At 52.7% G+C, this 57,671-nt stretch carries 55 protein-coding genes, 2 pseudogenes and 1 riboswitch (2 of these 58 running past the window's edge); of the genes and pseudogenes, 10 read left to right on the forward strand and 47 right to left on the reverse strand.

All coding sequences use genetic code 11. The features are described 5' to 3' along the window. From NI000_RS16475 to NI000_RS16550, 16 genes are all read right to left on the reverse strand, one after another. Positions 1-909 carry the 5' portion of an MATE family efflux transporter gene (locus NI000_RS16475; RefSeq protein ID WP_253412618.1) on the reverse strand. The gene continues 501 nt to the left of window position 1, outside the view, so the window shows 909 of its 1,410 coding nt (coding positions 1-909); it begins with the start codon at positions 907-909; its stop codon lies beyond the left edge, outside the window. A 52-nt stretch (positions 910-961) separates the two neighbouring features. After that, positions 962-1,729 (reverse strand): acyl-CoA dehydratase activase, encoded by a 768-nt coding sequence (locus NI000_RS16480; RefSeq protein WP_253412337.1) that lies wholly within the window; start codon positions 1,727-1,729, stop codon positions 962-964. A gap of 36 nt (positions 1,730-1,765) precedes the next feature. Continuing rightward, a complete protein-coding gene (locus NI000_RS16485) occupies positions 1,766-2,995 on the reverse strand; it encodes a 2-hydroxyacyl-CoA dehydratase family protein (protein WP_253412339.1) in 1,230 nt (409 codons plus the stop codon). A 15-nt stretch (positions 2,996-3,010) separates the two neighbouring features. After that, positions 3,011-4,123: a 2-hydroxyacyl-CoA dehydratase subunit D gene (locus tag NI000_RS16490; protein ID WP_253412341.1), complete on the reverse strand. Its 1,113-nt coding sequence runs from the start codon at positions 4,121-4,123 to the stop codon at positions 3,011-3,013. Between the two features lie 13 nt (positions 4,124-4,136). Beyond that, the gene (locus NI000_RS16495; RefSeq protein ID WP_253412343.1) at positions 4,137-5,033 is read right to left on the reverse strand and encodes a thioesterase domain-containing protein; all 897 of its coding nucleotides are present in this window, start codon (positions 5,031-5,033) and stop codon (positions 4,137-4,139) included. 92 nt (positions 5,034-5,125) lie between these two features. Further along, positions 5,126-8,371 carry a non-ribosomal peptide synthetase gene (locus tag NI000_RS16500; RefSeq protein WP_253412344.1) on the reverse strand — a complete coding sequence of 1,082 codons (3,246 nt, stop codon included), beginning with the start codon at positions 8,369-8,371 and terminating at the stop codon, positions 5,126-5,128. A gap of 29 nt (positions 8,372-8,400) precedes the next feature. Further along, the gene (locus NI000_RS16505; RefSeq protein ID WP_253412346.1) at positions 8,401-11,622 is read right to left on the reverse strand and encodes a non-ribosomal peptide synthetase; all 3,222 of its coding nucleotides are present in this window, start codon (positions 11,620-11,622) and stop codon (positions 8,401-8,403) included. Positions 11,623-11,649: 27 nt separating this feature from the next. Continuing rightward, on the reverse strand, positions 11,650-12,810 hold the full coding sequence (locus tag NI000_RS16510; RefSeq protein ID WP_253412348.1) for an acyl-CoA dehydrogenase family protein: 1,161 nt from the start codon (positions 12,808-12,810) through the stop codon (positions 11,650-11,652). A 4-nt stretch (positions 12,811-12,814) separates the two neighbouring features. Then, positions 12,815-14,590 (reverse strand): asparagine synthase (glutamine-hydrolyzing), encoded by a 1,776-nt coding sequence (asnB, locus tag NI000_RS16515; RefSeq protein ID WP_253412350.1) that lies wholly within the window; start codon positions 14,588-14,590, stop codon positions 12,815-12,817. A 40-nt stretch (positions 14,591-14,630) separates the two neighbouring features. Beyond that, on the reverse strand, positions 14,631-16,457 hold the full coding sequence (locus NI000_RS16520; protein ID WP_253412352.1) for a KamA family radical SAM protein: 1,827 nt from the start codon (positions 16,455-16,457) through the stop codon (positions 14,631-14,633). 36 nt (positions 16,458-16,493) lie between these two features. Next, a complete protein-coding gene (locus NI000_RS16525) occupies positions 16,494-17,495 on the reverse strand; it encodes a hypothetical protein (protein ID WP_253412354.1) in 1,002 nt (333 codons plus the stop codon). Between the two features lie 21 nt (positions 17,496-17,516). Further along, positions 17,517-19,046, reverse strand: coding sequence for a class I adenylate-forming enzyme family protein (locus NI000_RS16530; RefSeq protein ID WP_253412356.1), 1,530 nt, complete (start codon positions 19,044-19,046; stop codon positions 17,517-17,519). 10 nt (positions 19,047-19,056) lie between these two features. Further along, positions 19,057-19,290 (reverse strand): phosphopantetheine-binding protein, encoded by a 234-nt coding sequence (locus NI000_RS16535; RefSeq protein ID WP_010494739.1) that lies wholly within the window; start codon positions 19,288-19,290, stop codon positions 19,057-19,059. Between the two features lie 50 nt (positions 19,291-19,340). Beyond that, on the reverse strand, positions 19,341-20,615 hold the full coding sequence (locus tag NI000_RS16540; RefSeq protein ID WP_253412358.1) for an FAD-binding protein: 1,275 nt from the start codon (positions 20,613-20,615) through the stop codon (positions 19,341-19,343). Next, positions 20,612-21,430: an electron transfer flavoprotein subunit beta/FixA family protein gene (locus tag NI000_RS16545; protein WP_253412359.1), complete on the reverse strand. Its 819-nt coding sequence runs from the start codon at positions 21,428-21,430 to the stop codon at positions 20,612-20,614. The genes NI000_RS16540 and NI000_RS16545 overlap by 4 nt, the downstream gene beginning before the upstream one ends. Before the next feature lie 252 nt (positions 21,431-21,682). Then, on the reverse strand, positions 21,683-22,054 hold the full coding sequence (locus tag NI000_RS16550) for a winged helix-turn-helix transcriptional regulator (protein ID WP_253412361.1): 372 nt from the start codon (positions 22,052-22,054) through the stop codon (positions 21,683-21,685). Positions 22,055-22,267: 213 nt separating this feature from the next. On the opposite strand from NI000_RS16550, the gene NI000_RS16555 reads away from it, so the two are divergent. Then, positions 22,268-22,636, forward strand: a complete 369-nt coding sequence (locus tag NI000_RS16555) for a DoxX family protein (protein ID WP_253412363.1) — start codon at positions 22,268-22,270, stop codon at positions 22,634-22,636. 433 nt (positions 22,637-23,069) lie between these two features. Here the strand turns inward: NI000_RS16555 and NI000_RS16560 are convergent, their stop codons facing one another. Then, positions 23,070-23,552, reverse strand: coding sequence for a hypothetical protein (locus NI000_RS16560; RefSeq protein ID WP_253412365.1), 483 nt, complete (start codon positions 23,550-23,552; stop codon positions 23,070-23,072). Between the two features lie 116 nt (positions 23,553-23,668). On the opposite strand from NI000_RS16560, the gene NI000_RS16565 reads away from it, so the two are divergent. Then, positions 23,669-24,922, forward strand: a complete 1,254-nt coding sequence (locus NI000_RS16565) for an MFS transporter (protein WP_253412620.1) — start codon at positions 23,669-23,671, stop codon at positions 24,920-24,922. A 71-nt stretch (positions 24,923-24,993) separates the two neighbouring features. On the opposite strand, the gene NI000_RS16570 is transcribed toward NI000_RS16565, so the two are convergent. The 5 genes from NI000_RS16570 to NI000_RS36965 form a co-directional block, all read right to left on the reverse strand. Continuing rightward, complete coding sequence (locus NI000_RS16570; protein WP_253412367.1) at positions 24,994-25,476, reverse strand: DMT family transporter; 483 nt, start codon at positions 25,474-25,476, stop codon at positions 24,994-24,996. After that, positions 25,473-26,201: a Crp/Fnr family transcriptional regulator gene (locus tag NI000_RS16575; protein ID WP_253412369.1), complete on the reverse strand. Its 729-nt coding sequence runs from the start codon at positions 26,199-26,201 to the stop codon at positions 25,473-25,475. Before NI000_RS16575 ends, NI000_RS16570 begins: the two co-directional genes overlap by 4 nt. Positions 26,202-26,231: 30 nt before the next feature. Next, on the reverse strand, positions 26,232-26,657 hold the full coding sequence (locus tag NI000_RS16580; protein ID WP_253412371.1) for a DMT family transporter: 426 nt from the start codon (positions 26,655-26,657) through the stop codon (positions 26,232-26,234). A gap of 195 nt (positions 26,658-26,852) precedes the next feature. Next, positions 26,853-27,443 carry a hypothetical protein gene (locus NI000_RS16585; protein ID WP_253412373.1) on the reverse strand — a complete coding sequence of 197 codons (591 nt, stop codon included), beginning with the start codon at positions 27,441-27,443 and terminating at the stop codon, positions 26,853-26,855. A 130-nt stretch (positions 27,444-27,573) separates the two neighbouring features. Next, positions 27,574-29,013 carry a stalk domain-containing protein gene (locus NI000_RS36965; protein WP_253412375.1) on the reverse strand — a complete coding sequence of 480 codons (1,440 nt, stop codon included), beginning with the start codon at positions 29,011-29,013 and terminating at the stop codon, positions 27,574-27,576. Positions 29,014-29,245: 232 nt separating this feature from the next. Here NI000_RS36965 and NI000_RS16595 point away from each other — a divergent pair, with 232 nt between their 5' ends. Continuing rightward, the gene (locus tag NI000_RS16595; RefSeq protein WP_253412377.1) at positions 29,246-29,950 is read left to right on the forward strand and encodes a MerR family transcriptional regulator; all 705 of its coding nucleotides are present in this window, start codon (positions 29,246-29,248) and stop codon (positions 29,948-29,950) included. 3 nt (positions 29,951-29,953) lie between these two features. Here the strand turns inward: NI000_RS16595 and NI000_RS16600 are convergent, their stop codons facing one another. Beyond that, entirely contained in the window at positions 29,954-31,363 is a 1,410-nt protein-coding gene (locus NI000_RS16600; RefSeq protein ID WP_253412378.1) for a cytochrome P450, read from the reverse strand. 149 nt (positions 31,364-31,512) lie between these two features. Between NI000_RS16600 and NI000_RS16605 the strand changes: the two genes are divergently transcribed. The 3 genes from NI000_RS16605 to NI000_RS16615 are packed head-to-tail and all read left to right on the forward strand — an operon-like array spanning position 31,513 to position 33,296. Further along, positions 31,513-32,109: a TetR/AcrR family transcriptional regulator gene (locus NI000_RS16605; RefSeq protein WP_253412380.1), complete on the forward strand. Its 597-nt coding sequence runs from the start codon at positions 31,513-31,515 to the stop codon at positions 32,107-32,109. Positions 32,110-32,130: 21 nt separating this feature from the next. After that, positions 32,131-32,991 carry an aminoglycoside phosphotransferase family protein gene (locus NI000_RS16610; RefSeq protein WP_253412382.1) on the forward strand — a complete coding sequence of 287 codons (861 nt, stop codon included), beginning with the start codon at positions 32,131-32,133 and terminating at the stop codon, positions 32,989-32,991. After that, positions 32,988-33,296, forward strand: a complete 309-nt coding sequence (locus NI000_RS16615) for a hypothetical protein (RefSeq protein ID WP_253412384.1) — start codon at positions 32,988-32,990, stop codon at positions 33,294-33,296. The genes NI000_RS16610 and NI000_RS16615 overlap by 4 nt, the downstream gene beginning before the upstream one ends. A 280-nt stretch (positions 33,297-33,576) precedes the next feature. On the opposite strand, the gene NI000_RS16620 is transcribed toward NI000_RS16615, so the two are convergent. Together NI000_RS16620 and NI000_RS16625 are read right to left on the reverse strand one after the other, a co-directional pair. Further along, positions 33,577-34,053, reverse strand: a complete 477-nt coding sequence (locus NI000_RS16620; RefSeq protein WP_253412386.1) for a DinB family protein — start codon at positions 34,051-34,053, stop codon at positions 33,577-33,579. A gap of 19 nt (positions 34,054-34,072) precedes the next feature. Continuing rightward, complete coding sequence (locus tag NI000_RS16625) at positions 34,073-34,603, reverse strand: GNAT family N-acetyltransferase (protein WP_253412388.1); 531 nt, start codon at positions 34,601-34,603, stop codon at positions 34,073-34,075. A 186-nt stretch (positions 34,604-34,789) separates the two neighbouring features. On the opposite strand from NI000_RS16625, the gene NI000_RS16630 reads away from it, so the two are divergent. After that, entirely contained in the window at positions 34,790-35,635 is an 846-nt protein-coding gene (locus NI000_RS16630) for a hypothetical protein (protein WP_253412390.1), read from the forward strand. A gap of 556 nt (positions 35,636-36,191) precedes the next feature. On the opposite strand, the gene NI000_RS16635 is transcribed toward NI000_RS16630, so the two are convergent. Then, positions 36,192-37,067 (reverse strand): LysR family transcriptional regulator, encoded by an 876-nt coding sequence (locus NI000_RS16635; RefSeq protein WP_253412392.1) that lies wholly within the window; start codon positions 37,065-37,067, stop codon positions 36,192-36,194. Between the two features lie 122 nt (positions 37,068-37,189). On the opposite strand from NI000_RS16635, the gene NI000_RS16640 reads away from it, so the two are divergent. Further along, positions 37,190-38,395 (forward strand): MFS transporter, encoded by a 1,206-nt coding sequence (locus NI000_RS16640; RefSeq protein ID WP_253412394.1) that lies wholly within the window; start codon positions 37,190-37,192, stop codon positions 38,393-38,395. 6 nt (positions 38,396-38,401) lie between these two features. Here the strand turns inward: NI000_RS16640 and NI000_RS16645 are convergent, their stop codons facing one another. The 21 genes from NI000_RS16645 to NI000_RS16750 form a co-directional block, all read right to left on the reverse strand. Further along, complete coding sequence (locus NI000_RS16645; RefSeq protein WP_253412395.1) at positions 38,402-38,962, reverse strand: nitroreductase family protein; 561 nt, start codon at positions 38,960-38,962, stop codon at positions 38,402-38,404. 56 nt (positions 38,963-39,018) lie between these two features. Then, positions 39,019-39,504, reverse strand: coding sequence for a MarR family transcriptional regulator (locus NI000_RS16650; protein ID WP_253412397.1), 486 nt, complete (start codon positions 39,502-39,504; stop codon positions 39,019-39,021). A gap of 76 nt (positions 39,505-39,580) precedes the next feature. Beyond that, positions 39,581-41,095, reverse strand: a complete 1,515-nt coding sequence (locus tag NI000_RS16655; RefSeq protein ID WP_253412398.1) for a monooxygenase — start codon at positions 41,093-41,095, stop codon at positions 39,581-39,583. A 226-nt stretch (positions 41,096-41,321) separates the two neighbouring features. Continuing rightward, positions 41,322-42,344 (reverse strand): cytochrome c class I, encoded by a 1,023-nt coding sequence (locus tag NI000_RS16660; RefSeq protein WP_253412400.1) that lies wholly within the window; start codon positions 42,342-42,344, stop codon positions 41,322-41,324. Then, complete coding sequence (locus tag NI000_RS16665) at positions 42,341-43,660, reverse strand: c-type cytochrome (protein WP_253412402.1); 1,320 nt, start codon at positions 43,658-43,660, stop codon at positions 42,341-42,343. The genes NI000_RS16660 and NI000_RS16665 overlap by 4 nt, the downstream gene beginning before the upstream one ends. Before the next feature lie 138 nt (positions 43,661-43,798). Further along, entirely contained in the window at positions 43,799-44,137 is a 339-nt protein-coding gene (locus NI000_RS16670; protein ID WP_253412404.1) for a DUF6262 family protein, read from the reverse strand. Positions 44,138-44,268: 131 nt separating this feature from the next. Beyond that, positions 44,269-45,069, reverse strand: a complete 801-nt coding sequence (locus NI000_RS16675; protein WP_253412406.1) for a nicotianamine synthase family protein — start codon at positions 45,067-45,069, stop codon at positions 44,269-44,271. 50 nt (positions 45,070-45,119) lie between these two features. After that, a complete protein-coding gene (locus NI000_RS16680; protein ID WP_253412408.1) occupies positions 45,120-45,995 on the reverse strand; it encodes a sensor histidine kinase in 876 nt (291 codons plus the stop codon). Between the two features lie 171 nt (positions 45,996-46,166). Next, a complete protein-coding gene (locus tag NI000_RS16685; protein WP_253412410.1) occupies positions 46,167-47,258 on the reverse strand; it encodes a class I SAM-dependent methyltransferase in 1,092 nt (363 codons plus the stop codon). A 21-nt stretch (positions 47,259-47,279) separates the two neighbouring features. Beyond that, positions 47,280-48,287, reverse strand: coding sequence for an ABC transporter substrate-binding protein (locus tag NI000_RS16690; RefSeq protein ID WP_253412411.1), 1,008 nt, complete (start codon positions 48,285-48,287; stop codon positions 47,280-47,282). Further along, on the reverse strand, positions 48,284-49,090 hold the full coding sequence (locus NI000_RS16695; protein ID WP_253412413.1) for an ABC transporter ATP-binding protein: 807 nt from the start codon (positions 49,088-49,090) through the stop codon (positions 48,284-48,286). The genes NI000_RS16690 and NI000_RS16695 overlap by 4 nt, the downstream gene beginning before the upstream one ends. A gap of 19 nt (positions 49,091-49,109) precedes the next feature. Beyond that, positions 49,110-50,192: a FecCD family ABC transporter permease gene (locus tag NI000_RS16700; RefSeq protein WP_253412415.1), complete on the reverse strand. Its 1,083-nt coding sequence runs from the start codon at positions 50,190-50,192 to the stop codon at positions 49,110-49,112. Between the two features lie 162 nt (positions 50,193-50,354). Then, positions 50,355-50,557, reverse strand: a riboswitch (cobalamin riboswitch). A gap of 453 nt (positions 50,558-51,010) precedes the next feature. Beyond that, positions 51,011-51,304 carry a DUF3349 domain-containing protein gene (locus tag NI000_RS16705; protein ID WP_253412417.1) on the reverse strand — a complete coding sequence of 98 codons (294 nt, stop codon included), beginning with the start codon at positions 51,302-51,304 and terminating at the stop codon, positions 51,011-51,013. Positions 51,305-51,788: 484 nt separating this feature from the next. Beyond that, the gene (locus NI000_RS16710; protein WP_253412419.1) at positions 51,789-52,577 is read right to left on the reverse strand and encodes a cytochrome c oxidase assembly protein; all 789 of its coding nucleotides are present in this window, start codon (positions 52,575-52,577) and stop codon (positions 51,789-51,791) included. Then, positions 52,567-53,067: a DUF2243 domain-containing protein gene (locus NI000_RS16715; RefSeq protein ID WP_253412421.1), complete on the reverse strand. Its 501-nt coding sequence runs from the start codon at positions 53,065-53,067 to the stop codon at positions 52,567-52,569. The genes NI000_RS16710 and NI000_RS16715 overlap by 11 nt, the downstream gene beginning before the upstream one ends. Before the next feature lie 10 nt (positions 53,068-53,077). Next, positions 53,078-53,422 (reverse strand): DUF2512 family protein, encoded by a 345-nt coding sequence (locus tag NI000_RS16720; protein ID WP_253412423.1) that lies wholly within the window; start codon positions 53,420-53,422, stop codon positions 53,078-53,080. A 124-nt stretch (positions 53,423-53,546) separates the two neighbouring features. Continuing rightward, a complete protein-coding gene (locus tag NI000_RS16725) occupies positions 53,547-53,780 on the reverse strand; it encodes a hypothetical protein (protein WP_253412425.1) in 234 nt (77 codons plus the stop codon). A 389-nt stretch (positions 53,781-54,169) separates the two neighbouring features. After that, positions 54,170-54,673 (reverse strand): hypothetical protein, encoded by a 504-nt coding sequence (locus tag NI000_RS16735; RefSeq protein WP_253412427.1) that lies wholly within the window; start codon positions 54,671-54,673, stop codon positions 54,170-54,172. Positions 54,674-54,725: 52 nt separating this feature from the next. Beyond that, on the reverse strand, positions 54,726-55,121 hold the full coding sequence (locus NI000_RS16740; protein WP_253412429.1) for a hypothetical protein: 396 nt from the start codon (positions 55,119-55,121) through the stop codon (positions 54,726-54,728). Further along, a complete protein-coding gene (locus tag NI000_RS16745; protein ID WP_253412431.1) occupies positions 55,109-55,465 on the reverse strand; it encodes a hypothetical protein in 357 nt (118 codons plus the stop codon). Before NI000_RS16745 ends, NI000_RS16740 begins: the two co-directional genes overlap by 13 nt. Before the next feature lie 148 nt (positions 55,466-55,613). Further along, positions 55,614-56,213 carry a hypothetical protein gene (locus NI000_RS16750; protein WP_253412432.1) on the reverse strand — a complete coding sequence of 200 codons (600 nt, stop codon included), beginning with the start codon at positions 56,211-56,213 and terminating at the stop codon, positions 55,614-55,616. Positions 56,214-56,439: 226 nt separating this feature from the next. On the opposite strand from NI000_RS16750, the pseudogene NI000_RS16755 reads away from it, so the two are divergent. Beyond that, positions 56,440-57,459, forward strand: a pseudogene (locus tag NI000_RS16755) (IS630 family transposase). Positions 57,460-57,661: 202 nt separating this feature from the next. After that, positions 57,662-57,671 (forward strand): annotated as a pseudogene (locus NI000_RS37320) (IS4 family transposase); its annotated part runs 126 nt beyond the window's last position; the annotation flags it as partial.

A 57,671-nucleotide genomic window follows, 5' to 3' on the forward strand; every position in this document is an offset into this window, starting at 1 on the left:
GGGGAAGATCGACACCCCTTCGATGGTGAACGCGATGTTGGAAGCGGACAAGGGAAACTCCCCGGTCTTGCCGATGATCAGAAGCAGCAGGCTGAAATACCCGGTGCCGAGAAACGCTTGAATGCCCGCGGGAAATCCGAAACGAAGCAGCTTGCGGAGCAAGGCGCCGTCCCATTTCATCTGCGCCGATATCTCATACTTTGCTTGAACGCCCCGTCTCCCCAACAAGATCATGTATACGATCACCGCGAGCACGGAGCTGCTGATGATCGCAATGCCTGAGCCCCAGATCCCCCCAAGCTCCGGGAAGCCGAGCTTTCCGAAAATCAGCAGCCAGTCAAACAACACATTGAACACATTGGACAGAATCCCGACCATCATGATGACCGTCGTGCTGGCAACGCCTCGGAACAGACCGGAAAACGCCGTAATGAACAGCTGGACGCAGCTGGAAACCATGATCAGGTAGAAGAATTGCTTCTCGTAAGTCAGCAGCTCTCCCGTATGCCCCATCCAATCGAAAATATTGACGGCAAGGGGAGACACCAGGAGCAGCACCGCCGAAAAAACGATGCTGAGATAGACGCTCTGCCACATCGATGAGGCGCATTTCGGGTATTTGCCGGCCCCATAATATTGGGCGATTAGCGTAGAGACGAAGCCGACGATGCCGATGAATATGCTGGAGATCGCCGTCCCTACGTTACCGGCCGGCACGACGGCCGCAAATTGTCCCAGATCGTACATCGAGACAAACGCCCGGTCGACAAATACCATCAAATTGAGCGAAAACATCGATAAAATGACGGGCAGCGTAATTTTCAATATCGTTTGGATCGAAATGGACTGCTCCCGGCTTGCCGGCCCGATAACAACCGCATCGTGCGCTTTTTCCGTCTCCGGTGACATGGACACAAGCGACTCCCCTTTTCATGGTTTCCCGATTTGCAACGTCCGCCCGTTACGCGCTTTGGCCGATATAAGCCGCCCCGATCGCCCCCGTGACTTGCGGGTAATCCGTCACTTCCACTTTCATGTTTAACAAATCCTGCAGCGCGCTAACGATGCCGATATTTTTGGCGACGCCGCCGCTCATGCCGAGCGGCTCCTTGATGCCTACCGCCTTGAGCAGCGCGATTGCCCGGGTCGCAATCGATTCGTGAACGCCCTTGATAATGCTGGGCGTCGGCGTGCCGACCGCGACCAGCGATACGACTTCCGTTTCCGCAAACACTGTGCACATGCTGCTGATTCGGGCCGTCGAAGTGGCCGTTTGGTGAATCCCGCCCAGCTCTTCGAGCTGGACCCCGAGCGCCCTGGCAATAATATCGAGGAACCGGCCGCAGCCCGCCGCGCACTTGTCGTTCATCATAAAGTTGACGACGTTGCCCTTTTCCCCGATCTGGATCGCCTTGCTGTCCTGCCCCCCGATATCGAGAACCGTCCGGATGGAGGGGTTCAAGAAATGCATCCCTTTGGCGTGGCAGGTAATCTCCGATACGTGTTTATCTGCAAACGGCACGTTCTCCCGGCCGTAGCCGGTCGTGACGATGACGTCGATATCCTTTTTCGTGAATCCGGCTTTCGCCAGCACATTGTTGAACGTCGTTTCCGCGGACTGCCGGTTATCGCCTCCGGTGTACACGACATCGTAGGCTACGACGCTGTTGTCGTTCAAAATCGCGGATTTGGTCGACAAAGAACCGATATCAATTCCTAAGGTAATCATAGGGCTATTCTCCTTTATCCCGAATTAGTGGATGATTCAGTCGCTCATAATTTCCAGAAAAGCGTCGATGCGGTTTTTCACGTGATTGAATGCGTAATTGTTCTTGTCTACGTAATCCACGCTGATCGTCAAGTACTTCAATCCTTGTTCACCGGACATCTCCCGAATCATCGAACTAATTCCCATCATATTCCTACAACCCCATATATTAGATATTATAACACCATCGATATGAAATGAGGTACAAACCTGAGAAATATTTTCTTTTAACCGTTTGGCGTTCCAGTGATACAGGATCGCCCGTTCCGCAATGCTTTTCAGCGGGTCTTCCGGATCCAGCGACACCAGATTGGCCTCCCACAGCGGCGCCCAATAGACGATCTCGACCTGCTGCTCGAAATAACGGATTAATTCGTGATCGTTGTGCGGCGCTTGGCCCGCCCACAGAATGCGCTTCTTCTTTTTCTTCGGATCGGACTGCTTGCTCATTTCGAGCGCTTCTTCGTACAACGTTTTGCAGATTTGTACGTTTTCCTTCAAGCCGAAGCCGTTCATGCCGAAAATTTCGAGCAATTCTCTGGACACGCCGGGCAGCTCGTACGTTTTGTTCAACTCGACCGTTTTGCAGTAATAGTCTCTCGCTTCATTCGAATATTGAACGACCTGCCGGAACCGCTCTTCGTCGAACGGGATATTCAAGGTGCTTTCGATATCGGCGATCAGCTTCTTTAATTGTTCCACCAGATAGGTCAGCGTGTCTTCGTTGATGAGGTTCGGCGTATTGATCGAGAGGAACGAGCAGTCGTACAGCTTGCTCGACATGTTGCCCATTTTGGCCAGACAATCGCACGGCTGATCGTTCACCAGCACCAGGTCGGGATTCGGATAGCCGTTCGCCAGCATGACGCCCAGCGACCCGCGAAGAAACGAGCAAATGTCCCGGGAAAGACTTTTCTCCTGCGTCAAATTAATGAACGGGTCCACGTTGACGGTTTGGGCGAGCAGGATCGCCATCGACTCCATGTTCCAGGAAACCATATTAAAGCCAAAGACGATTTCATTCGGAAACTGCTCGACGACATAAGCTACTTTCGTATCCTCTTTATAGGCTTGCGTCATGCGGTAACCGTTGAACAAAGACCGCATCCGCGCCGCTTTCAGCGCCGAGGACGAATCGGACGGCTCGGCCCGGTACGTTTCGAGGACGGACATCATCTTTTTGTACTGTTCTTCGCGGCTTTTCGCTTCCACTTTAAATTGGCTCATCGCTCTTCTCCTTTACTAATACATCATCGTTTCGAGGAACGTGTGAATCCGGGTGCGGATGCTTTCGATATTCGTCATGCTGCACTCGCCTTCCACCAGCAGCACGGGCGTGCCTTTCTCGCTGAGCTTGCTTTGGATGTAAGGGTAATCCATCGAATAAATGTCGCAAAACTTCAGCGAAAAGTAGATGACCGAATCGATATCGTATTCGTCGATCAGCTTGACCAAATGGTTCAGCCGTATATCCGATTCGAACATCCGGGCGCAGGTCGCTTTGTCAAAATAGTAATCGGCAATCGCCTCGACCGGATCGCGGTGCTCGTCGACCTCCCCTTCGAAATATTTGACGCCGTTGGTGATATCCATGCATACGACCTTCGCCCCGGTCTGCTCGATGGCGTCGACAATGTTATCGTGATCGAAATAACTGCCGCAGATCAGCACTTTGTGCGGTTTCGTTTTTTTGGTTTCCCGCTGGGCTTCCATGGCTCCAAGCAGCAGGGACAGCTCTTGGTTGTACTGCTGTCTCATGCCGGCCGTGCTGGATTTCATAATGTTCAGCAATTCGCTTCCCGTGAGCGACGTCACGTCCTGCTTCCGCAAATCGTGCATCCGCTGCAGCAGCCGGCGCGTTTCGTTAAACAAGCGGATCGCTTCCCTCAGCGACTCCTCCGTAATGCGGCAGCCGAAATACTGCTCCAACGATTCGATCATGCGGCGGACCTGCATCCGAAAATAGTCCCTGGAGACCGAATTGAGGGCTTTTGGGAGCTCCAGGAAGAAGCTGTATTTCGGTTGAATCCGGTGGTTCCACGTTTCGTACAGCCGCTTCCTCCAATCGCATTCGTCGACGAATACGATCCCGTCCGTAAATTCGTAGACGCCGTCCATGCCTTCTCCCAAGCAATTGAGCAAATAAGAGCAGTAGTTGTTGCCCAGCAGCGCGCCCGCCTCCGACGTGTTGCTGGCAGTCGTCCCCATGATCCGAAAAGGAATGAAGCCCGCCGCATATAAAATTTCTTCCGGCGTATAGATCGATGTCCACCCGATCTTGGGCTTATCCACAGCTTTCAAGGCGTCCAGCCGGCCAACGTTCAGTTCGACAATCCGTTCCACCATTTCTTTCATAAGCGCTCTCCTCTTAACCAGATTTCTTTTGGGCGGCGGCACCTTCCAAGATGCGGTTGAAATGTCGGGCAAAAGCCGGCGCATGCTCTGCGTCAAACAGCGAGTAATGGCTCCCCTCCGCCGGAATATACACCGGATGCGCGCAATACCGTCCCCATCGGTCCATTCCCTCCAGCGGCGACTCGGTGGCCTGAAACACATGGACCGGCGAATCGATGCTCCCCCTCGGAACGTAAGCTGCCCGCGCCCGGTGCAGCGTGCGGACGATATTCACCGCGCAGAACAGCTGATGCAGCGACAGCCCGCTTCCGTCCGGGAAAATGTCGGCCCATTCCTCGCGGACATAGCGAAGAAAGGAAGGCCGATCGAAGTCCGAGGGCTGAAGCGTATCCGCGATGGCGTTCCAGAACGCTTGAGCGCTCCGGCTCCGGCTCCAGCGCTTGAGCGGCTCCTCATTGCACAGAAACGGCCGGATGTAATCCGTCTCGGAGGCGGCCGAGAACGGCTGCGCGTCTTGCGGCGGGTAGTAGCCCGGAGGCGGCGCGTCTACCAGGACGCAGCAGCCGACCTCCTCCCCATCGGCTTCCAGAATGCGGGCCATCTCCGCCGCAATCGTCCCCCCGATCGACCAACCGGCGATGCAATAGGGCCCTTCCGGCTGAACATGCTTCATCTGTTCGATATAACTAACGGCCAACTCTTCAATCGAAATCGTTTGCGGCGCATAGCCCACCCGTCCGTCCAGCGTAATGCCGTACACGGCGAACGAACGTTCGACAAGTTCGGCTACCTTGAAGTAGCCTTCGATCCTTCCCGTTCCATCATGCACGAAAAACAAACGGTTCACGCCGGACGGCTGTCCCCGCTTCAACAAAACAGCCGCTTTTTTGTAGTGGTACTGAATATTCACGGTCTTCCTCTCCTTTCCCGAAAGATTCCTCTTGCGCTCTCCCCGTATGGTGATGCCTCCCTTCCACGGTCCCCCCCAAACCGGAGGATGGGTTAGAGCGCTGCTTGCTGCTGTAAACTTTCCACCTTCCTCGCCCATTCGGAAATGACAGGCGCTTCCCTGATTTCCATGACCGAGGGGACGACGCCGAAAGCCGCCTCCATTTCCGCCACCAAGCGGATGAGCGCCAGCGAATTGCCGCCGCACAGGAAGAAATCGTCGCCCGGCCCGATGCCCTTCGTATTCAATAGGTTTTCCACGATTCCGATCAGCTGCGCTTCAATCCTTGTGACGGAGGCAGAAAAGGCCGGGTAAGCCTGGGAATCGCGGGCAGGTTGGAGACATATTCCCTGATCGTACGTCTCCTCTAGTAGAGGCGCCGCTCCGTTCGGTTCGGGAAGCGCCTGCTTGTCGATTTTGCCCGTTTCCTTGAGCGGCATCCTGTCGATCCGGACAAAGACGGCAGGGATCATGTACTCCGGCAGCGCCTTGGCGAGATAAGCTCGCCATTCGGTAGCCGGGATGTCCCGGTCTGCGACGAAATAGGCGCATAACGCTTTGTCCCCGGGGCGATCTTCCCTTACCGTCACGACGACTTCTTTCGCGTGCGGATACTCCGCCAGCTTCGCCTCAATCTCCCCAAGCTCGATGCGGAAGCCCCGCAGCTTGATCTGGTTATCCATCCGGCCCATGAACTCGATATTCCCGTCGGGAAGCCAGCGGGCAAGGTCTCCCGTTCTGTACATCTTCGTCCCGGGCTCGAACGGATTGTCCACGAATTTCTGCGCCGTCAGCTCAGGACGATTCAAATATCCGCGGGCAACGCCGTCTCCCCCGACGCACAATTCGCCGGGCACACCGACAGGCAGCAGCTCCCCGGATGCGTCGACAATGTACGCTGTGGAATGCCGGATCGGCTTGCCGATCGGAACGTTCGTTTCATGCGGCCCGGTGATTGGAAAATAAGTGGAAAACGTCGTGTTTTCCGTCGGACCGTACATGTTCTGAATGCGGAGGCCTGGAACGGACGCCAGCACCTTGTTGACATGCCGAACGGACAAGGCGTCGCCTCCGATCAGCAGCGCCTTCAAAGGAGCGAACAGCTCCGGCTTCATGTCCGATAGCTGGTTGAACAGCGGAGCCGTCAGCCAGAGATGGCTTATGCCGTGCTTCGCTATAAAACGGCCGAGATTGTCCGCGTTGAGCAGAACATTGTCGCTTGTTACATACAGCTTGATTCCGTTCAGGAGCGCGCCCCATATTTCGAACGTCGTCGCGTCAAACGCCGGAGCTCCCGTCTGCAAAATTGCGTCGCTGTCCTCGAAACGGACGTAATCGGTATTTTGGACTAGCCTCACGACGTTTCGGTGCTCTATCATGACGCCTTTCGGCCGGCCGGTCGAGCCGGACGTATACATTACGTAGGCCAGACTGCGCGCATGCGTATCGCTTTTCAAATGATTGGGGCTATGTAGGGACCGTTCTTCCTCCCCGATTTCGATGGCGACGATCTCCGCTTCCAGCTTGCCTGCGTTCAACTTCCCTTGTTGAACGAGCACAACCTTGGCTCCGCTGTCCTGCAGCATATACTTGATCCGGTCCTCGGGATAACCGGGATCGATGGGCATATACGCGCCGCCCGCTTTTAATACCGCGAGCATTCCGACCACCATCTCAAGAGACCGTTCGGCCGCAATGCCAACGATCTGCTCCGTACCGCTTCCTTTGCTGCGGATCATTCCGGCGAGCCGATTCGCCCGCTCGTTCAGTTCCCGGTAAGTCAGCTCCTTGCCTTCATGCCATACGGCCATACGTTCCGGCGTCTTCCACGCCTGCGCCTCGAACAGCTCATGGATGCATGCCTCGCGCGGATACTCCGCCCCCGTGCGGTTCCAATCTACAAGCAGCCGGTTCCGTTCCGTCGGATCAAGCATCCGAAGCTCCTTCACCCGGGCCTCGGGGCGTTCAATCGCCGCACGAAGCAGGTTCACGTAGAAGCCGATCAGCCGCTGGACTGTTTCCTGACGGAACAAGTCCGTATTGTACTCCACCCGGATTTCCATCTCGTCATCCTCTTGATGGATATCGAACAGCAGATCGACCTGCGTCGCGTCCATATCCGGCTCGATCCAGGCTTCCTTCGCCCCGGCGAACGCCGCTTCTTCCTTCCCGGCGACGACCATGTTGAACATGGCCCGAAACAACGGATTCCGGCTGCTACTGCGCTCGGGATTCAGCTTTTGAATAAGCCGTTCAAACGGATAATCCTGCATATCGTAGGCTTCGTCCACTTGCTCGTGCACCCGTCGGAGCAGCTCGTCGAAGGCGGCTTCCCCGTCCACCTCCATCCGGATGGCAACGGTGTTCACGAAAAAACCGACCGCTTGCTGCAGCTCCGGGCTGTAATGCCTCCCCGCAAATACCGTGCCCACGACCACATCGCGTTGGCGCGAGCATTTGTGCAGCAGCACATAGTAAGCACAAAGCAGCGCCGAAAAAGGAATTACCCGCTTCTGCATGCAAAGCGTCCGCAGCCCCTGAACCACCTCGCGGGGGATCGGCTGAATTTCGAGCGCCCCTGCGAAGCTGAGCCCGGGCCGGGCAGGAAAGTCCGTCGGCAGCTCAAGCGCGGGAATCTCTCCCTGAAACTGCTTCAGCCAATACGCTTCCTGCTCCTGGGTATGCGCCTCATCGAACGTTTCCCGCTGCCACAGCACATAGTCCGCATACCGGATTCCCGGCGCAGGCAGCTCCTCGCCGTTCGGTACGCCCGCATGCGCGTTATAGAACCATTTGAAGTCGTGCCAAATTCGCTGGAAAGTCGTAGCATCGGAGATGATATGATGCAGCTTCAGGATGAGCATCCCCTCCGCTTCGCCCATACGTATCCAAATGATCTGAAACAGCGGTCCACGGCGCAGGTCGACCGGCTTCAGGCTCGCTTCGGACAGCAGGCTCCGAACCTTCGCTTCCCGCTCCTCCTCCGGCTCCGCCGACAAGTCGACGCAGCGGTAAATGCGATCTATCGTTTCGTCGAACGATTGAACGTGAGCACCGCCTGCATAGCTTACTTTCGTCCGCAGCGCGGGGTGCCGCTCGGTCAAATCGCCGGCCGCCCACAATAAGGCGTCCGAATCGACGGGACCCGTCAGCCGTTTGCAGGAAATTAAATTCCAGACGGCGCTATCCGGCAGCAACTCGGACAAGTACAGCACCCGTTCCTGCTGGAACGAAAGCGGATAATGCGGTCTGGCCCTTTGGCGGGGGATGTCCGGATATTTTCGTAGGCGTTTGCCCATAGCAACCAACCTTTCGGGCTTCCCTGTCGCTAAGCGTGCGGTACGGCCTTGGGAAGCATAGGCTCGATGATTTTGGCAATGTCCTTAATCACCGGCAAATCGATGAAGTCCATCAAGGTCAAGCTAATCTGGAACGCGCTCTCGATTTCGGTAACGAACCGGATGGTTAATAAGGAATTCCCGCCCAGCCGGAAGAAATTGTCGTTCACGCCGATGCCTTGCATGTTCAGGATGTTTTCCGTAATTTCGATCAGCTTTCTCTCGATCTCCGTTACAGGCGTGTCTCCTGACGGCTGGGTCGACAAGGCGGCTTCCGGCGCCGACAGCGCTTTGCGGTCCACTTTGCCGCTCGTGCTTAAAGGCAGCTTTTCCAGTCTCATGTAGCGGGCCGGAACCATATAGGCAGGCAGCCAACGACCGAGATGCCCGGTCCACTCCTCATCTGGCCTCTCCTCGTCGGTTACCACATAAGCGACGAGACTTTCGAGGCCGGACGAGTCTTCTTTCACCGCAACGGCAGCCCCTCGTACCGACGAATGCAGCAGCAGCGTCTTCTCGATTTCCTCCAGCTCGATCCGGAAGCCCCGCAGCTTGACCTGCTGGTCGATCCGCCCCCGGAAGACGATATTTCCATCCTCCTGCCAGCGGGCCAAATCCCCTGTCCGGTACAGCTTCTCGCCCGGGCAGAACGGATGGTCTACGAATTTGTGCGCCGTCAGCTCCGGCTGGTTCAAATAGCCTCTCGCCAGCCCTTTCCCGGCAAGACACAGCTCGCCGTCCACCCCGACCGGCTGCAGGTTCATATGCTCGTCGACAATGTACGCCCGCATGTTGCCGATCGGCTTCCCGATGGGCACCCGGTGCAGCTCTTCGCCGCCCGTGAAAGCGAAGCCCGTTGCATAGATGGTCGCTTCCGTCGGGCCGTACAGATTGACCAGGCTCGCCTGCAGCCCCAAGGAATAAAATTTCTGGACCGTATGCGCTCCTAGCGCCTCTCCGGCGGCAAACACATAGTTCAAGCTTTGCAGCGCAGGGGCAGCTTCCTTGCTCTCGGCCACATCCATAAACGATTGCAGCATGGACGGCGCGAAATTCATATGCGTCACTTGATGACGCCTAATCGTCTCGATAATTCTTGCTGGCTCCTTCTCGGCTCCCGGCTCCAGAATGACGAGCTTGCCGCCCGTAAAGAAGCAGCCGAACAATTCGCTCATGGACACGTCAAAGGTAAACGACGTTTTGAGCAGATACGCGTCTTCCTGCTCCAAAGGAAACAATCTCTGCAAATGGGCCAGCGTATTGACGAGCGAGCTGTGCTCCACCATGACCCCTTTGGGCTTACCGGTCGAGCCCGACGTATACAGGATATACGCCAGATCACTCGGGACGCTCACACGGCCGAGATTCGAGCTATCCCCTTCGGCCTTCTCGTCGATCGCAAGCGTCGGAACGGGCAGGCCGCTTTCCGCCGTTTCGGCCTCGCCGGACGGAACAAGCAGGACGCGGGCTCCGCTGTCCTCCAGCATGAACCGCTTGCGCTCCTCCGGGAACCCGGGATCGATGGGAAGATACGCTCCCCCGGCTTTAAGCACCGCGAGGATGCCGATCATCATGGCAAACGACCGTTCCGTCATGACCCCGACGACGCTTTCGGCGGTGACTCCATGGTCCCGCAGCGTGCGGGCCAGCCGGTTCGCCCGGGCGTTCAGCTCCCCGTAGGTCATCGTCCGCTCGCCGAAGGCCAAGGCGACACGTTCCGGCGTCTTCTCCGCCTGCGCTTCGAACAGCTCGTGAACGCAGACATCGCGGGGGTAGTCCGCCTCGGTCCGGGTCCACTCGTTCAGCAGCTTTTTGCGCTCCTGCGGGTCCAGCATATCCAGCTCTTTCACTTGCACCTCGGGATGCTCCACAAGCTTCCTCAGCAAGTTTACGTACAGCTCCATCAAGTGCCGGACGGTTTCCCGGCGGAACAGGTCCGTATTATATTCCAACCGCATTTCCATCGCGTCATCCTGCTGATGGATGTTGAGCAGCAGGTCCACCTGGGTCGCGTCCAGCACCGGCTCCTCCCAAGCCTCCTCCGCACCGGCGAACGTCGCTTTTTCCTTGGCGGTGCTGACGAGGTTGAACATGGCGCGATACAGCGGGTTGCGCACGCTGCGCCGCTCCGGGTTCAGCTTCTGGATCAGCCGTTCGAACGGATAATCCTGCATATAGTACGCCTCGTCGACTTTGTCGTGCACGCGCTTCAGCAGCTCGTCAAAGGCCGCTTCCCCGTCCACCTCCATCCGGATCGCCACAGTGTTGACGAAGAAGCCTGCGGCCTGGGCCAGGCTGGAGCTGTAATGCCTTCCCGAAAATACCGTCCCGACGACGACTTCCTGCTGGCGGGAGCACTTCTGCAACAGCACGTAATAAGCGCACAGCAACGCCGAGAAAGGAATCACCTTATGCCGCACGCAGAGCGACCGCAGCTTTTTCACCAGATCGCCCGGCAGCGCCCGAATTTCAAGCGCTCCCCGGAAGCTGAGCTGCGCCGGCTCCTGGAAATCCGTCGGCAGATCGAGCACCGGCAGCTCTCCTTGAAACTGCTTGAGCCAATAAGCCTCCTGCTCCTGCGTATGCGCCTCGTCGAAATTCGCCCGCTGCCAGTGCACGTAATCCGCGTAATCGACCGCGAGCGGCTTGAGCTCTTCCCCGCCGATCACGCCCATACGCGCGTTGTAGAATGCTTTTAAATCGCGCCAAAGGAGCTGGAACGTCGTCTCGTCGGAAATAATATGGTGCAGCTTCAATATGACGAGACACTCGGCTGCTCCCGCGCCTCCCATCGGCAAGACGATCACTTGGAACAGCGGATCGCCACTCACCTCAATCGGTTCCCGGCACACTTCCGCCAGCTTCCGCAACGCCGCTTCATCCTGCAGCTCCGCCTCCTCCGACGAACCGTCGATCCGTTGGAAAATCGCTTCCAGCGTCTGATCGAACGTTTGAACCGGAGCGCCGTTCTCATAGCTCACTCTCGTCCGCAGCGCCGTATGCCGGCCGATCAAGTCGCCCACCGCCTGGCGCAAGGCCTCCGGATCGATGTCCCCCGTCACGCGCTTGCAGGAAATTTTGTTCCACAGCGTGCTGCCCGGCAGCAGCTCAGAGAGGTACAGCACCCGCTCCTGCTGGAAGGAAAGTGGATAGCTCGGCTGCTCGCTTTGACGCAATATCGCCGGGTACTTGCGTTTTGCCCGTTTCGTCATGAGATTCATCCTTTCGTCCTGGTTTCCTTAAGAGCTTCGGCTCCCTCGCTTGATGAGTTCGTCCGCGATGATCAACCGCTGAATTTCCGACGTTCCGTCTCCGATCTCCGTCAGCTTCGCATCCCGGAAAAATCGCTCCAACGGCAGGTCTCTGGAGTAGCCGTACCCGCCGAACAGCTGAATCGCATCCTTCGTCACTTGGGTCGCCATCTCCGAGGCGAACAGCTTGGCCTCCGACGCCTCCTTCGCATATTTTTCTCCGTTGTCTTTCATCCGGGCCGCTTTTTGCAGCAGCAGATCGGCGGCATTGATGTTCATCTCCATATCGGCCAACATATTTTTCACCGACTGAAAATGGTAAAGATATTGATCGAACTGCTTTCTTTGCTTGACGTAGCTGATACAGTACTGCTTGGCTTCTTCCGCAATGCCGACGGCGATCGCCGCCATCCCCAGCCTGGCGCTAACGAGCGTCTGGTGCAGGATGTCCAGACCGAAATTTTTTCGCCCGATGAGGCAGGTCTTCGGAACCTTGACGCCGTCCAGAATCAGCTCGCCCGTATCGGAGCTTCGCATCCCGAGCTTCCGCTCTTTTTTGCCGGACGTGGACAGGCCTTCCATCCCTTTTTCCAGCAAAAATACGCTGATGCCGAGCAGCTTCTTCTCCGGCGCCGTCTTGGCGGGCACGATGTAATAATCCGCGTAGTTGCCATTCGTCACAAAAATTTTCGAACCGTCGAGCACATAATGATCGTCCGCTTCGACCGCCTTCGTCTGCATCGACGACATATCCGACCCGCTGCCGGGCTCCGTGAGCGCGAAAGCGCCGATTTTTTCCCCGGAGAGCATAGGCTGCAAATAGCGCGCTTTCTGCTCTTCCGTGCCGAAGGCGCTGACTGGGTTGCAGGTTAAGCTGGTGTGCGCGACGACGGTCATGGCGGTGGAGGCGCACGCCTTGGCCAGCTCCTTCACGAAGCCGGTATACGTATCGTAGTCCAGCTCCAAGCCTCCGTATTCCTTCGGATACGGAATGCCCAGCAGACCGAGACGTCCCATTTCCCGGACATTGTCCAGCGGAAATTGCTCGCGCTCATCCGTTTCGCTGGCGATGGGCCGGACCTTTCGCTTAATGAACGTGTCGGCCGTATCAAAAACCGCCTTCCGCACTTCCCCGTATTCCAGTTCCATATCCTCACACTCCAAACGTTTTGTGCCAGCATTCAAGCGCGATCAAAGCGTGCGACGTTCTGAAAATCGCCAGATTGTCCATGTGCTCATACCCGTTCTTTTTGTTGAAAAAATCGTTCGCCGCCTGTTTGTCGAAGTAAGCGGAAATTTTGGAATTGCCCGATTGAATCAGCTCGTTGGCGATGTTTTTCTGGACGACGACCGATTTCGGATCGACCGGGAACGGAAACGGCCGTTTCTTCCGCTCGACGATTTCCGCCGGCAGCAGGTCTCTGGCGATTTCTTTTAAGATAATTTTCTCCTTGCCGTCCTTGAGCTTGTAGGCTGACGGAATATTCGCCACATAGTCGACGATGCGGTAATCGAGAAAAGGAACCCGCGCCTCGATGCCCGAGGCCATGCTCGTTTTGTCCTGCCGTTCCAGCATTTCCAGCAAATAAAGCTTGATGAACAAGTACAGCACTTTGTTCAGCTCGTCGTCTGTCTCGAACCGGGAGGTCATGTCGCGCAAAGCCGTGGATACGTTTTCCTTGAACCGGGTTTGTCGGGCAACGTCGGGATTCAGCAAGCCGGACACCTCTTGGAGATACGGCGCCCAAGGAAATTCCGTGAGCTGGCTTGCCGGCTTGTGGTTCAAGAAAAAGAAATAGCCGCCGAACAGCTCATCCGACCCTTCGCCCGACAGGACGACCGTGACGTCGCTTTTTAACCTCTGATACAGCAGGTACACGGAAGGGGTCGTCAGGTCGACAGGCTTTTCCACGTGCCAGGTCGTCTTTTCCATCATGTCGTGGTAGTCCTCCGGCCGGAAAATAAACTCTTTATGATCGGTTTGCAAGGCGTCCGCCATTAGCCGGGCGTAGATCGTATCCGAGTTTGCCCCCGCCACCTCGCTGTTCTTGCCGTATTCCATCGAAAATGTTTTCAGCCGGTGGGTCGCATGCCCCGCAGCGAGGGCGGTAATTAAGCTGGAGTCCAGCCCTCCGCTGAGCAGGGAGCCGAACGGCACGTCGCTCATCAGCCGCATGCGCACCGACTCTTGAAGAAGCGCATGCGTGTGCTCCTTGTAATCGTCGAACGTCCGAGGCTCTTCCGCCGACTGCCGCAAAGCGATATCCCAGTACGGAATAAGCCGCTTCGTCTTGTTGTGGAACAGCAGCGTATGGCCCGGCGGAACGGACTGAATGTGCTTGAACATCGTATGCCCGTTTAAGAGCGCGGTGCAAAATAAATATTCGGGAATGGCCGCCGGCTCCGCCTCCGCCCGGACATCCGGGTGCTGCAGGATCGCTTTGACCTCCGACGCGAACAGCAGCGTTTTATCGGACAAGCTGTAGTAAAGCGGCTTCACCCCCAGCCGGTCGCGGGCCAGAAAGAGTGTCTCCGCCTTCTCGTCCCAGATCGCAAAAGCAAACATGCCGTTGAACCTGCGCACGCAGTCCGGTCCGTACTCCTCATAGCTGTGCACGATGACCTCGGTGTCGCAGTCCGTCACGAAGCGATGGCCTTTGTTCTCCAGATCGCGCTTCAGCTCGCGGAAATTGTAAATCTCGCCGTTGTAGGTAACCCAGACGGTATGGTCCTCGTTCGTCATCGGCTGCTTGCCGTTCTGGAGATCGATGACCGACAGTCGCCGGTGCCCGAGCCCGATAAACGTATCGACGAACACGCCCTCGCCGTCCGGACCGCGATGCTTCAGCGCCTCGTTCATCCGGTTCAGCACCGCTTCCGAGACGGGCGATTCCTTCCCATAGTGGTACGCTCCGCAAATGCCGCACATTGGGGTTCCCTCCTTTCGGTTCCGTGTAGCGGATCAGAAGTCAGAAATAATACCAGATCGTCTTGTAATCGTCCGGATTTTCCCCCAAGGCTTCCAATCGGCGCAGGAAATCGTATATCGGCGTATCCTTGTACACGTACGTATTGACCGGGGCCATATATTTTTCCCATGGATAAAATTCGTAAATCCGGCTCCCGTCGTTCAAAATCATAATGATTTCATGATCCTGCCAAGCGTTCAGCTCGTTCTTCCCGAGCGTAGGCACGTTGAACACCGGTTTGTCGGTCCGCACCAGCCCTGGCATTAACCGCGCCTCCTCCTTCTGTTCCTGAAGCAGCCGGGCCACGGGCACCTTGAAGTCCGCCGTCTCCTCTTTTCCCTTCAGATTGAACAGATAGTAAGGCGAAATGCCGATCCCCTTCAGCGATTCCCGCAAAAAGCAGGTCTCGAACTTCCGGCAATTTTGCATGGTGAACACCTGCTGGTTATACACGTCGATGCCGAGCGTCTTGATGTTCCGCATCGCGTCCGCCATTTCTTGCGAAATTTCATACGGGTGCTGCACATGGGTAACCAGCGTAATCGTCTGCTCCGGAGGCCGGTGATACGTTCGCAGAATCGCCAGCAGCTCCTCGTCGAAGCGCATGGGCGCCGTGACGAGCGTCCGCGTGCCGATGCGGATACGCTTGATGTGCTTCATTTCCGCGAACGTCTGCAAAATGGACGCGATCTTGTCATTGCTGACGGCCAGCGGGTCCCCGCCTGTGATCAGCACCTCGCTAATGCCCGGGTTCGCCCGGAACCACTCGTACGCTTCCGCCAAATTGTGAATCGCCGGATCGGCTTTGCCGCAGGAATCCTCCGCCAGCTCCCAGTTTCTTTGGCAGTAGATGCAGATTTGCGGGCACCATAGGTAAGGCTTGACGATCGCAATCTGCGAATATCTTCGGGTCACAAAGTCGGTGGGCGAGGTGTCCATCTCGTGCATAAAATCCAGCTCTTCCTTCGGGAGCAGCCTCGCTTCCAGCATTTTGTCCAGATAGATCCGGTTCGGAATGACCTGTGCCCGCAGACTCCGGTCGTGCCGATGCCGATCCGCCTTGGGATCGGGGTCCATCAAAGACAGGTAGAACGGTGTGATCTCGCAAGGAATCCCCTGCGCCATCGCCGCATCGATGCACGCTTTCTCTTCGGCGGTCAGCTCGATGATCTCGCCGATTTTGCCGGCATCGCGGAAACGGTGCTTGAACTGCCAGCGGTAATTCGTCCAGTCCTGCTCCGTCGCTCCCAGCGCCTGCAAAATCCGATGCCGATGCTCCTCCCTGCGCCGGACGACCTCGTCGTCCAGTCCGGTTTTATAACCGTTCTTGCGGATAAAACCGGCATACTGGTCCGCTTTCACATTGAGCAACTCGGACCGAACGACGGCCGCCTCGCGCCCTTCCAGATGCATGAAGGCCGGAACCTCGCGCTTGCAAATGCCCGATTTCGAATAAATTCCCGAAAGGCCGATCACCCCCTTGAACAAATGCTTCATTTCCACGAGAAACGCATCCGTCACCTCGGGCCACTCCAGCCGCCGCCAATGCTCGGCAGCCAGCTTCCATAAGGTGTCCAGGCAGCTGTGCTTCGTTTTGTGCTCGTTGCTTTCCGAAATAATGCTTTTGAATACCGTAATGCAGTCCCGGGTATTTTTCTTTTCCAACGGATGCAGCGGGCAGTCGGCTCGCCGCACTTTGTCCTCGCATTCATTCAAGTAGCCGAACATCCGGCTGCGGGCGTCGGATAACGTCTCGCTGTCGACGAGCAATCGCAGAATATCCGGATTGGCGTCCAGCAGCTCGGAAATTTTCTCATGAGTAGCCATAAGCAGCCTCCGCCCCATAACGTGAATTGGCCACGCTCAGCTCAGCAATTGCTCTTCCACCTGCTCGGCGAGCCGCAGCGCTTTTTCCTCCGGGTCCTCGACGCGCTTCAGCGCCTCTTCCCGGGTAATGATGCCCTGCCGCACCAGCAAGCTCATTTCAAAATCGTACGGATGAAAACGATGAACCTGCTTGTGCTTGACGATCCCCAGCGAATTCAACCGGCAATTCGTCGAATTCGGATCAACGTCCTCCGGCTTGGTCCATCCCAGCTCCCGGATCGTACGGTAAATTTCGTCCTCCTGGTACCCAATAATCGGGAAAGCGTTGATCGTATAAGGAAACGGGTTTGTTCTGTACTCGTCCTTATCCAGCATGAGGTACGGATACACGTCGTCCCCCACGCGCTCCGCGAGCGGCTTGAACAAATTTTTGCGCAGCTCGTACGGAATTTTGTTGTCCTGAAATAGGATTTCGTTCTCGGATTGAATCAATTGCCCCGGGCTGTTGCCCAGCATGACCATCGGAATTCCTTTTTCGATGGCGACACGCAAACACATGTTTGTTACAATGCGTATGCAAGAGATGCAGATACCGCTGCCGAACTGCGTCAGATGGGTCGGGTAAACCTCGGGCGCCGAGCTCTGCAAAAAAATTTGCTTCATCAGGTCGTACCGGGGCCGGACAATTGTATGATCCACATTCAAGCGGTTCAGCACCGTGCGCATGTTTACAAACGAAGCTTCCGACATGAAGCCGTTGTCGAGCGTCACAGCGAGCATGCGAAGCCCGTACTTTTCCTTGAGCGTATGAATCAGGAACGTGCTGTCCTTCCCTCCGCTGTAGGCGACCAGCGCATCGTACTTCCGGTTCTGCGCTTTGCATTCGCGGATGATTTCATCCAGCTTCGCCTGAAGCTTGGGGAGCGACGGAACGGGCTGTTTCCCGCTCTGCTTGCTGCAAAAGGAGCAGACGCCTTCGGAATCGAACGTGATTCCGGGGTAGGTTTCGGGCATCACGCATAAGGTGCACCGTTTCACGATTGGGTTCCCCTTTCTGAATTAGCTTAATTCGGACCGATTGATTTTGAGATTGGCGGTCTTGGGCAGCGGCTCGCGAAAATGGACAGTGTCGGGAATCATGTAATAGGGCAGAACTGTTTTGCAGTAGCGGATGACCTCCTTTTCCGTCAGAGTAACCCCCTCTTCCGTGACGACCAGCGCCTTCAAGCTGCCGCCTTTGCCCGGATCGTGCCTGCTGATCACCGCAGCCTCGGTCACGCCGGGCATCTGGCACAAGCGCTCCTCCACTTCCTCCGGACTGAACCGGAAGCCTTGCGATTTCAGCATTTTATCTTTGCGTCCGACAAAATACAGGTAGCCTTCCTCGTCCAGCTTTCCGAGGTCACCCGTATGCAGCGCTCCGCCCCGGAACACTTCGTTCGTCTTCACCGGATTGTTCCAGTAGCCCGGAGACACGAATGCGCCCCGGTGCACGATTTCGCCGGTCTCGCCCGGACCGCACAAGCGGCCGTCCTCATCTTCGACGGTAATGTCCACGCCGGGCAAAGGCTTGCCCACCGACGGGATTTTGCGTTCGAACTCTTCGGGAAGCAGGCACGTGGAACGAAAAGCCTCCGTCATGCCGTACATCATATAAAATTTCGTCTGCTTCAGCAGAGCCTTTAATTTCATTAGCTCGTCATGGGGAAAAGGTTCGCCGATAATCGAGATGTATCTGAGGTGAGGGTATTGGTGCTTCGCCAAGGGAGAGTGTTTTTGGAGGAGCATCCTCCAAAGCGACGGTACGCCGTGGAAGCCGGTAATCTGCTCGCGAAGCATCGTTTCCACGATATCATGAGGGAAAAGAGATTCTTGCAAAACCAAGGTTCCGCCTACATACAGCATGGTGAACAATTGACTGAGCGCGCCGTCGAACGAAAACGGGGTCACGCTGATCAGGCGGTCGGCCGCCCGGTTTTCCAGAACCTGCGCGGAGGTGACCGTCGCCTCGCTAAAAATACGGTGCGTCACCACAATGCCCTTCGGCTTTCCAGTGGAGCCTGAGGTGTACAGAATCGCTGCCGGATCGTCTGCATGCACTTCTGCCTGAAGGCTGCCCGCGAAATCCGCACACTGCAAAATGTCTTCCAGCGCATAATCATGTTCGTATTCCGACCGGTCTCTGCGCTGCGCCTGCGCCTGAGATAATCTTACGATCAGCTCGATGCTGCTTTCTTCCAGACCGGCTTGGTTCAGAACGCCGATTCTGCTGTCATGAACGAACAGCGCCCGCATCCCGCAATCCATGACGATATGACGCAGTTGCTCGCTTTTGGCATGGGGATTGATATGGACGAAGATCGCCCCCATCTTCATTGCCGCCAGGATGACGATGATTTCTTCGATGCATTTGGCTGAAAAAATGCCCAGCCGGTCGCCTTTGCGAATGCCTTGAGAGAGCAGAAATCGCGCGAGCCGGGTCGAAGCCTCGTCGGCTTCCCGAAAGGTCAACCGCCTGTGCTTCTCGATAAACGCTTCCTTCTGCGGATCGTCTGCCGCAGCCTTGGACAACATGTCGGGAATCAGCATACGGCTACCTTCATGCCCTTAACCGTTCGACCAGCGACACGACACCGTTCATCGTTCCGAGGCTTTCCATGTTCACGTCATCCTCGGAAATGCTCACGCGAAACGTTTCTTCCAGAAAAGAAATCAGATCCAGCACATCCAGCGAGGTCAGCAAGCCTGCTTCGAACAGATTCAGCGAAGGATCAGTTACAGGCTCATGGGTCAGCTCGCGAATATAATCGGAAATTTGTTCTCGTACCGTCATCGTCTGCGCCTCCCGCACTTTTCCATAAAGTTGCAATCCGGTTTCCTTGTTCATATCATTTGCTGCTTTTCCGCTTTCAACGTCTCCATAAATGCCGGGATCACTTCCAACAGATCGCCTACGATCCCGTAGGTGGCCAGATCGAAAATCGGCGCATTCGGATCGGAGTTGATCGCAACGATCGTTTCCGCCTCCTCCATCCCCACCGTATGCTGGAGCGCCCCAGAAATCCCGCAGGCAAAATAGACGCGGGGCTTCACGATGCTTCCGGTTTGGCCGATCTGATGGGAAGGGTGCATCCAACCCAGATCGACGGCGGCCCGGGTAGCTCCCACGCTCGCCCCTATCGCTCCGGCAAATTCGTAGATGAGTGGCAGGTTCTCCGCCTTCTTGATCCCCCGCCCTACCGCGACGATCGTATCGGCCTGCAGCAGATTAGCGGGGTCCGCTCGCCCCTTCACGACTTCCAAAATTTCAAGCACCGTCTTGGACACTCGAATCTGCGAGCTCATATCCCTTACGGTTCCGCTGGGCGCGCTTACTTTCGAGGCCGGCCGGAACACGTGCTCCTTAATCGTCGCCATTTGCGGTCTTTGGTGCGGAATGACAATTTTTGCGACGATGCTTCCCCCGTAGGCGGGTCTCGTGACAACCAGGTTGCCCGTGTCCTGATCGAGCGACAGGCTGATGCAGTCGGCGCACAATCCGGTATTCAGCCGTGCGGCAACTCTCGGGAAGACGGAGCGGCCTCGCCGGGTGCCGCTTCCGAGTACGATGGCCGGCTTCAGCTCGGCCAGCAGCTCGCTCATGCAGCGGGCTTCCGCGTCCTCCGCATAGGGCTGAAGATTCGGGTTGTCGACCAGCCATACCTCATCGACGCCAAGCTCCAGCAGCTCACCGGTTAAATGGCCGACCTCGCTGCCGAGGAGGACAGCCGATACGGGCAGCCCCGTTCCTTCGGTCAATTGCCTCGCAGCCCCGATCACCTCCGCCACCGAAGGAACGAGCGCTCCGTCGGTATGCTCCGCATAGACGCAAATGCCGCTAAACGACGACGCTTCGTTACTTTTAACGATACGCTTTACGTCCGGTTCGTCCGGTATGGACCACTCGACCATGGAATCTCCGGGCATAAAGCCATCCGGCAAGGAATCGTCGACAATCGCATCCGCCGGGCATACCGGCACGCAGGAGCCGCATACGACGCACCGGTCGTGGTCGACATGCGCCTGACCTTCCGCCAAGCTCAATGCTTCAAATGGACAAAGCTGCACACAGGTTCCGCATCCGATGCAATTGGATTGAAGAATGCGAATTTGGCTCATGTGAAAACTCCTGTTCCTTTGTCGTCGCAGGCCCCGATTTTGGACAAAATGCGGGCTGCGCATTGCCGGTTGTCCGCATAGCGGACGATTTCCCCGTTAACCACCCTCTCCTTTCCGGCCGGGTGGTATACGCCGACGACCCGGGTAGGCGATCCGCTTAGACCGACCCGTCCCGGCTCAATCCCCAGATCATCCGGACCCCAAACCGTGATTTGCGTGGTCTTTGCCTTCATGAGGCCCACAACCGATGGAATCCGCGGTTGGTTGATATGCTTGCGGATGCACAGCAGCGCAGGCAAAGGCAGCTTGATCGTGATTTCGCGATCCTCCAGCTCCCGTTTGACCACCATTTCCCGGTCGTCATGCGCGGAGCATATTTCGCTTACGTTCGCCACATGAACGATGCCGAACTGCTCTGCCAGACTCGGGCCGACCTGGCCGGTCTCTCCGTCGAGCGACTGCTCGCCGGTCAGTACAAGCTCGAAGCCGCCTAATTTGCGAATCCCTGCCGCCAGCGTATACGAAGTGGCCAACGTATCCGCCCCCGCGAAATCACGGCCCGAGAGCAGGACGATCCGATCGACGCCCAAGGCGGCGATGTCGCGAAGCTGCTCTTGGCATTTTTCCGGTCCCATCGACAGGCACGTCACAGTCCCTCCGTACCGGTCCTTCCATTTCAGCGCTTCTTCCACGGCATAGTAATCGTTCGCGTTATTCACCAACTGGCTCACTTCCCGGCTTGTGCCGCCTGTTTCTTCGCTTTCGTCCGCCATATCGTGCAGCATCACTTGTTTGACGCAGACTGCAATGTTCACCGAAAGCCTCCTTCCCGAATGCTTCAATATCTGGGCCCGTGATACATATTATATATTCTTTGGTTAATTTTGGTAGTGATGAATTTCACAAACTTTGTTAACATTCTGCAAACGAAACGAAGCCGCCCGACCGTTCAAGGCGACAAATTTTAGACTGACCCTTGAGAAAAAGGAAAGCGGTAGCTCAGAACACGAAAATAAAGTTCCAGACTACCGCTGCTTTATTCAACTAACGTTACCCGTTCGCGTAATCTATTTATCCATTGCATCACTTCTGTGCGGTTCTACTGAATGATTCGTACCGTATAACTCATTTAAATGCTCGACATGAGCTACTCCCCAATCATTTAATGCCTGCAAAACGCTTGCCATACCTTTACCGTATTCTGTGATGGAGTATTCCACCTTGGGGGGAATTTGGTGATAGATCTCACGATGAACAATATCGTGATACTCCAACTCCCGTAATTGTTGGGTCAGCATTTTTTTGGTTATCTCCGGTATCGCTTTTTGAAGCTCGCTAAATCTCATGGTTCCGTTTGAAAAAAGGCGAAGCAGAATAACTGGCTTCCATTTCCCGACTAGGATCTCCAACGCCGTCTCGAATTTACAAAAGGTAGACATGAATATACCCTCCACTTCTCTACTCGCCTTAGGTTTATTTTTGTATACTACGTTTATTTTAAGTAACTACTTCCTAAAGTGATTGCTATGGATTATTATGCACCTAGAGCTCAATAGACACAAGAGGAGGCGATTGAAGAAAAAACAGTATGGATTATCGTTCGTTAGGTTGGGATATCAATAGATGAAAGTGATAAGGAGTTGGCGTAATTCATGAATGTCGTTTTATGGATCGCACAAGGGATATTAGCATTAGGATTTATATATTCCGGTTGGTTGAAGGCGTTTCAGTATGAAGTAGCAAAATCGTCCTGGACATGGGTGAGTGATGTTCCAAAAGATCTCGTTTTCTTTATTGGTTTAGCGGAATTGCTTGGAGCAATAGGTTTAATTTTGCCTCAAGCTACAAAAATCGTCCCTATTTTGGTGCCGATTGCCGCGGCCGGACTTGCTGCCATCGTTCTTTTCGGTGCCGTATTCCATATGATGCGCGGCGAATATAGAGAAATTGTCGTGAACATCATTTTCTTAGCATTTGCCCTATTTGTTGCGATTGGCCGTTTAAAGTGGATGCAGTCGTAATTCGATAAACGCGGACTTGACGATGGTTCATATTGGCCTTAAATCAACCGAGTTTGCGCCCTTCTATCGATATAAGTATTAGAATGACTCGAAAATCGAAAGCAGCGGCAGCCTTGGACTGGAAAATTACGTCCTAGATTGCCGCTGCTTTATTAAGCTAACTCGTCTTCGTTCCGTCCATCCGGTCTACCCCAGTGCTGGTTCCAACAATGATGTTTTGGTGAGCACAGAGCGATTGCCGTCCTCGACCTCATCGCTGCCAGTGGAGAGCTGTGGTTCTGTGCAGAAGAAAGCCTTGTAGGACATGGCTTTTTGATTTTTATGTTTCAACGTTCGAGTGCACCGCGGCGCCCAGGAAAGAAAAGTGTGACCAAAAATGTGACCAACACACCTCACGTTTCTATTAAAAGAGACCAGTCAACGGGGCGTTGGTTCAGAAGCTTTGGTGATTTTTTAGGGTGTGAAAGTTAAGGAAAGCCAAGGCGTAGAGCCTTATGTGACAAGGGTTTGAGCGAATTTCTGAAAATGGGGGCATGGCCTTCATATTTCCGTACCATTGCAGCATAAAAACAGGACTAACCATGAGCAGAAACAGCAAAATCAGCTGGTAATTCACGCTCATTCTGGTCAATGGATTTGCCGGAATGCTCCGCACGCGCCGGATCACCTCGCCTCGTTCATGACATAAACAAAGGCAGCGACAGCCCGGAACATGAAAATAAAGTCCCAGACTCCCGCCGTCATTCACGCTCCCCCTTCGTGCATGCTCATGCCGAATAAGGATAATTTTAACATATTGCTCCCCTAATGCAACTGCACCAAAAAAGACGCTCCCGATGGAAGCGTCTTTACATTTCAGAACAAATGTTCGATTTTTGAAGCAGTTAAAATAAAAATCGGCGTATTCGATTTTCATTATTATTAGTATAAACCATTCGTAATTATAAGTCTATACTTTTTCTGGATATCGTTCTATAGTTTGTATACCCGGCCGGGAACTTAACCAGTATCGTTGTGGAAAGGAAAGGTCTTGTGCAAATCCGTTTATGGAATCCCAATTTGAAAGTCCGGTTGATCGGCGAAGGGCTGTTTAACCTGCTGTTTTGGATGTACTATCCGTTTATCACGGTCTATTTTGGTGCGGCATTAGGCAGCCATATCGCCGGCATTTTGATGTCCATCCCTCCTATATTCAGCATCCTAGGAAGCCTGCTCGGAGGAGCTTTAGCCGACCGGGTAGGACGGCGTCCCGTGATGTTGCTGGGCGCTTCGCTTCAGACGGTGATGTTTGCTTTATTTGCGACGTCGTCGTCCCATTGGACGGATTATATCGCGTTTATCGGCATTGGACTGGGCGGAGCCATCTACAGGCCTGCAAGCTCCGCTATGGTGGCCGATCTGGTGCCCGCGCAAAACCGGCGTCAAATCTTCGCAACGTTCGTGACGGCCAATAACATTGGTGCAGTGCTCGGACCTGCGCTGGGAGCCGTCTTCTTCTTCCATTACCGACATGAGCTGTTGTGGACCTGCGCCTTGGTCTTGCTGCTGTATTTCATTGCAATGTATTTCATCGTTCATGAAACGCTGCCGCACTCGGCGAAAAGTAGCCCGGAAAGCTCCATTCCGATTACCCGCGTATTCAAGGAACAGTTGAAGGGATACGGCATTATTTTTCGCGACAAAGTGTTCCTGGTTTATATTTTGGCGGGCATTTTTGCCCTGATCCCCATCATGCAATTGGATCTGTATTTGGCCGTATATGTAATCTACGAGGTCCCTGCTCAGCCTCTGTTCACATGGAACGACGGCTCCCTTGTGCTGTCCAGCACGGATATCTTTGGCTGGTTGCTGGGGTTAAACGGTCTTTTGTTCGTCTTGTTTGTTCTTCCTGTGACGAAATGGTTCCGCCATTGGCAAGAGCGCAATGTGTTCATTCTATCGTCGCTGTTGTCCGGCTTGGGCACATTTTCCCTTGGACTGGGCACCAATATATGGTTTTTGTTTTTCATAACGATCATCTTCACCTTTGGTGAAATTGTACGCTCTCCGGTCACCCAGAGCTTTATTAGCCGCTATGCCCCCGATCATGCAAGAGGACAGTACATGGCAGCCGACAGCTTGCAGGCGACGATCGGGAGATTTCTGGCGCCGATGACGGTTTTCCTGTCCAGTTGGGTGCCGCCTATGGGAATATTTAGTATTATTTTGGTGCTTGCATGCATCAGTATCGCGCTATATATTCAGTTATTTCGAATGCATGTGGAGCAGCCGGAGGCGGCGGAGTGATGCAACGCAAAAAACAGACCTTCGCATTCGGCAAAGGTCTGTTTCCGGCAAGGCGCCGCGAGAGCTTCTTGTCAAAAACGGCCCGCGGGCATCTTGGACGTCTCCCGCGGCGTCCCACGTTTACCGCCCAATTTAAACACAATGATGCCGCCGACGATGATCAGTACCCCGATCAGCTTGCTGAACGTAAAAGGAACCTTGTCCAGACCGAGCCATCCCATCGAGTCCCACAGCAATGCAAACCCGAGCTGCGCCGCCATAACGATCGAGACGGCAAACGTAGGACCAAGCAGCCTTATCCCCTGCACCAGACAGGTGACCACCCCTACGCCGATCAAGCCGCTAAACCAGTACCAGGTCTGCATCGGATGCGGGGCAAATAAATGCTTTCCCTCCACGATGAGACCGAGCGTCAGCGAAGCCAGAAAGCCCAATCCCAACACCAATGTCGTCGTAGCCCAAGAGCTCGCGCGCTCGTTCACCTTGCTGTTGAAAATATTTTGCAGCCCGACCAGCGAGCCTGCAATAAGCGACAAGGATAGCCCTACCATCATAATCGCGTTCCCCCTTTTCCCCGATTGTGCTCGTATATATTATGACCTGCCAGCGCGCTTAATCCATTCCTGTCTTTCACCACGATAACCCCTTTATCACGCTCAACGAGACCTTTGATGCAGAACTGCCGGATGACCCGGTTCAAATGTCTGTAGCTTGTTCCGATGAAATTCGCTGCGTCCGACAGACTGACCGCGCTTTGCTGCCCTTCCAGTCGAGAGTCGGATTCGTCGGAGGTGACGGACAATAGATAGCTGGCCAAACGCACTTCCACCGGATGCATCAGATTGAAGCTAAGCGAGTTGGATTTGATGTAAAACTTCTGCGTAATGATTTCCAGCAAAAACTGCAGCAGCGGCGCATGATCTCTACCGTATTTGTGCAGCCAACGGTAATGGATGCCGATCATACAGACGGACGATACGGCCTCGACCGTATTGAGAATGGGCGTCCCGCGCACGTATTCGACGTCTCCGATCACCTCAAGCGGCGTCTTGAAAGAGAGAACGAGCGTTTTGCCTTCCGACGAGGTAGTATAGATCTTGATCTTCCCGTTCACAAGCACGTACAGATACTCTGGAGCTTGGCCTTGGGTGCAGATGAGATCCCCCTGCTCGAAGCCGTACAGCGACAAATGCGGCAGCAACGGCTCGTGAAATACGGATTCGAGCTGAAATGCCCGCAAATAATGATTCAATTGCTCACGATCTTGAATTTCCTTCATGCTCCGGCCTCCAGCCTCAACTTGCAGCAATCAAAATTTTAGGATGACCACACCGACGATCATCATCGCGATCCCGATGAACTGCGGCAGCCCCGTCTTCTGCTTCGCCACGCCGAACCATCCTTTGCAGTCAATGATGAAGGTCAGACCTAGCTGCGCAATCAGCAAAACCGCAATCGTCAAAGTAACGCCGATCTGATGTATCGCTGTGACGTTGCTGAAAATAACGACCGCCCCGAATGCGCCGCCGGTCAAATACAGCGGCTTCACTTGCTTGAACCCCTGTAAACTCCCGTCGCGCATAAAGATCAGGATCAGCAGCGCCGCAATGAATCCGGTGAACTGGGTGAGCGTCGCCGCTTGCCATGTGCCGATGTCTTGACTAATCCGGGAGTTGGCTACTCCTTGCAGGGTAATAAAGCCCCCGCCTAAAAACGCAAATAAACTCCCCCGCATGTCTTCCCTCTCCCCAACTATACATTTTTCCATTATTAAATGACAGATCGAAGGATTGGGAAAGGACATATGTCCTGAATTGGCAAGTTGTCGCCGAGCTGTGGCCCGACAACACAAAAGAGACCTTCAAGGGCTTGAAGGTCTTAGAGTTATACTAAAAATATTTGCCATCATATGAACTGGGACATTCATGTCTCAGTTGTGTTCTGCGATTCCCTCTTCATTGCCCCAATTGATAATTCTGAGCAGCACCTGATCCTGATCGTGAAACCCGTAACCTACGAAAAACGGAGAGGCCATTTTCAGAACGGAAAAATGTTTCTCTTGGATCAGCCGGTCAATCACTTTCCAGAAGATAATAGACAGATTGCCTTCCAAATAATCCTGATCTTCCGAATATCCCTTCGGATATGCGTCGCTTTCTGCAAATTCCTGCCAGCCCTTAAAGTCTACCTGCGTGTAGCCCTGATATTTAAAATCGCCGGTATTATTGGTAAATGGCAGCAAATTGGCACTGGTCATGTACGAATTGGCCATTTGCCAATTCATGCCTTTCTCGATGGATTGAGCGGTAAAGTTCAACGCCCTCTCGGCAGAACGTTTCGCCTCCATAACCGAGTTCTCTGTCGTGTCAAAGCATAGGAGCACGTAACTATAGTACGGCTCGGAATCAAAGGCGAAATAACAGATTTCTTCGTTTGCATGCTCAGCCGAAAACTGCTTTATGGCGGAAACGCTCTCTTGGTAAAGCCTTTCCTCTACTTCTTTCCAGTCCGGTTCATTCATTGGGTATCCGACTCCTTTATGTTGTACTGGCACGATTTATTGCGGGCTGCTTCGCTTGTCATCTTAATTATAGAACGAATGTTCCTAATTTTTCAATTTTTAACAACGCGGTTAATTTAACGTTAAACCATTATCGGACTTCCGGCAGCGTCACTTCGGCCCGGTACAGCACGTCGTCCCACTGCACCTTGGCTCCCAAGGACTCCGCAACAAAGCGCAAAGGTACGAATATGCGTCCGTCCACCATTTTCGGCTCCGCGTCCAGCGTCATCGGCTGGCCGTTCACGATGGCCGTCGAACTGCCGGGCTTGAGCTCCACCTTCGTAGTCCCGCTTGTCATGTGAAGACTGGAGTCTTCCGCATGCCAGAGGTACTCGGCTTTCATTCTGTTCAACAGCACGCGAAAAGGCACCATCGTCACCCCGCGATCGATGTAACCGGTCTTCTGCGCAATCAACTGCCCGTTCACACTCAGTTGAACCTGCGGCTGTTCCTTCTGCTGTACGATGAGCGCATTGCTGAGCAGCCGCCCCGGCTTCCGCAGCATTTTGCCTTGGTAATAAAGTGCGGAGCTCGCTCCGCCATCGAGGTTGATGGCGTCCGTTATCCCTGCTTCAAGCAGCACGTGGGCCATCTGTTCGATCGTGCTGTACGAGATCGTTCCCATCACCAGACGCCCTTGCCCGTCAACGCCCGCAAAGCTTCGCACATTCGCTTGAGACGTCACCAGCGGGTCGTTAAACCCGTCGCGTTCAAAATCGATATCGACATTTCCTCCCGTCAGCAGCTTCGGTCCGGCGCCAATCGCCAGCTGATATCGTTGGAGAGGGATCGCTTGCTTCGAGTCCGCATTCGTCACGGACTGATTCATGCTGAACTTGTCGCCCACCTTGATCTGGCCGGACACCTGCTCCAGACTGCGGTCCGTGGAAAGCAGCACGACCTTGCCGCCAGGCGGAATCATAACCGGTTCGCTGGAAATCGACCGGACCTTCTGATCCTCGCCGATCACGATCTTCACCCCGGGCTCATCGGCTACATCGCCGTAATCCTTTGTGAAAACCCAAGCTTCCCGCTCCTCGTCACCGTAGTATTGATCGACCGCGTTTAAATGCGATGCAAAACGTCCCATCTGAACGCTGCTGCCAACCGCCAGCCGCTCGATCCGCGCTTCCTTATCGGCAGAGACCGTAATCGATACATCCTTATCTCCGCTGTAAAACAGATCGTTGTTGTTCATCAACACGCCGTAAGGCGTACGGTAATCAATATCCTCGGTGAACGCGTCGAAAAAGGTTCCGTTGATCCCGGCAACCGCATGGTTATTCGACATCATCTCGGCGAAATTTTGGACGCTTCCTATTTTGCGGTTCGCCGCGACCGCCTTCACCTGAATGGTCGGGTCCTTCAAGTTCACCCGGATCAGATCCAGCGTGTAATAACTGCCGTCGTAGCTTACCTTGCGCTGCTCATGGACTACCGCGTTATCCGCCGCCGAAAACGCCGTACCTGTACCGAGAGTCAGCAGGAGCACGGCGCATGCCGCCATGTTGAACAAGCTTGATTTCACGTGCTTTCCCTCCGATGTGTCTACACCTGATTGTTGTTATTTCCTGAAATTAAAATTCGCGGCCGACGGCGAAATTCCTGTACATATTTGGAATAGAAAAATACTCGTGATTTTAACCTTCATCATATAGTTTATCATTAACTTTAAGTATTTAATTCAAGGTTTGCTTAAGCGAGACGCTTTTGATATAGTAGAAATCTACTTTTGCTTTGTTCGTGAAGGAGGCCTGGAGATGCGGTATTACAAGCCGATCGAGATTGCCAGAGAATTGCACATTAGCACGAGCGCCTTGCGGCATTACGAGTCTTGGGGCGTCGTTCCGGCACCCGACCGCGCTCCGAACGGGTACCGCCTGTATACCAAGGTGCATTTGGCTTACTTTCGCTGCCTGCGCGCGATGTTCCCCGCCTTTGGCGTCGGGCTCACCTGCCAAGTGCTTCGTCTCGTTCAAAGCGGGGATGTGGACACCGCCTTCTGGCTCGTGAACAAAGAGCAGGCGAACCTGCATCACGAAAAAACCGTTGCCGACCAGACGCTGGAGCTGCTGCAAAATCCGGAGCTCCCGCTCGCTGCGAACAAAAAGCTGAAAACCCACATGGGCATTGGCGAAGTCGCCGCTTTCACAGGGGTTCAGGATTCGGCCATCCGGCATTGGGAGAAAGAAGGACTCATCTCGCCGGAACGCGATCCCGAGAATGGTTACCGGATATTCACGCCGATGCATGTACGCCAAATCTTGCTCATTCGCACGCTGCGCCGGACCGTCTATTTTTTGGAGAATATGAAGGAAATCGTCCAGGCCGTGGAGCATCAAAGCATCGAACAAGCGAAAAAGGTCACGGAAAATGCGCTGGTAAGCATCCATCAGCGCAATCGCCAGCAGTTCTATGGCGTGCATCAATTGGTCGAGCTTTGTAAAGAGCTCGGGCTGCAATAAGATCTACAAATCAACGAGCTGCCGAATGGTTCCTCGAACCGGCTCCCGTCCGAATTTGCCATCTTGGGGAACGATGCGCATCGGCATTCCGTTCACAGGACGCATGACCAGATTCGGACTAATTTTGGCGTGGGGCACAACGGAAAATCGATAACGCCGCAGAAGGATCGACAGCACCACCTTCATCTCCTGCATGGCGAAGCCCCAGCCGATACACATGTGCGGCCCTGCGCTAAACGGCAGGAATTCATAAGGAGTCCGTTTGATCGCGCTCCAGCGCCCGGGTATAAAGCGATTCGGCTCTTCATAGAGCTCGGGCAGCCGATGCGTGATGAACTGACTAAAGTACACATTCGTTTTCGGCGGTACCGTCACCCCTCCCAGCTCACACGAAGCCGTCGTCACCCTAGCTCCAATCGGCGCAGGCGGCAGCAAGCGCAAGCTTTCCTTCACCACGCCTTCGAGCAAAGGCAATTGATTCAGCTTTTCCAGACTCAGTTCGCCCTCCCCCACCACCCCGTTCAGTTCCTCCAGAAGGTCGGACATGATGTCAGGGTGCTGGCTCAGCAGAAAAATCGTCCACGTCAGCGCATTGGCCGTCGTCTCATGTCCTGCGACAAACAAAGTGAAAGCGTGCCCGACCAACTCTTCATCCGTAAGCCTCGCGCCGTCCTCATCGTGAGCGTGAATCAGAGAGGCAAGAACATCGGCGGCCTTCGGCTCGGATCTTTTCCGCTCGATCAAGGAACGGATCAGGGCGTTCAACCGTTCGGCAATACGCAAAGCCCGGCGATACGGTGTAAAAGGCAGATTCACCGGTGTGAGCGTCACCCATAGAATCGACTTGGTCATCTGCGTAATCAGCGTCCCCATCTCATCCAGCTCTTCTTCGTTAGCCAATCCAAACAACGTCTTCACCGCAATCCGCTGCGTCAATTTCTTCATTTCTTGATTGAGTTCAATCTCGGCACGCCCCTGCCATTCGTCCGTCAAACGTTCGGTAAGCCGGATCATATCCGCTCCGTACTGCATGATCCGGTCATGATGAAAGGCAGGCTGCATCAGACGGCGATGCTGCTTATGCTTCTCACCGGACATAAGGATGAGGTTCGTATAAAACATTTTCCCCAAGACGGTGTGCTTCGGGATCTTGACCAGTCCGGAGCTGATCTCGAAGAAATCCGGATTCGTAACGATTTGATGGTTATACTCGGGCCCGAAGGCAAAAATGGCGGAAGGTTTGTCCCCTTGGTTTAAGGCGACCAGCTTGCCGTAAGTATCGTACAACCAGAGTTGGTAAGCAAACGGACTGCGGAAAAAGCGCAGCATGTTCATTTTCCAGCCCAACACCGACCGCGGACCCGGTATGCCCGGCTTTAAGCCCACAGGTCCGCTACCGTTTACGAGTTTCATCTTTAAGCACCTCTTTTTTTGTATATTTTGAATAAAATTCATTCATATTATTCATAATATGCAAAAGAATGCTTTGGCTCAACCTTTTTTTCCCTTTTACAAATTGATTCGATACAAATCATTTAGTATAGTAGTTGCGAGGTGAACACATGAACGGGTACCGGCTTCGTACGGAAAAGAAGAAAGAACTCATTCTCAAAACGACATTCGATTTAATTTTCACTTACGAGCTCGATAAGCTGAGTATCGCCGATATCGCCAGAAAGGCAAACGTCTCTCCGGTTACCATCTATAATTATTTTGGGAGCCGGGATGAGCTTATCCGAATGACATTCGTTCATTACATGGATACGACGCTGGAAAAGTACGAAGACATTTTAGGGACAGAGATGCCGTTTCAGCAAAAAATGGATCTGATCTTGTGCGACCGCAGCGAAATCGCCAACCAATTGAATGTGAACCTCATTCGAGCAACGGCCGGCGATCCGGCGATCCGCGACTACCTGGAACAGTTTTATCAAAACAAAACCTTGCCTTTTTTCGAAAAATTGATTGATCAAGGAAAAAAGGAAGGCTATATTGACCCGAGTATTTCGATGGAAGCCGCAATGGTGTATACCCAACTGTTTAAAGAGGCTTTGGCGCGGCCCGGGTTTATGCAGCAAGCCAGTGAATCCATGCTTCAAGATTTGAATCGGCTTTTTTATTTCGGTTTCATCGGGAGATCCCCGGAACATCGCGTTTAGGGTGAGAAAAGGAGGTCAGATGTGGAGCGCCTGAGCGAGGTTATTTGGGTCGAGAAAACGAGCTTCGTTGACGAATTGCTGGACCAAGAACTAACCGTTAGCCCCATACCGGCCGGACTGGAAGCCAACGTGTTGAAATTTTGTTCCCCTAAGGACTGCGTTGTGTTAAAAATATGGAACAAAGCTTCGAATCCGGATGTGCATTTTCAACATGGCCTGCTGGCTGCACTTCGGCACAGAGGTATTTCCGTCTCAACGTCTTATGGATGGGGATACACTCCTTCCAGGCATAAAGTATTGTTGACGAGCTGCGATGGCAGCCCCCCTTCAGCGGTCACGAGCCGACACGTAAAAGATTTCGCCGATTTGCTGCTGGGTCTGCATCGATTATCGGTTCAGGAGCTGGACCCTGCGCTCCTTAAAACATACGATTTCATTCCTTATTTGTATCCGGGAATTGAAGAGCATCAAGACATTCGGGCCGAACTGCTCCCGTTGGTTGCAAGCTCCGGACTGAAACGAAACAAGCTGATTCACGGCGACTTTAACTTGGGCAACATCCTGGACAATCAAGGAAAGTACACCATCATCGACTGGACCAATGCGCAATTAGGGGACGCCAGGTACGATTTGGCTTGGTCAAGCTTTTTAATCCATATCTACAATGGAGAAATGCTGGCCTCTGCATTCCAAAATGCCTATTTATCGGGCAGTGAATTCGATACAGAAGAAATGCTAAGGTTCGAAGCGATTGCATGTCTCCGATGGCTGCTGCTCCATAGAACCGCCGAGGTCCCCAGAACCGGGACGACGATCCAGCGAGTCAATGACATCATCATCGGAAATAAATATTTGAAGAACGAAATAGGAGGATTTCCATGATCAAACGTTATCGGATTACAAGAGAATATAAAGAAAATGGAACTTCGGAGCAAGGCATTTCTTTGGAGGAGTGCAAACAGTATTTTTCGACCAAACCCGACTTTGCCTATACCTCGGTATTTACGGTAACAGGGGCTTCCACCATGTCCATTGAGGGAGATTTTTTTATGTGGAGCTGCGGCGAAAGCAAGATCCCTTTCCGGCATTACCAGGGGGATATCTACGTATCTGGCTCCAATGAAGCGGTAATCCCCAAAATGATGGAGATTGCAGGCGAATTGGACGCGGATGTGCTGGAAGGATAATCTGGCGAAAACAATAGCATGAGGCCATTCCCAGTGGTTGGGATGGCCTCAAAAAGTTTATACCCGGCTCTGCCGATGAGCTGTTGAGAAAGTGGGCTTTTACAAAAATAGAGATGCATACGGAGGTGGGGTATCCACTGGAGAAGCGATAGCGGCCGCCTTTGTCTTCGGGAAATGTCCGCTGTTAAGCGGCTTCCAATCAAGATTTCCCGATGACAACAGCGGTCGGAAGTGGATACCCCACCTCTACGTAACCACTATTATCCATTTGACCACTTTCTCAATAGCCTACCCGGCTCTGCCGGTACGCCTCCTTCACCCGCTCAATCTGCGCATGGTGGATACGGACATGCTTGACGCGGTATTCCAGCATTTGGCGAAAGGTGAACCTCGCCCCGTCTTCAAATACCCCCACCCGCTCGCATTGCTCGGCTGTCAGTTGGGCCAGCACGGGCTGCATATGGGCACGCAACATTTGAAACAGCAGCAGATGCTGCTCGCGGTCCTGCTTCTCATACCCGAGGTTTTTCACCCACACGTCCTGTTCCCACGACATAATAAGCGGCTCGTCCTCCGCCAACACTTTTTTCAGCCGCTGTGTCGAGACCAGCTCGGAATCGGCAAGATGAATGAGAATTTCATGGATGCTCCATTTGTCCGGCGCCGGCTTGAAACGAAGCTCCTCTTCCGTCAATCCTTCGACGGCTTCCTGCAGCATCCCATATCCGCGGCCGTATTCCTCAATCAACGCTTCCACTTTTGGAATTCACCCCATTTCAGGAACTATTCTCGCTAAGGTCCAAGCGCCAGTCGTTGCATCGCATGGTGTTCCCCGGCGGGTATTCGAAGCTGCATTCGGCGATGAACTGGAAGCCCAGCTTCCGGCAGATCGCGTTGGATGGGGGGTTATCGACGGACGGGAAAGCGTGCATGTACCTGAGCTTCCGTTCGGCCTTGGCACTGGCAATGGCTGCCGTGGCTGCCATGGTCGCGATGCCTTTGCCCTGGTATGTCGGCAGAACGCCCCATCCGGTCTCGTACACGGTCTCTCCTTGCCAGTTCCGCTCCCAGTACCCGATATTGCCGACCGCCTCGAGACTTGGCTGAAGGAAGATGCCGAACACGCGGCCGGTCCCCTTCCGCCCGATCTCAACGTACCGCTTGTGGCGCGCGAGAAGCTGCTCCTCCGTTTCCAGGCCTCCAAGATGCTCCAGCATCTCCCGTGTATTCAGACGATACAGCAGATCAAGATCAGCTTCCGCCCAAGGCTCGATCCGTACTTGCAAGGCATTTGTTTCGTCAGGCAACTCTCTCACTCCTAATTACAGGTTCACCCATATTGTACCAGATGATCCGGTTTCATTCGACAACTTTCGCGCAAGATATTGTCGTTTTTCTGCGAGATCTTCCTGATTCCTTAAAGATCGATGTTCATGTCGTAAAGTACTTTTTAGTACCGCACTTCAAATCCAAAACGTAGGGGGATTTTCTTTATGCAAAAATTAAAACGCCGTTTTTCTTTATCGTGTGCCGCGATGCTGCTGGCTGCCGTTTTCACGGGACAAGGCGTTATGGCCAAGGATGAGGTTCAAGCCGCAGCAAGCGCATCGTATACGTACTCAACCCATTCGTATTCGTACTCAACCAATCCGCGCAAAAGCATCACGCTTCATATCATGCAAACGCGAGCCGACAACATTACATTCAAAAGCCTTGCCAACAAAAAAAATCTGAAAAACTCCGGCTATGAAGGAATCAACGGCGGATATTTTCCGATGAACGGCGAGAATAAGACGTTTTCCATCGCGATCGAAAACGGGGTGCCGCTGATTCCCGCATCCGAAAAGCCGGGATACTCGGACGGCCGAAGCAATCTGAGCACCACAGACCCCCGGGGAACGCTTGTATGGAATGGAGACAACTTCTCCGTGCAAAAGGTGCAGTTTTACGACAAAATCACAGGCACCAACAAAAACAAGCCGTGGTGGGCCCAGGGCGGTGTGTCCATGAATCTGGGTGACTCGAAGTGGAAAACCAAAATCGAAGGAGAAAAACTCCCGAATCCGAACGGAGATGCCCAAAGGTCAGCCATTGTAGGCTACGAAAAGGACGTATACCTCATTGTCACGAATGATGCAACTTCCGCAAGCACTTTCAGGGCCGCAATCCAAGATCGCTTTAAAATTACGGAAACAGACAACGGCACGAGTAAGTATAAAGGAATTTTTCTGGATGGCAGCGGTTCTTCCCAGATGGCAGGAAGAGACTCTAAAGGGAACAAAGTATCCTTGACCGGCGATTCAAGACCATTAGTCCAGATCATTACGTTTAAAAAGTAACCCCTAACGCAAACTTTGTACTCTTCTCGTAAAAAAAATCGCCCTCTTGTTTTGCCAAAATGGCTGAAACAAGAGGGCTTTCCGTTAGCGTACTCATAGGCCAAAATTTTAGCTCTGGCCTTCTCCCGGTCGGCGCTTTGAAATTTTTTGGACCAAACCTTGCCCATTCCTTCGTATTGGGACCCTTGACCTGGAAATAGTAAGGCGACTCGCTTCATGTCTAACCCCTTTTCGAGCACCGACATAAGAACAATGGAATGTTTCCACAAGAAGCCATGAACTGGATGTAGAATGAGTGATTTGCAAATAGAAACGAAATAGGAAATGCAGTACGCAGAAGTCGCGAAGCCGAGGAGTGAGTTAAGGAGGATGCATGTTCTCAAGCGAATAACTATTAATAAATTTAGACAACGAATCCGACGCAACGGGCTTGGTGGCCTGCTGCGGCCAGTAACCTGTTCTCGCGGACAGACGCGCACCAACCGGAGGCTCGCCCTCCGGTTGGGTTGCAGATCGCTGTGAAGAATGCCGGATACCCGCCGGAAGGCCGGCGATCTCAACTCCTGAAATAATCGATGACAAAATCCCGGAACCGCTCCGCCGCAGGCGACAGATACCGTCCTTCGATCCAGCCGATGCCGATCACCCGGCGGCACTCGGGCCAACGTACGCGCAGGAATGAAAGGTTGGCACGCTCGATTCCTTTCGTGTCAGGGATGACGGCAACGCCAAGCCCGGCCGCGACGAGCCCGGCGATCGTATGAACTTCGTCCCCTTCGAACCGGATATCGGGACCGATTCCGGCTTGCTCGAACAGCTTGTCGGTAATTTTTCGCAGTCCGTAGCCTTTCTTGAACGAAATCAATGGCTCGCTCCGTATGTCCTCCAACAAGACGGATTCGGAAGCGGCAAGCGGGTGATCTTTAGGAACGATAACAAACAACTCTTCATTCCATAACGAGGCCCATTGCATGTGCTTCGTTTCTTGCGGGGCGGCCATACAGAGGTCGATCCCCCCTGCCGAAAGCTGATCCAGAAGGAACTGGGTACTGTTTTGATGCAGCTGAAAATGAATCTGCGGGTAGGCCGAGCGAAAGGACCGGATGACGTCCGGAATCGAGTGGACGCCGAGCGTATGAAGAAATCCCAAGGATACCTCCCCATGCTCCGGATGAATCAAATCCTCCAGCTCCCGCTTGCCCTCCTGATATTCATTCATGATCCGGTTGACGCGGTTCAAAAACAGGCGGCCGTACCGATTGAGCACAATCGCGCGGCCGTTGCGCTCGAATAGCGGGACGCCAAGCTCTTTCTCCAGCCGGGCAATCGAGCGGCTTAAGGCCGGCTGGGTAATACATAGCGTCTGCGCCGCCAAGGTCATATGCTGCAAGCGGGCAACCGTATGAAAATACTCGAGCTGCTGCCATTCCATTCCGATCCCCCCGTTTCCTCATTACACAAACAACATCGTTATAATAAAAACAATGCATTAGACGGTGCTTCTTGTCAATCCTATACTTAAATTGTCAATTCAACGGATGGAGGCGCCATAAGATGAACTATCTCGAACTCGGAAGCCGAGCGCATCGGAAGGCTTCGGTCAGCATGCTGCTGGGGAGCATCGTCACGTTTGCCATATTATACAGTCCGCAGCCGCTCATCAGTTTATTTTCGCAGCAGTATCAAGTTTCGCCGACCACCGCCAGCACTTCGATCTCGTTAACAACGATCGCCTTGGGTATGAGCTTGCTGTTTTTCACGGTCGTCTCCAATATCTGGGGGCGTAAAGGAATCATGAGCCTCTCGCTGCTGCTCACTTCGATATTCGCCATCGCTTCGGCCTTTATCCATGATTTTCAGGCTTTCCTCGTATTCCGGTTTCTGGAGGGCATCAGCATCGCAGGCTTTCCGTCGATCGCCATGGCTTATTTGAACGAGGAATTTTCTCCCCGGGCCATCGGGAGAGTCATCGGGGTCTATGTAGCGGGAACGGCCATAGGCGGTTTCATAGGCCGGATTATTATCGGAGGATTAACAGATCTCTTCAATTGGCAGTTCGCCATGCTGATGATGGGGATCGTCAGCTTGCTGCTTAGTTTGTGGTTCTGGTTCTACCTCCCCGCCTCCGGCAACTTTACCCCAAGCAAAACGTCCGTGCGGCAATGGCTTGCCGGGATGCGGGCGAGTCTGGGCGATAAAAATCTGCTGTCCATGTTTATCACGGGCTTTCTGCTGATGGGCGGTTACATCACGGTATTGAACTATATCGGTTACCCGCTTACGCAAGCGCCGTATCATGTCAGCCAAACGATTTTCGGCTTCCTGTTCGTGGTCAATCTGGTAGGGACATGGAGTTCGATCTGGTTCGGGAAGCTGGCGGACCGTTATTCCCGAAGACGGATCATCGGCCTCGCGATTGCCATTTTTATTCTGGGCGCACTGATGACGTTAAGCAGCCTTCTTGCTGTCAAGGTATTGGGGGTTGCGGTCGTTGCGTTCGGCTTTTTTGCCGGTCATTCGGTGGCGAGCGGCTGGGTAGGCGTATTGGCGGTAAAAGATTTCAAAGCGCAGGCCTCTTCCTTTTACTTGTTGTTTTATTATGCGGGATCGAGCTTGGTCGGCTGGTCGGGCGGCTTCTTTCTGAACCGGTTCGGCTGGAACGGTCTCGTTTATTATATTTGCGCCTTGCTGACGGTCTCAATCCTGGTCTCATCGCAGGTGAAGCCGAAAACAGAAAAGAGGGGGCTCTCCCCCTCTTGAACGATCTTACCATACAACAAGCTTAGCTTCTGCGGGCGTGCGGGTTTTCGGCTTGGGGACTTTATCGAAATACCCCATATGCAGGATGCCGACGATCCGTTCGCCTTCCCGGACGCCCAGTCCGCTGCGAAACACAGGGGAATGGATAAATTCAACCGTCGACCAGATCATCCCGAGCTTCTGCTCCCATCCCAGCAGCTGCATATTTTGCATCAGACAGCAGACGGCGGCGAAATCTTCATCTCTTTTATGCTCGTTTTTATCTTCCGTCATGACGACGATCAGATTGGCCGGAATTTCGGCCAGCTTTTTTCTCATCATTTCTTTTAATTTGGACGGCAGCAGCTTGACCCGTTTCAAGTGGGCGGAGGCTTCGAGCGTAAGGGCAGCCAGCTTGTCCCTCCCCTCGGCGCTTCCCACATAAATAAACCGCCAAGGCTCCCGGAGGCCGTGATTCGGCGCCCATACCGCATCATTCAGCAGCTTCAGAACCAGCTCCTGGGGAACAGGAGTCTGATTGAACGTCCGGATACTTCTTCTCTCCCTGATCGTTTGGGCAATGCTCATGGCGCCTGTCTCCTTTTCCGTGCCGATGAGACGGCCGGCAGTCAATTGTTAACCGCTCAGTAATCCCATTCCAGCAAATCCTGCAGCAGCTCCCGGGCAAAGGTCAATTGCTCCGGCGTATATTTATCCAATAAGAGCATAAACCGCTGTTCGATATCCTGATGAAGGCGGTCATGAATCAGATGCAGCTTCTGGCCTTTGGCCGTTAACCGAAAATAAACCTCTTTCTTGTTATCATGGAGCTGCTGTTTTTTGATCAAATCCAAGGCTAATAGCCTTTGGGTGATCCGCGTGACGGACCCTTTCGTCAAATCGGTTTTCTCCGAAATCGTCGTCACGTTGATGGGCCCATGATCCCCAATGCAGGCGATCAGGTGAATCTCGGACAAATTGAGATCCAGCTTCTGGCCCAGCTCGGATTCCACCTTCCGCTTCTCTTCTGCGAATCGGACGGTAAATTTGCCGTCTCTCGTCTCCTGCTGCGTGATAAGTTCTACGAATAGCTTGAAAATCCACTGCTTGTTAAGTTCGGTTTTCGACATCGGTTTGAGGTCTCCTCTTCACACATCATCTCCTTCTGATTATACACCGATTGTTTCGAACAAAACAATAAGCTCGTTAAATAGGACGGCGCCCGCACCAACGGGCGATTCCCCGCTTGACGGCTTCCAGCGGCTGCGGCTCTGATCGGGGTACCGCCCACGCTATATGTCCGTCCGGGCGAATCAGCGCCGTATGCACGTCGTCCCATTCGGCTTCGTTCCTGTTTCCGGCGATCGAGGCGCGAACAACTTGGATATGACCGTACTCCTCCCAAGGAACGACGTCGTTCAGCCGATCATCGGAAGCGAGATGAAGCAGGACGAAGCGGCCGGAGTGAAACAGCTCATAAGCATTCAGAACGGCACCGCTGTCCAGCCGCAGCTTCAATTCCGTAAAGCGGCTCCCGTTCAACGCGTGCGGCAACGCATCCTCATCCGGCGCATACCGGACATCGAACGCCGCGATCTGGGCCGCTAATTCCTTATTCGCTTCGGGGATGCGAAGCAAGTCGGACAGCATGCTGCGCAGTCCCATCATTCTCGGCGAGAAGTCAAATCCCATCAGCAGCGTTTGCGCCTGCGTATTGCGAAGCAGCGCCGTATTCACGGGGAACCGTTCCGTATGGTAACTGTCCAGAAGCCAATCGGGAGCCCGCCCCTTCAGCTCCGCCGCCAGCTTCCAGCCAAGATTCATCGCTTCCTGCAGCCCTACGTTCAGCCCCTGTCCGCCGGCCGGGAAATGAATATGCGCCGCATCCCCCGCAAGGAAAATCCGTCTTTCCCGGTAACGCTTCGCCTGACGTGTCGCATTGCCGAAACGGGACAGCCAGAATGGCTCGGAGATGCCAAGGTCGCTTCCGAGAATTCGTTCCATCCCCGAACTCAGCTCCTCCAGCGTCACCGGTTCTTCCTTCGGCACCCCCGTCCTCAGGGGATCGATCATCACGACCCGATGAAGCCGGTCCGTCACGGGGACAATCATGACCAGCCCGTGCTCGGTGACGCGGGAAAACCCGTTCGTTTCCGGAGGATACGCCAGTACGACGTCTCCGAGCGTCGCGGTTAAGGTCGTGTCCGTACCTTCGAACGGAATGCCCGCCTGCTTGCGGACAAGGCTTCCCGCCCCGTCTGCGCCGACAACATAGGCGGCCGACAACACGGCTTTCCCTTTCGCGCCGACGGCAGTGACCTCTACGCATTGCGCATCCTGGCGCACCGACACGACCTCTACCTCCCGTCGAATTTCCACGCCAGCACTTTGCGCCCACTCCTCCAGCACTTTCTCCGTATCGTGCTGCGAAATATACAGCGTGTAATTGGAAGAAGAATCAAATACCGAGAAATCCAACCGGGTATCCAGCGCCGCAAAATGTCCCGTTGGAAGCGGCTTTCCGATGCTCATCAGCTTCGACTTCAAGCCGCGCAAATCGAACAGTTCAAGCGAGCGGGGATGAAGGGTCAGCGCCCGGGAATATGGCGTCGTATCCTTCAAGCGCTCAAGCACGCATACCTTCACTCCGGCCAAAGCCAGCTCCGCTGCCAATATCATGCCGACCGGACCTCCGCCGACAACGATCACTTCATAATCCATTCGTATCCTCTCCTTTTCTCCAACTGCCGCTACGGATTTTTTGTTTCGAACAAAACAATATGGGTGTTTTGTTTCGCAAGTAACAATATCATTATAGCAGATTGGCAATTATATACAACCCCGCTTTGCTTTATTTTTACAGGCATTCACAGGTTGTAATGGAAAAGGGCCTATATCGGCCCTTTTCCGATTACGTAAGGCCGCCTCCACGGCAGCCTTCCCCAACTTATTTTTGCACGGTGCGCGGCGATTCCTCCATATACGGCTGCAAGTAAATCTCCCTCACCTCGTGCCGGACCCAGCTCATCAGCATCAGCACGATCAGCAGCACGCTAACGGTGGCGACGAACAACCTGCGCCCGTCCTGCCTGACTAGGCGGACCAGCAGCCAGCATAAGCCGATAGCCAGCAGCACCACTGCCGCGAGCAGCGCGGTATGGAACGCGGAGCCGCCCATAAACGCATGGCGGACGCGTCCGTCCATACTAAGCAGCAGCAGCGGTCCTGCAAGCAGTTGAAGCAGCGTGAAGCCCGCCGCCATCGTTTTGCCGTAACGCTTGGCCGCCTCCGTGACCGGTCCGGCGCCGTTCCGCTCGGTGCGTCTCCCCCATCCGTACAGGAACAGACCGAGCATTGTGAAGCTCGCCGCCATAAAGTGAAGGTAGCGCTGCCAGATGGTCGGATACGCGAACAGCGAGCGCCAGAAACCGCGTTCCGGGTCCCACAGCTCTGGATGGAGCATCGAAGTCACGTTCGTGATGAACAACAGCGGAACGAACAGCAGGATCAGCGTGCCGAATAGGCCGAAGCTAAGGTGCAGCGCCTTGCGCTTCTGCCAGCGCTCCCATGTGAATTTATAGACGTACAGCGCCAGAAACGCGACGGTCAGCAGCGGAATGAGCATCAGCCACATTTTGCCGATCAGGATCGTCGACGGATAAAAAAACTGGGTGTACATGGTGCTGATGATCAGCAGCGGCGCAATGCCGAGCACAACGGCGATGCTTTTGACTATCGATACGTGCGTCGCCATATGCTGCGCCAGACGGTCCAGAACCGTGTCCTTGCGGACGATGCCTTTCAGCTCGTTGTACACCGCGGACACGGAGCCGGCTACCAGAATGTTAACGAAAATGATATGAAGAATAAAGCCGACGACCATCAGCACTTCGAAAAAAGGCAGGTCGCCCGGAATGGCCAGCCCCAGATCGTTGGGCACCGGCGATTTGGAGGTTAAATAGGCGTTCACTCTGCACCGTTCCTCTCCGAAACCATCTTGTGAATATAGGCGGCCAGCGCCTTAACCTCCTCGTCCGTTCCCGCAAACGGCGGCATGACCGGGCGAATATTGTGCATCTGCGGGATGAAGGACGCCAGCGCTTCCTCGCTCCAGCCCTTCGCCCTTTCCGTCATCACCCGGCTGCGCCGGGGACCGTCGATGCTGTGACAGGCGATGCACTGCATGCGGAACAGCTCTTCCCCGGCCTGGAGCTTGTTCGCCTCGGTCACCTCCCGGACCGGAGAAAGCTTCGCTTGCGCCAGCGCGCCATCCTTGCGGAACCGCTCGACATCCGTTTTCAGCACGCCGTTGGCGTACATGTAATTGTAAATGACATACGGCTTGCGAATATTTTCCCGGACGATCTCGAATTCGGTAATCAGCAGCAGCGAGAATGCCGCCGTAAATACGGTAAGCGCAACCGGGTACTTCGTTCGGCCATCCATCAGCATGACGCCGAGCACGAACATGAGCAGCAGGCCGAGCACGTTGATAAAAGCGAACGTGAAGTCGCTCATGCCCGACGCCCAGACGACCAGCGTTTGCGCTTGATCGGGCAGCGTCTTTAAATACCACCACCCGGATGCAAGCATCAGCGGCACGGAAACGACGAGCCATTTGCCGTACAGCTTCAAGACGATGTGGCGGTCAAGCGAGTCTTTCACAAACCATCGGTTCAGCGGCGTCAATACCGCAACCCCCAGCGTGATAGCAGCGAAGGTGCGGAACAACGTCGAAGGCACCCAAGTCGTATTCAGGAACGCGCTCCAAAACGACAGCGTCTCGACCCAATCGCCCGGATTGATCTGCGCGGCCAAAATGCCGGTAATGATCACCATCGTAAACCAGGACATGATGCACAAGGCGAAACCGGTCCGCAAATGCAGCTTTTTCTTCTCTCCCTTCCAGCGGTCCCATGTGTAAAAATACGTCAGCAGCAAGACGACTTCCGATACGAACACCAGCCATTCCGTAAACCAGGCCCAATGAAAAATACGCAGCAGCGAGCCGATCGCATTGGGCAGTATAACGGTCGTTGTGAACCAAATGCCTACTCCCGTCATCGCTCCCGCCGTCGTCGTGATGATCAGAATCCACTTGCTCAGCCATCTGGCGTACGCCTCCAGCCTTTCGTTACCTCTTTTGAAAGCGGCATACTCAATAGAGACCATAAGAACGGACCCGCCGATGGCGACGGCATGATTGATCATGACGTGCAGCACCGCCATCATGCCGATCAGGTTGCCGTTGCCGACCCAACCGAAATCGATTGTCGGAAATTCCACCTTCCCGCACTCCCTTTCCGTAAAAAAAATAATCCTTGCCGCAAGCGACAAGAATTATTGTATAGAAGTCGTTTTCGTTCAAAATGACTCCCCAGGGCTAATATATTGATAAAAAATTGAACAAACACGCCATTTACTTTAAATAATAACGGGTGTCTTCGAATTTCTCAGAATTTCTCGCAATCTCCGCACTTCTTTTCGCAACTTCTCGTTCTCTTCCTCCAGCCGTTGCGTAAGCCTGCATTTCTCGCTCGTCTCCGTCTGCTCTTGCCTGCGCAGCCGTTCGATTTTGTCGCGAAGCTCAGGATGGGTATACAGAAACGGCTTGGATACGCCGGCCTCAATCGATACGGTATTGAAATTAATCTTCAGCTTTTCCTTCCCCAACCGTTCAATGGCCGATACGGCCTTGCGGTACGCCTCAACCGTCTTTTGCTCGCTGAATTTTTTAATCCCTTCGACATTTCTACGCTGCATAAGGCTGCCTCCCTGCATTCTGTTCTTTTCGCGAACCCTCGTCCTTATTATAACCAACGATAAAAGGCGAAAAATGACCCCTTTGAGTCAATTTTCCGCCTTTTTTATGAACAAACGGTGGACGACCGGCTTCAGCGTCCTTCCATCCATTTGGGCTTGATCATGAGAGTATCGTAAATGCCCCTGCTCTGTACGACCGGAGACAGCTCCCATTCCTGCGACAAATCGCTTTCGAGCGGATAATTGAAAATCGATTTCAACCCATTGCCGTAGCGTAAAATGATGCTCGTGTCCTGATGGACGGCCTGCCTCAAGTCCTCCAGAACTTCAAGCTTGTTTTTGACAAGAGACGCAATCATGACATGCGTTGCCTCTTTGACAAAAGCCAGCTCCTTCAGACCATGGCCCGAGAATTGCACCTTATCGTGCAAGCCTGAGGCTTCCGCCATTCTGCTTCCCAGATCGAGGGCTTCGGTATCGATATCCAGACACAGCACATCCGCCCCCGTCTCCTTCGCAACAGTCAGAGCCGTCAAGGGGAACGCACCCGCACCTACGAACAGCACCTTCGACGTACGGCCGATCCGAAAACGCCGAAGCTCGTCATGAACCGTGTCCGACAAGACGGATAAATACCGGCCCATATCCGTCTGCCGCTCCAGCGTACGGGTGGACTGATATTTCTCCATGTCGCACAGCGCCCGCGCCGACGCCTCCCGCAGCCGCTCGCCATGCCATCTTATTTCTTCATGATCGCTCCATAAGAGCCACTGCCGTTCGTTCTCTTCGCTGATCATAAACCGGCAAAGATCGTCCAATTTGGTTTGAAGCAAGTCAAAGCAATCCGGGCATTGTCTAGAGAAATCGGTTAATTGACGTATCTCGTATTCAAGCAGCTTCAAGGAAAGCAAAAAAGCATACCTGTGCTTCAATAAGCTCCCTCCGTTTCTTGCTCTATTTCCAAGGAAACTGTGAGGCTTACTCAAATACGTATTTGGTTTTCTTGTCCCTTATGCTCGAATAATGCGTCATCCGGCTTGTTCACGGTCAGCACGGTGCGCCCGTTCTCTCTGCGGAGAGCAAACGTCCAGCGCATCTTGGCCGCGCGGTCTTGGATGATCTTCAAGCCGTACCCATTCTTCTTCGACAGCGGATCGGATGCGAAGCCTTGGCCGTCGTCCGCAACCGTACATTTCCAGCCGCTTCCCGGTCCTGGGGCGTCCTTGCCTTGTATCCAGACGTTTGCCGCTGCCGCATGCTTGAAGACATTGATCAACGCCTCGCGAAGCGTAGCGTACAGCTCCACTTTTTCTTTCACGGTCATGCGCTCCTCGGAAAGCTCCCACTCCAAGTGGACGGCGATGCCGGTATCCTTCCTGAAATCCGCGATCAGGTGCTGGACGGACTCCATCCACGGCTGCGTCTGCGGCACGGCCGGATACCGCAAGCCGTCGATCGCCTGGCGGACATAGTCGTTCACTTCGTGCACGGTTTTCCGCAGGCTTTGGTACAATTCTCCCATCGGAATCGCATGGCTTTGCTCCATCCGGTCCACGCGGACCGATAGCAGAAATAACGATTGAGCGATGCCGTCATGAAGCTCCGAGGCCACTTTCTCCCGCTCCTCCAAAGCCGCCTTCGCGGCCCGCTCCTGCTGCAGCTGCTCCTGCAATTGCTCCATCATCGCGAACAGCTTCCGAAGCAGCGTCATCGTGACGAGGTAAACGAGCAAAGGCGCCAGCCAGTTGCCCAAATCCATCGAAATGTAAGGAAGCAAAAACGCATGTCGGGTATATTCCCATATCCCGATCGTTAGCGTAGGGATGATCAAAATCAAGCTTTTCAAATGTTTATACAATGAGACAAATCCTCCCGGTATGAACTCGGCGCAACCACGCCCCTTCATCTAAACATAATTCAGCACCCGTGCCTATGACTCGGCGGGGCTATCTTTTCTAATGAAGAATGTCTGCAAAAAAAAATAATCCCTGCCGCCTTCGACAAGGATTATGGTATAGATACAGTCCGATCAGCGCTTCTTCGTCAGGATCGTGAAGGACGCGGCTGCCGCGTGCGCGTTCATTCCGACGTCCGTTCCGACCGGAAAGCTTCCTGCGTGCCATGCCTCGGGCGTGTAGGGCAGCGTCGCTGAGCCGAGACGCCCCTCGGCTTCCAGCGTCTCCAAGGTTTCGTCCGGCTTCAGCTCGGACACGGCCCGGTCAAGCCCGCTCGGAAGCACGGTGCTCCACGGCTTGCTGCCGCCTTCGTTTTCCACGAGACCGACCACCTCGAAGCCCTCCGATTCCAGCAGCAGCACGAGCTCCTTCGGCGTCATCAGAGCCAGCTCCCGTTCCACCCGGTATCTGGGCTGTTCCAAGCCTTGCACGAACGTTTCGTAGGTGGCGGTCAGCCGGTAGATTTGACGCCGCAGCGACGTTTCCCCTTCCACGTGCTTGTAGACGATTTTGTCCTTCGGAAGCACCTTGCGCTGCACCGTCTTCCAGCTCGCTTGCACAGGTGGCAGCAGCAGCTCCACGGCAAGCAGCCCTTGGGGAACAAGATGCTTCCGAATGTTCCCAAGCACGGTCCGGTGCTCGCTCATCCGGGTCACATGCTGGATAATTCCCTCGGGGCACAGAACGTGCGTGAACGTCTCCGCAAGCTCCAGCTCCAGCATGTCCTGCTCCACCAGCTCCAGCGTATCCGCACGGTCCTTAAGCACGCGATGGCGCTTCGTTTCCGCGAGCTTCAGCATGTCGGGACTCCGGTCCACGCCGCATACCCGGATGCCGTGCTGCGCCAGCTCGACCGCGATTCGGCCGGTGCCGGTGCCAAGCTCCAGCACACTAGGCGGCTCGGAGAAGCCGGCGGCGGTGCCCATGATCCAATCGCGGGCAAAGACGATGCCCGCTTTCCCCGCGAACTGGTCGTACAACTCCGCTTCCAGCCCCGCATACGGCGCGTTGGCCCGCGACTCGTGTCGCACGCCCTGGAGGCCGCACCGCGAACAGACCGTTCCGGCCAAAGCCCCGATCGCCACGCCCGCAGGCACGCCGTTGCGGCAATCGCCGAACCACTCGTCATAAATATAATGGCAAAATGAACATTCCGTTGTGGTCAATGCCGCTCCTCCTGACGCTTTTTAGCTAAACTTCTCGGGATAAAAGCCTTTTGCCATTTTTTCCAAAGCCGTCATGTTTCTTACCCCTTCGAACACGTCGGAAAGCGGCATGATGACAAACTTGTTGTTCTTGATGGCCGTTACGTTCGCCATGGCCGGCAGGCTCTGCAGAAACTTAATCTTCTCCGCAGCCGACGGTTTGTCGTAGTCGAAAATCAGAATGACCTCCGGATCGCGCTTGACGACTTCCTCCCAGCTGACCTTCGCCCAGCCTTTTTCGACATCGTCGAATATATTTTTGCCGCCCGCAAGCTGAATCAATTGAGTAGACAACGACTTGCCCGCTGTATAAGCGGTGTCCTGCCCGCTGTCAAAAGCAAATACCCGCAGCGGCTTCTCGTGCGGCCCGACCTTCGCTTGAATCTCTTTTACTTTCGCTTTCATCGACTCGATGAGCGCGTCGGCTTTGGCCTGCACGTTGAATATCCGCCCGATATTCCCAATATCCTCATAGACGTCCTCCAGCGTGCCAAACGGTACATACGTCCCTTTGGCCACGTAGGCTTCGATTCCTTTTTCCTTCAACGCTTCGACGGTGCCGACGCCTTTTTCGGCAAAGGCGCTTTTGCGGCCGTAGACAAAATCCGGCTCCGCGCCGAGCAGCACTTCCAGCGAAGGATATTTGTCGGCCAACACCGGAATGGCGGCGTACTTCTCCTTCAATTCCGGGAGAATCTCGTCGTCCATATATGCGGTGCCGACCATCGACTTCTCCAGGCCGAGCGACAGCATAATTTCCGTCGTATGTTGGTTTAAGCTGACGGCCCGCTTGGGCGCTTCCTTGAAGGTGAGCGTGCGGCCCATATTTTCTATCGTCACGGGGCTGTAGGCCGCCGTCTTCGGCGTACCGTTCTGCGGGGTGTCCCCGCTTGCCGCCGGGCTTTTCGACGTCGTTTGACCGCAAGCGGCCAAGAGAAGCAGCGAGAAGACGAATAACAGAGATAAAGCAGCAGCTAAGATGCGTTTCATGAAATTAAGGCTCCTTTTTGCGTTAAATGAAGTTGCAGCGATTCTGGAAAATACGTAATGCTGAGCTTTCGGGTCACCGGATGCACGGTCAGCTGCGCGCTCACGCCGAACACCTGGCGCAGCAGCTCCGCTGACATCACTTCTTCGGGAGTGCCCGAAGCGTGCACTTTGCCCTCATGCATCACAATGAGCCGGTCGCAGAAATAACAGGCCATGTTCAGATCGTGCAGCGCGGATAATGCGGTAATCCCGAGCGTTTTGACCAAGTCCATCATTTGCAGCTGGTACCGGACGTCCAAGTGGTTCGTCGGCTCGTCCATGATCAAAAATGGCGACTGCTGCGCCAGCGCCCGGGCGATCAGCACGCGCTGCTTCTCTCCTCCGGACAGGCTGGAAAAGCTCCGCCGCGCATACGTTTCCATTCCCACGCGCTCCAGCGATTCGTCGACCAAGGCGTCGTCTTCCCGCGTGTCTGCGGCGAACATCCGTTTGTGCGGATGGCGTCCCATGAGCACGATATCCCGCACCGTAAAATCAAACGCAGACGACGTCTCTTGACTGACGACGGCCATCCGCTGCGCGGTTTCCTTATGGGTCAGCTCGGACAGCTGCTGCCCGTCCAAGGATATCCCCCCCGCTTGGGGATTCAGCACGCGGTAGATGTTTTTGAGCAGCGTCGATTTGCCGCTTCCGTTCGGACCGATAATGCCGACAAATTCGCCGGGATGGATCCGCAGGTCCACGCCTTGTATGATAGGCACTCCCTTCACGCCGTAGGAGAGCCCTTGAACCTCTACCTTCATCTTCTTGGTCCCCTCCCCTCTAGAATGAGTATGAGCTGCGGCGCAGCAGCCAAATGAAGAACGGTCCTCCGCACAGCGCCGTCACGATCCCGACCGGAAGCTCCTCCGGCGCAATGACGAGCCGGGCGAATACGTCGGCCCAGATCATAAACGATGCCCCGAGCAATACGCTGACCGGCAAAACGCGGCGGTGATCGGAGCCGACCATCAGCCGGACTAAATGCGGGATCATCAAGCCGATAAACCCGATGGCTCCGCTCACGGCAACGATTACCCCCGTCAGCAAAGAGGTCAGAATAACCAGAACTTTACGGAAGCGATCCATGTTCACCCCCAAGGTCACGGCCGTCTCTTCCCCCATGAGCAGCGCGTTCAGCGAGCGGTATTGAAGCAGCAGGTACAGCGTACCGGCGACGACAACACAGGACGGAAACGTCAAGTAGCTCCATTTGGCCCCCGTCAGGCTTCCCATCATCCAGAACATCGCCGAGCGGATCCCTTCTTCCTTCGGAGCCATCGTGACGATAAAGCTGGTCAAGGCCGACAGCATCATCGATACCGCAATACCTGCGAGCAGCAAGCGGGTATTGGACAGCGCGCCTCCTACGCGGGCCAGCATGTACACCAGAACAATGGCAATGAGCGATCCGATAAAAGCCGACACCGATAAAGCATACTGCCCGAGCAGCTGAAAAGCTCCGAATAAAATGACGAGCGTCGCGGCGGCGGATGCCCCCGAGGACACTCCCAAAATATACGGGTCGGACAGCGGGTTGCGGGTCAATGCCTGAATCGCGGTGCCCACCACAGCCAGTCCGCCTCCGACGACGGCGCCAAGCAGCACGCGCGGGAAGCGGATATCCCAGACGATGTTGCCTTGAGCCTTGGACCAGTCGGGCTCCAGCCAACGGTCCAGTCCGGGAATATGCGAGAAGGCAATCTTCCAGACGATCGACGGTTCGATGCGAACCGGTCCCAGCATGACCGCGAGCGTAATGGATCCGAGCAAAATTCCGAACAGCCCCAGCAGCACCAACGGGAAACGTCCTTCGGCCACGGCTCGTTCCGCTCGCGCAGACCTCTCTTGTATGATGCTGCTCATCGAACTCCCCCTCTTTTTCCTAAGTACATGCAAAAAGGAGCATCTCCAACCACGATCAGCGGTTAGAAATGCTCCTCCATAAGAGATGACGACCCGATTGACCCATCAAGGTCCCCAATTAGTCCCAGCATCCTAACACCTCCCCATTCTCCGCAGGTTATAGCAGTGTTGTCAAAACAGGCAGGTCTCCTGACTCAGGGTTTCTCCTTCGGCGTCTTCCCGGAAATAAGCTCCAGTGACGCTATGCCGAAAAATAGCCGGACCTTCCGGCTCCCATAACAGTGGCGGGACCGCGACGGATTTGCACCGTACTTCCCTTTTAAGCATCAGCCAATCGCTGAAGCACCTGTTTCCACCTATTCGGTTGTCCACAGTAAGTCTATAGCAGTCTGGAAGCCAGTGTCAACTGAAATTATTCATGCAGAGACAACCGTAACGCCCTGTTCTTGCAAGTTTTCGACGAGCTTCGTCAAGCATAGCCCATTCGTTGGCAGCCATAGGATAGGATGCTCTCCATTTCTCCCAAATGTTCAGCTCTTCGCTCGTCATCACATAGGGCAAGTCCCGTTCATTTTCCCAATAACTTTTTTCATGGTTGACGATACCTATATAAACTAGTCTATGGATGGATCCTTTGCTTGATGCAATATATTTTTTAAATTCGTCACAGAATGCAAAATCGATGAAAGAAACGGTATGCGGCGGGCTATCTCCATCAGATCACTTCTATCATCTAGCAGTGAGAATTTAAAATCCACCCGGGCTTCCTCCATCCGACCTTCAAGTTTTACAACCCGGATTTTTTAAAATAGGTTTACCTACTCTTCATTTAGCCATGTTTCGTAACCATGAGGCATTAGCTTCCCTTTTACTAAGTCTAGACTCTCCTGCCCAGGCCGATTTGTCGTTATCGATCGATGGACATCACTAAGAGCTACAGCGCTATCTTTACCTGTAACTAAAACAATGACTTCGGCTAAATTTCTATCCGTCAGATGTTCGTACAATAAGGCGAGCAGCGGATAGTATTCCTGTTCTCCGATGCCTGCTGGGAACGCTTTACTTAACATGGTACAGGTGCTTTCCAAATGTTCTGGTATGGGATCGCTCATGTTAATTCCTCCTGAGAAGATGATGCCAAGACAGGAAATATTCCTCAGAATTATTACAACGGAGATCCCATCCACACTTCTCTTATTTTCAAAAGAACAAACTCTTTTCCCATAAAAAAATTCCTTGGCACCGAATTATAAATAACAATAATAATAAATAACATTAATTATAAATCTAATGAAATATGTTCAGACTCACTCCAACATTTTATCAGTTCTTGGACATAAAATAAAATATTCCAACAAAAATAACCACAGTGCGGCTTGAACTGTGGCTTCGATTAGTTGCGGCATTTTTTATTATCGGCAATTACCCTTTTTGCGAAAGCAGCCAATCCTCATAACAGGGACTGCACAGAACTTCGAGACGCTCTTCAACGCCGCTGTCGTCATATATCGTAATACTATGGGCAGTTTCAGCCTTTTTTTCACAGTAATAGCATTGATGTGACATGGTCTCAAATTCCTCCTTTATATTCAGATCTTAAGCCTTTGCGGCCACCCTCATGCGGGGACGGGCTGCTTTAAACCATTGAAGGCTAAACATAAAGATGAGAACCACGTCGATGGCATCGCCGCCGTAGTACATCAGCTTGCCCCCTTGCTCCGCCTGTATTCCGGACACGCCGGCGGGTGGATGGGCATAAATGTACTTGGACAAGATGCCGTGTCCCGCCAAGGCTAATACAAGCACTGTCGCACGGTAAAGGAAGCCTGTCCGGTGCGGTGCCGGGTCGACATATAACATGGACACCGTAAATAAATAACCGGCCCAAAACACATGGACATGAACTAGGATATGAATAATAGCATTTTGATGCATCATCATATACAGGTCTGTTGTATAAAGAACCCATAAGCCTCCGATATTAAGAAGGGAGGTTATCACCGGATCGGTTAGTATTGCCAACGGCCGACTTTTCAGCGCATGTGATAGCTTTCGCGACCATGGTACGGGAAGGGCTCTTAAGAGAAGTGTCATGGGTGCCGCAAGCGCTAGTAAGAGCGGTGCCAGCATTCCAAGCAGCAAATGCCCGGTCATATGCGCTGCAAAAACCGTGTGCCCCCGATGGGCCAAAGGTCCGATCACAGCAACAGCTGCGCTGCCAATACCGAAAAACCAGCAAACATATCGGTACAGCGGCCACGGCTTGAACCGACGGCCGGATACGACCGCGGCAAAAACATAAAGAACCAGTACTAATACGGCTGTCCACGCCAACCCAAACTCGGCAAGGCTCCTCGATTCGTAATGGAAAAGCTCATGATTCATCCGTGGCCACCCTTCCAAGCTTGTTACTTTTCGAACGAATGAGGAACATACTTCCGATCATGATCATGCCTATCGCGGCGAAGTTCCATATCAGATCGTAGATCATGACATTTTCGACGTACCGGATCTGGTGAAGGCGCATCAACTTGTGCTGGATCGTTCCGTCATATAACTGAAAAACGCCGCTGCCGAGCAGAACCCCTCCCCACCATCTTTGGAGCAGCAAAGCGTTTCGCCGGAGAAGGTCGGCAAACATGAACAGCCCGCCGATCGTCGCAAGCCAGCTAAAAGCATGAAACAAGCCATCCGAGATCAAGCCGATACTGGTTGTCGACTTATCGTAGAAATGGTGCCAATGCAGCAGTTGATGAAATACGGCTTCATCAACAAAGGCCACCAAACCAAGCCCGAACAGACAGCCCGCCCCCAGATTGCGGTCCCAGTATGGATAGCGTTTGTTGAATCCCGGTTTTATCATTTGCTTAGCCATGATTCACCAATTACCCGTTAACCTTTTCCTTTTCCCGGTCACTTGCCAGAAACCGGTGGTACACCGCTTCACCGACCCCGAGAAACAGCGTGAGGAAGATGAGCCCGCCGATACTCAAATCCCATTTCAGCAAGGAAGCGACGACCCAAAAATAAACAAAGGCCAGCACCGCATCGACAAGCGTCGCGACTGTATTGTTGCTTATCTTCAGCACATACTGGTCACCCACCAAATAAGCTATCACGCTAAGGACAACGGAGGCTATGGCCGCTTCCCAGAACGTAGCCCTTGTCAGCCAAAGGAGGATCGTAACAGCAATCGCTCCGTTAAGCAGAAGCTTGACGATAATTTTCACAACAATGCCCCTTTTTTGGATGGTATCTTTAATGTGCGCATTATTTTCTTTACAAATTCATGGAGATGAAGTTGAACGGCAAAAAGGTATCTCGTCATGAGATGCCTTACATAACCTTTTACATTTAGTCAAAAATATATTCCGCTTTCCATGACGCTACAAACCGTTCCGGATCGACGTTTAATTTTTCGCAAACTTCATATAAGCTCGCCTCATTGTCAAAGGCATGGGCATAGATCATCTTGATATTTCGATCATAAAGATCGCTATCCCAGGAATGATGAAAGATATCTATATATTCGGTAGAAATATCCACTATTATGAATAAATAATGATGTCCGATTCCTTCTTCAATCAAATCAATGATATCCGTTTTCCCGTACCAAAGAGTAGTGATTCTTACTTATTCGACGTCAATGACCTTGTAATCCTTTCCAGAAACAGCGGGAGTCTTTAGTTCAACTTATATAGTATCTTGTCAATCTTTAAATTGTGGATAAAGGCGTTTTAGTTTGATTCTTGCATCGGAGGTCGTGAACTGCCAGTCCACGCCCCGTTGGCTTTGGTTTCGGACGCGCCGCTCCCATGCCGATAGTTCACGATCCAATTCGGAGATGGAAGGGGTACGTCGTCTCAGATGAGGATAGACAGTAAATACACGGAAGAACAATTCCATTTCTAACATACGTAAATCAAATCGAATAAAACTATAATCCTCATATGGAATCTTAGCGGATTGTTAACATTTTAAAGTTCGTACAAATAATCTAAAATGTTTTCAATTTGTGTATCATCGTCTAGGATAGTTCCTAACGCAATTCTTAGATCATCGAGGAATTTCTCACTAATCTCAAACCCATCGTCATTCATAATTTCACCATGATATTTCTTGTACGTAACCTCTATTACAATAGATAACACCTCAAAAAACTCTGCAAGAGATTTAGCGATTATTGTGAAATCATTCATTTCGTAACGTGCAAGAACAGGCGAGCCTGGTTTACTTGTATCTACCATAATAGGATCTTCATTTCTATCAGCAATGACAACCCAAGCACGTTCCCAGCTATCATCTTCCCTATATGGTTCTTTTACACCGACCCAACGAAATCCTAATTGCCTTTTATACAGCATCTCTGGTGTACTTATATATGCAATAGACGTGCCGGTGTCAATACTCACTCCATTTTGGATGGAACTATCTTCTAAAATAGCCTTTTTTAATGTGCAATTATCATAAAAAAATTTCAATTCAGGTGAGAGTGGTATACGTTTGTCGATCAAATTTGAAAACATATTCGTTTCAAGAATAATTTATAGAAAGGTCTCTCCAATTATATTTTTGTTCTCTATCGCTCCATGATTTAATTAAGTCAAGGTAAAAACTACAGAAGTCCGCTCTTATCCAACCATATTCTGCTTTAATGCATATGGGTTGGGGTTTCTCTCTGTGGATTAGATGTTGCTTTTCGAGACAGTATATAGACATAATTGATGGACCAACATTTGTTTTTACAAAAAGTAAGCTCCCTTGTTCTAATTGATAATCACGTAACATTATCGCATTTTCCAGTTCTATTAAGTATATGCCATTGTTTTCTTTGATATGGAATCTATCAGCCTTTAAAAGAATACTTTCTGTTTCTGACCCTAGTTCATCAATCTCTAAGTGTATTTCTAGCTTTTTTATCCTGGACATCCTATTTTACTCCAATCATCATGAATCTTTGTATAATGATCTTTGGAATATCCTAATTTTTTTACTACTTCCCCATTTTTTCCTTCTAATTCCAATTCTAATTTTCTGTATTTGTCACTTTCCCCTGGTACAACTACCCTATGCTCATTGGCTCCTGCCCACCTTGGATATTCCCTGCCTTGGTATACATCATGAGGGGTACCTCTTCCGTTTAAAATGTCCTCACGCGCAGCTAAAAACGCTTGTTTTTCTTTCTTGCTAAATACTTGTGGTGGAGCTTTTGGTTTTTTAGCTAACCCAAACACATCTATCTCAAAATTTAGATCACTAACATACCCATACAAAGTAGGATTCCCACCGGCAAGACCTATCGGGTCCGGTTGTGTATAGATACCCTCTGAAGATATAAACTAAATACAGGTTGAGCAATTCCATTTCTAACGCAAAAAACATATGTAAAGAAGAACTATGTCTTCTCTACATATGTTTAGTCTATGGATCGATCCCCATGATTTTACAGAGTTGATTATACTTATTTTCAAAGTTTTTCTTAAAGTAATCAATACCTTTTTTTGATAATTTTTTTTCTTCAAAGCTCCAAGACAAAAGATATTCTTTAAACGAGCAATCTAAATCTAATTCACGGGGAATAATATCAGTTTCATCTAATTCTCTTTCTTTTGAAATTGAAAGTAAATAGCTTGTCCGTAACATTAAAGGATATTCTATCCACTCATGATGTAAACCAATTTTTTTTATTAATTCTTCATCATTAAGAATCATACATACCATTTCATAAGATATGAGATCATTCGAGAAGTAGCGATCCATAAATGTAGCCCTTTTACTTTTGTCATTCACTTCACTAAACAATTGTAAAAAATCATCATTTTTTTTAATCAAAAAAACAATTGTATAGTTTATAAAATAATCTATATAACGATGAAAAGTTGTTTTGGCAGAAGAATCTAGCTTTACATCTAAAATCAGCGAAAGAACTTTAGAGAATTCTTTTTTCTTTACCCAAAAGTTCTCCATAGATTTTGGATTCCTATAATAACTATCCAAAATATCAAATAAATTTCCGTTCATATTTATTATGGACATCCTCCTTTTGGACCTCTAGCTCCTGGTTTAAATGGTCGACCACCTACCATTGATCCTCCAACTTTTCTAATGTAATTTGCTATTCTTTTTTCTGCTCTACGCATTTTTCCAATCACAGATTTATCTTTTATATAAAACGTACTTAAAAAACTCACCACGCCATCAAATGGGTAAATAGTCAGTGAGACAACCCTAAAAGGTGGCGGTAAGGATGAGAAAAAAAGAAATTCATCAGTTGAACCGAGCGATGAAAGAAACGCATAACAAGCGGTTATATAAACGTTATTTGGCTGTACGGTTACACTTGGAAGGACATGGCTTTGCTGAGATTAGCCGTCTACTTGGACTTGTCCGTCAAACGATCAGCATCTATTGGCATAAATATCAAGAAAAAGGACTTGATGGCCTTCGTATGGAGCGTTTACCAGGAAAGCCTCCAGAGCTGACTGAAGAGCAGCATGAACAATTGGCGGAATTGCTGATGGACAAACAACCGGCCGATGTCGGCTTTGAAGCGCGCTACACTTGGACTCTGCCGCTGATCGCTTCTTGGATCAAGCGTGAGTTTGGCATTGTTTACAGCGTTCGCGGCGTCAGCAAAATCCTGAGACGACTTGGTTTCAGCTTCACAAAGGCGACCTATGCGCTGGCAAAGGCAGACAAGGGGGCCCAATCTACCTTTTGAGAAGTTACGTTTCCCGAGTTGAAGCGTAAACTCCTAGACGGATAGATTGACCATCTGCTGTTTGAGGATGAGTCCGCAATTCGGGCACATCAAGCGTTGCAATATAACTGGTTTCCTCGGGGACAGCAGCGTAAAATTCAAACTCATGGTCGACATGAAGGTGCCAAGTTGTTCGGTGCGATTAACTATGAGACTGGGCAGGTCCATCATTGGGAAGAAGAGAAAGCAGACGTAGCAGCCTGGATCGTTTCTTATCCGATTTACTGGAAGATTGTCCAAAAGGAAAGATCGTCATGATTTTGGATAACAGCCGTATTCATCACGCCACAGACTTCCAGCCTTTTCTACGGGAACATCCACGTCTACAACTTGTCTTTCTTCCGCCTTACAGTCCCGAGTTAAACTTGATGGAAGGCGTTTGAAATGGCTGAGGAGCGATGTTATCACAATAAGTTCTATCGCATCCGTCTTCATGTCACAGCCTTTATGAACCGGCTTAATAAACACCCTCAGCAAACCATTGATCGCTTGCTTATTCAGTTATAATCTTAAGTGCGTTTTATATAGAATCAAATCATAATGATTTGGTGTCTGTTAATTCCATTTTTTGCCATATTCTTTCCCGATACAAACTAAGCCTAATGACCTTAATGGATCTGAGGCGATATAGGTATCCTTCCCTCTTTTGGCTTCCCAGACAAACGAATTGTCATTATTATCGTTAATCTTAATAGAAATTCCTGCGTGTGGACTATTCT

It is taken from the genome of Paenibacillus tyrphae, assembly GCF_024158745.1.
GTDB lineage: Bacteria > Bacillota > Bacilli > Paenibacillales > NBRC-103111 > Paenibacillus_G > Paenibacillus_G tyrfis_A.

Bases quoted from the DNA above. Each gene is read 5' to 3' on its own strand.
- NI000_RS16530 (WP_253412356.1), bottom strand. From the start codon at position 19,046: ATGCTGATTCCCGACATGTTGTCCAAGGCTGCGGCAGACGATCCGCAG.
- NI000_RS16535 (WP_010494739.1), bottom strand. From the start codon at position 19,290: ATGACGGTACGAGAACAAATTTCCGATTATATTCGCGAGCTGACCCAT.
- NI000_RS16750 (WP_253412432.1), bottom strand. From the start codon at position 56,213: ATGAACGGAAATTTATTTGATATTTTGGATAGTTATTATAGGAATCCA.
- asnB (WP_253412350.1), bottom strand. From the start codon at position 14,590: ATGTGCGGCATTTGCGGAGCGTACCACTATGGGAAGGAATCGCCCGTC.
- NI000_RS16700 (WP_253412415.1), bottom strand. From the start codon at position 50,192: ATGAGCAGCATCATACAAGAGAGGTCTGCGCGAGCGGAACGAGCCGTG.
- NI000_RS16710 (WP_253412419.1), bottom strand. From the start codon at position 52,577: ATGAATCATGAGCTTTTCCATTACGAATCGAGGAGCCTTGCCGAGTTT.
- NI000_RS16630 (WP_253412390.1), top strand. From the start codon at position 34,790: ATGCAAAAATTAAAACGCCGTTTTTCTTTATCGTGTGCCGCGATGCTG.
- NI000_RS16595 (WP_253412377.1), top strand. From the start codon at position 29,246: ATGCGGTATTACAAGCCGATCGAGATTGCCAGAGAATTGCACATTAGC.
- NI000_RS16690 (WP_253412411.1), bottom strand. From the start codon at position 48,287: ATGAAACGCATCTTAGCTGCTGCTTTATCTCTGTTATTCGTCTTCTCG.
- NI000_RS16635 (WP_253412392.1), bottom strand. From the start codon at position 37,067: ATGGAATGGCAGCAGCTCGAGTATTTTCATACGGTTGCCCGCTTGCAG.
- NI000_RS16615 (WP_253412384.1), top strand. From the start codon at position 32,988: ATGATCAAACGTTATCGGATTACAAGAGAATATAAAGAAAATGGAACT.
- NI000_RS16555 (WP_253412363.1), top strand. From the start codon at position 22,268: ATGAATGTCGTTTTATGGATCGCACAAGGGATATTAGCATTAGGATTT.
- NI000_RS16560 (WP_253412365.1), bottom strand. From the start codon at position 23,552: ATGAAAATCGAATACGCCGATTTTTATTTTAACTGCTTCAAAAATCGA.
- NI000_RS16580 (WP_253412371.1), bottom strand. From the start codon at position 26,657: ATGCGGGGGAGTTTATTTGCGTTTTTAGGCGGGGGCTTTATTACCCTG.
- NI000_RS16695 (WP_253412413.1), bottom strand. From the start codon at position 49,090: ATGAAGGTAGAGGTTCAAGGGCTCTCCTACGGCGTGAAGGGAGTGCCT.
- NI000_RS16715 (WP_253412421.1), bottom strand. From the start codon at position 53,067: ATGGCTAAGCAAATGATAAAACCGGGATTCAACAAACGCTATCCATAC.
- NI000_RS16650 (WP_253412397.1), bottom strand. From the start codon at position 39,504: ATGTCGAAAACCGAACTTAACAAGCAGTGGATTTTCAAGCTATTCGTA.
- NI000_RS16520 (WP_253412352.1), bottom strand. From the start codon at position 16,457: ATGGCTACTCATGAGAAAATTTCCGAGCTGCTGGACGCCAATCCGGAT.
- NI000_RS16480 (WP_253412337.1), bottom strand. From the start codon at position 1,729: ATGATTACCTTAGGAATTGATATCGGTTCTTTGTCGACCAAATCCGCG.
- NI000_RS16585 (WP_253412373.1), bottom strand. From the start codon at position 27,443: ATGAATGAACCGGACTGGAAAGAAGTAGAGGAAAGGCTTTACCAAGAG.
- NI000_RS16500 (WP_253412344.1), bottom strand. From the start codon at position 8,371: ATGGGCAAACGCCTACGAAAATATCCGGACATCCCCCGCCAAAGGGCC.
- NI000_RS16670 (WP_253412404.1), bottom strand. From the start codon at position 44,137: ATGCAGCGTAGAAATGTCGAAGGGATTAAAAAATTCAGCGAGCAAAAG.
- NI000_RS16490 (WP_253412341.1), bottom strand. From the start codon at position 4,123: ATGAAAGAAATGGTGGAACGGATTGTCGAACTGAACGTTGGCCGGCTG.
- NI000_RS16740 (WP_253412429.1), bottom strand. From the start codon at position 55,121: ATGTCCAGGATAAAAAAGCTAGAAATACACTTAGAGATTGATGAACTA.
- NI000_RS16510 (WP_253412348.1), bottom strand. From the start codon at position 12,810: ATGGAACTGGAATACGGGGAAGTGCGGAAGGCGGTTTTTGATACGGCC.
- NI000_RS16485 (WP_253412339.1), bottom strand. From the start codon at position 2,995: ATGAGCCAATTTAAAGTGGAAGCGAAAAGCCGCGAAGAACAGTACAAA.
- NI000_RS16705 (WP_253412417.1), bottom strand. From the start codon at position 51,304: ATGAGCGATCCCATACCAGAACATTTGGAAAGCACCTGTACCATGTTA.
- NI000_RS16550 (WP_253412361.1), bottom strand. From the start codon at position 22,054: ATGTCTACCTTTTGTAAATTCGAGACGGCGTTGGAGATCCTAGTCGGG.
- NI000_RS16600 (WP_253412378.1), bottom strand. From the start codon at position 31,363: ATGAAACTCGTAAACGGTAGCGGACCTGTGGGCTTAAAGCCGGGCATA.
- NI000_RS16645 (WP_253412395.1), bottom strand. From the start codon at position 38,962: ATGAGCATTGCCCAAACGATCAGGGAGAGAAGAAGTATCCGGACGTTC.
- NI000_RS16505 (WP_253412346.1), bottom strand. From the start codon at position 11,622: ATGACGAAACGGGCAAAACGCAAGTACCCGGCGATATTGCGTCAAAGC.
- NI000_RS16605 (WP_253412380.1), top strand. From the start codon at position 31,513: ATGAACGGGTACCGGCTTCGTACGGAAAAGAAGAAAGAACTCATTCTC.
- NI000_RS16575 (WP_253412369.1), bottom strand. From the start codon at position 26,201: ATGAAGGAAATTCAAGATCGTGAGCAATTGAATCATTATTTGCGGGCA.
- NI000_RS16655 (WP_253412398.1), bottom strand. From the start codon at position 41,095: ATGGATTATGAAGTGATCGTTGTCGGCGGAGGTCCGGTCGGCATGATA.
- NI000_RS16570 (WP_253412367.1), bottom strand. From the start codon at position 25,476: ATGATGGTAGGGCTATCCTTGTCGCTTATTGCAGGCTCGCTGGTCGGG.
- NI000_RS16540 (WP_253412358.1), bottom strand. From the start codon at position 20,615: ATGAGCCAAATTCGCATTCTTCAATCCAATTGCATCGGATGCGGAACC.
- NI000_RS16640 (WP_253412394.1), top strand. From the start codon at position 37,190: ATGAACTATCTCGAACTCGGAAGCCGAGCGCATCGGAAGGCTTCGGTC.